We start from the raw sequence: 57671 nt of genomic DNA on the forward strand, positions 1-57671 counted from the left end.
TCCAAAATTTTAGATAACCATCTAAAGATAGTCACTGCCGCACAGAATAAGACCGCCAAAATAAATAATGATTTGTTATTAAGCATTGTCAATGAGAACAATCTTGGGAAAAAGATAGTTGAGCCAATAATACAGATAACTGATAAGCCCATAACAGCAAGTCTAAATTTGTTTATTGGTGCCGAAATATGATACATCACCATAAAACCAACTAAGACTAGCAACATAGTCGCTGTCGTGCCTACCTGACCATGATCAAGTGAGATAGAGGCCCCTGCAATGACTAAAATTGCAACTGCCAGCCAATCTGTTAAGCCCCCTGGAATTGCCCGAGCTAAAACATTTGGCATAAACTTTCCACGAATTCGCTTGTGGTTGCTTTCTAAGGCCAATAAAAACGACGGCAAGCCAATTGTAAATGCAGAGATCAATGTGATCTGGGCTGGCTGCAGCGGATAATTGATTGTCATAATCAAAGAGAAGATGGCCATCAAGAATGAAAAAATATTTTTCACCAAGAACAAGCTGGCTGAACGTTGAATGTTATTAACTACTTGCCTGCCTTGGTTCACCACTAACGGCATTTTAGCAAAATTAGAATCGAGCAAAACCACTTGTGAAGCTTGCACTGCAGCACTATTACCAGAAGCCATAGCGATTGAGCAATCCGCCTTTTTCATCGCTAAAATATCGTTAACTCCGTCACCAGTCATGGCTACGGTATTACCTTGATTTTGCAAAGCAACGACAAACTTTCGCTTTTGATCAGGCTTAACTCGGCCAAAGACATTATAGTTTTGCACGGCCTGCTCATATTCACCATCTTTAATGGTTTGCGCATCGATATACTTATCTGCCCCATTAATTCCAGCTTGCTTAGCTACTCGAGCAACGGTTACCGGATTATCCCCAGAAATAACCTTGATATCAACACCTTGCTGGTTAAAATATTGAAAAGTTGACTTGGCTTCTTTACGAATTGGATTCGACAATAAAATATAACCGAGAACTTGTACATTTTCCTTTAAGGCGGAATTATCTTCAGTTAATACGCCAGGATAATTAGCCGCAATCAACACCCGGTAGCCTTCTGCCGCATATTTTTCAAATTCAGTTTGATATTGCGCAAATTGATCACGCAAAACCATTTCAGGCGCACCAATTAAAGTTGTCTGATTGCCAAAAATTACACCAGAATATTTATTGACTGAGGTAAAAGGCAAAATGCTATCCGCCGTTTTGGTTCCATCTTTAAAATAGGCTTGAATCGCCTTCATCGTCGCGTTATCAGCTGGCATGTTTTTAGCAAAATCCGCAATGATGCTACTTAAATCACCAGTAAAATTCTTGCTACTAACAGCTTTTTCTACGGCCATCTTCGGTTCGGTGATTGTTCCCGTTTTATCTACACAAAGGACATTTACTCGGGCTAAAGTTTCAACACTCTTCATATCGTGCAGCATTACTTCTTGTCGCGCTAATCGCATAGCAGCTAGAGCTAAGGCAATCGTAGTCAATAAATATAGCCCTTCTGGAATCATTCCAATTAAAGCAGCTTCCATGGAAGTGATACTACGCTTGAGTCCAATATTATTCAAAAAGAAACTCTGATTAAATAGGGCAATTCCCACTGGAATAATGATGATGCCGACCCATTTAACCAGACGATTGATTGAACGCACCATTTCAGATTGTTCAACACTGCCCATTGCCTTTGCTTCGATCGTTAATTTAGAAATATATGAGTCTTTACCCACTTTTTCTAAGACGGCATAAGCCTTACCGGAAACTACAAAAGAACCTGACATTAATTCTGCGTCTTTAGTCTTAGTGATTTCATCAGATTCACCTGTCAACAAGGCTTCATTAACCCGCAGCTCACCTGAGATTACCCGCGCATCAGCTGGAATCTGGTCACCAGTTTGTAAAAGAACGACATCATCTTGAACCAATTTTTCGATGGGAATTTTTTCTTCTTGCCCATCACGTACCGCGATAATTTCCGTCGCATTCATCACGTTTAACTTGCTTAAAACTTTTTTAGCACGAAGCTCCTGCACAATACCGATAATCGTGTTTAAAACAATCACTGGTAAAAAAGTCAGATCGTTCCAGGCACCAACAAACACCAATAGCACAGCCAAAATAGCAAAAATCAAGTTAAAATAAGTAAAGACATTTTCTCGAATTATTTGAGTAGCTGTTTTGGACTGGTCATCAATGGCTTGATTAACCTGTCCATTTTGAATTCTTTGATCAACTTCAGCTTGAGTTAATCCCGTTATTTGTTTATCTGTCATAATTTTCTGTCCTATACTGAAAATACTTTCATCCATTATAGCGAAAAATAAAAAAGCCACGCAACTCTGCGAGACTTTTTAACAATTATTTATTTTTTCTATGATAAGTTAAAAAAGTATAGTCATACTTGTTCTTTTCATCATGATGATGCTCTTCGCGACTAACTAATTCAAAATCATCATAGTTAATCGCTGGCATCACTGTATCAGTTTTAAAATTAGCTTTGATCTCTGTTTTTTCTAAAAGATCAACTTGATCAAGTAACGCCCTAAAGATTGAAACTCCACCAATTGCACAGATTTCTTCAGTCTGATGTTGACGAAGATATTCATTTAATTCAGCTAATGTGGACACAATCTTCACTTGCTCATTACCCGCATATTTTTGCTTTAATTCTTGACGATGAGTTAAAACAATATGTTTTCTCTCTGGTAACAAGTGAGGCAAACTCGCAAAGGTTTTTCGCCCCATGATGATCGGATGACCTATGGTCTTTTCCTTAAAATGCTTCAAGTCAGCCGGCAGATGCCAAGGCAAATGGCCATCGATGCCAATACCATGCTGCTGATCTTCAGCCCAAACAAAACTTAACATTGAGACCTCCTAAACTGCAACCGGTGCCTTGATCGTGCCATGGTGCTGATAATTCAGCACTTTGATATCTTTCATTTCAAAGTCTTCAATGTGCTTTTTTTCAGGATTAAGCCACAATTCAGGTGAATCATATGGCATCCGACTCAGCAATTCCTTTACTTGGCTAAAGTGGTTGCGATAAATATGTGCATCCCCTAAAGTATGTACAAATTCACCCACTTTTAAGCCGGTTTCACGCGCAATCATGTTCAAGAGCAGCGAATATGAAGCAATATTAAATGGCACGCCTAAAAACATATCACCACTTCTTTGATAAAGCTGCACGCTAATTTTGCCATCGACTACATAAAATTGGAACATGACATGGCATGGTGGCAAAGCACTAGTTGGCACATCTTCCGGATTCCAGGCCGTGACAATCATTCTACGAGAATCTGGCGTTTCCTTAATTTGCTTAATCACGTCAGCAATTTGATCGATAAAACCGCCTGTCCGCTTTTCCCAATGACGCCATTGTGCCCCATAGACATCACCTAAGTTGCCATATTTCTGGGCAAAAGCAGGATCATCAAGAATGCGCTGATCAAATTTCTTCATTTCTGCTTGATAAACTTGATTAAATTCTGGATCACTTTGACTACGCAAACCAAAATTAGTCATGTCAGGACCCTGATATTCAGGACTTTGAACCCAATTTTTGAAGGCCCATTCATCCCAAATATGATTGTTATGCTCTAGCAAAAAGCGAATATTGGTATCGCCACGCAAGAACCACAACAATTCACTTTTAATCAAACCAAATGGCACCTTTTTAGTCGTTAAAAGTGGAAAGCCCTGTGTCAAATCAAAACGCATTTGGGCACCAAAATATGATCTAGTTCCAGTACCAGTTCGATCATCCTTGTCATGTCCTTCAGTCATAATTTTTTCTAACAAATCCAAATATGGTTGTTCAAGAATTGCCATTATCTTCACCTTTCAAAAAACATTTCTTCTAACATACCATAGATCTTGTATGTTGGATAATGAAAAACCATAGATTTAGTATTTCATACAAAACCCGGATTTAAAATTGAAGTGCAACACTAAGTGTTAAACAAAAAGGCCATGAAGACCTAAACTTGAAGTGACGAAAAATCAAGAAAGGAAGATCTTCATGACCAATTCAAATTCTAGCATTTCTAAGCACTATCATCAATTAACCAGCGTACAACGTGGACAAATTCAAGCAATGCTGGATTCCGGCATAACTTCCCGTACTGTTATCGCTCAAGAAGTCGGCTGCCATAAGTCGACAATCAGTCGCGAAATCAAACGCGGAAGCGTCCTGCAAAGAGACAGCAGCTATTTATTGTATGAGCACTATTACGCTGATACTGCACAGCTTTATTATGAGAAGCGTCGCAAAAACTGCTATCAGCGCAATCCATTGAAGCATTATGCTGTCTTTTTGAGAATGCTCTCCAGACGCTTCAAAGCTAAATTTGATGCCACCAGCATCGATGAATTCGTTGGTGAATTCAAAAGGACTATGCCAGGCTACCCTTGTCCCAGCACACCAACTGTCTATCGCTATATTGATCAGGGCTTGCTGGACATAAGCAATATTGATCTGCCTATGAAGCTCAAAAGACGCAGGAACAAGCGTCATCACGGCCAGAGCGGTCATGCTTTGCACAAGAAGAATCTTGGCAATTCCATTGAACAGCGTCCTAAAGAGATTGAAGACAGAAAAACGCCGCTGCACTGGGAAGGAGATCTGGTTAAAGGCGTCAGACGCAAGAATCAGCCTGCTTTAATGACTTTGACCGAAAGAACCACACGCTTTGAAGTAGTTATCAAGATTCCTGACTATCGGGCAAGCACATGCCAAAGGCTGCTTCAAAATGAGATTGACAGACATCCTGCCTGGTTTAAATCGATCACGTTTGACAATGGCTCTGAGTTTGCGGATATGACCAAGATCAAAGGCTGCCAGATCTACTTCGCCCACCCATATTCTCCATGGGAAAGAGGCACCAATGAGAACTGCAATGGACTTCTGCGTCAATTCTTCCCTAAAGGCAAAAGCATGAAAGATAAGTCAGCTGCTTATGTTCAACAGGCAACTGATGCCATTAACCGCAAACATCGTCGAATCCTTCAATATCACACAGCAGAAGAACTCTTCAAGCAATATATTTCCTCATAGCCTAACTGTTGCACTTAATTTGACAATTCAGGATTTCATACAAAAAATAAAAAGGTGAATAATCACCTTAATTATTTTTCTTAAATTCACTTTTATGTCTGACTAAGTAGACAATTGTTGCCACAATCAAGACTAGTGCCCCAGCGATAACTGAAATTCTTGTATCAGGATTGATAAACATAAAAATCACAATCAGTATTAACATTGCAAAGGCAAAATAATTCGAGAATGGATACAAAGGCAACTTGAATGGATGATCTTGCATCGCTTCTTTGTTATGCCGTCTAAATCTTAATTCAGCTAATAAAATCACAAACCAAGGAATCATTCCTGGTAAAACAGATGAACTGAAGACAATTACAAATAAATCACTAGCTGAATGATTAAATTGCGAAGCAATTACATTCAAAACAAAACCAATAAAAATACCACCAGAAATGCCCATAATTGCCCGATCGGGTACAATTCGCTTAGAAATATGCTTAAAAATACCAGGAGCTTCATGATCATGTGACAGTTTAAACAGCATTCTACTTGAAGAATAAATTCCTGAATTAGCTCCAGAAAGAGCCGCTGTTAAAACAACGAAGTTAATTATTGAAGCAGCCGCAGTAATCCCTACTTTAGCGAAAGTCGTTACAAATGGTGAACCTAGGCTGTCTAATTTATCCCAAGGATAAATCGTTACAATGACAAAAATTGCTCCGACATAGAAAATTAGAATTCTAAACAAAACTGACTTAACACTTTTAACGATTGCCTCTTGTGGATTAGCTACTTCTCCAGCAGAAATACCTAATAACTCGATTCCTTCATATGAACCAACAATGATTGACATTGAAAAGAAAAATCCTTTTATTCCACCAGTAAAGAAACCACCGTGAGACCATAAATTGCTAAAGCCAGTTGGATGTCCCCCATTACCAACGCCAAAGAAAATAACAATAAAGCCTAAAATAATCATTAGAATAATTGTTACTACTTTGATCATGGCAAACCAAAATTCTAATGAAGCATAGGCTTTAGCACTAGCTAAGTTGGCCAAAAGCAGAAAGGCAATAATAATTATGCCCGACCACAATGCTGAAATATTTGGCCACCAATACTTCAGATATTCAGTTGCCGCGACTACTTCGGACATTCCTACTACAATATATTCAAAGACATTGGCCCACATCGCTAAATAGCCGGCTAAGGGATGTACATATTCTGTTGCATAATCAGCAAATGAACCTGTCCCTGGATTGATATAAAGCATCTCACCTAATGCCCGCATTACAATATATAAAATCAACCCTACAAACATGTAGGCTAATAATACTGACGGACCGGTCCATTTAATAGTCGAGGTTGACCCCATAAACAAACCAACACCGATAGCACCGCCAAGAGAGATCATCTCCATTTGGCCTGCTGTCATTGTTCGTTTGAGTTGAGGAGCTTTAGATTTTTTATTCAATTTTCACAACTCCAATAATTAATCTATCCTAATTAATAACCCGCAATTAATTTACTGGTTAAATCAACATTTTGTCAAGGTTCAAATTAAAAATATTAATATTTGGGAGTCTTTTCTCTAATTGATTTTTTATTCTTTTATTAAATGAATTTCGCGATCAAACATTTCCTGCATCTGTTTATTAAAATTGTGAGCAATAAAGACAATTGTGGTCTTGCTTTTTAATAATTTTTGTAAAATATCCATAGTCGATGTCTGATCAATTGCACTAGTTCCTTCATCAATCAAAATAATGTCACTACCATGGATCTTCGATCTTGCCAATACGATCTTTTGTCGTTGACCTCCAGAAATATTCAAATCATCCAAGTCAATTTTTTCATCAACGCCAGCTTTAAACTTTTTAATATCAGCCACAAAATTAACTTCATCAATCACTTGATCAACTTGATTATCAAGTTGATCATTGAACAACGTAATATTTTCTTTGATTGTGCCAGGAAAAAGGTTAGGTTCTTGTGGAATATAGCCAATTCTTGACATATTAGGTTCAATCACCTCTCCTTGACTATTTTGAAATTCAACTTTGCCCGCACTAGGTTTAAGTTCACCCAAAATCAATTTAAATAAAGTAGACTTACCTGCGCCTGAATCTCCTGTTAATAAGATTTTCTCGCCAGGTTTAACTGCAATATCAGGAAAAGTAAGCTTTTCACCATTAGGATACTGCAAAGCCAAATCTTTTGTTGAAAATGCTACTGGTGTCTCTTCTTGGCCAGCTTTAACTTTTTCAATCACAGTAGCATCACCATCAACTTGTTTCATTAAATCCTGTGACGATTTCATAAAACTTAATGCCTGAATTGTTTGTTGTAAGCCGATCGAAATATTAGCTGCAAAGTTTTGGACAGACATAATTGCACCAAAAATCACTAAATTCTTAGTGATCAAAAAAGCCGTCAAAGACAACAGGATTATTTGTCCTACCATGTTACAGATCCCATTCAAAATAATTAATTGCTGTTGAGTAGCCGTTTGTTTAACATGAGCCTGTTCTACTTTACTTGAAGTTTTTTCACCTACCTGAAATAACTTAGCACCAGCAAAATATCTTCTTAATTCTTCTAAGCCAGAGAACCATTTAGCTAAAACATCTAGATAATGCTTATTTTGCTCAGAAACATTATTAGTTGCTTGTTCCATTTTCTTTTGTACTAATTTAGGTACAAAGTAAGAAACAATATCAATCACTACACTAGTCAAAAAGATTGACCAATTAATTGTAAGTAGAGCCACCAATGCCGCAACAAACATTGAGCCATAGAACGGCACAATTGGATACCAATCAAAATAATTTTTTCTAATCATTTCTAAATCATTAGTCATCCGATTTTGCACGGCCGGTACTTGATGATTTTGACCATCTCTAAAGTAATGTGTAGCCAAACGAGCGCGCACCTTTTTATTATATTCTTCTTCCTGCACTCGAATTACAAATTGGATATAATAGATCATCCCTTGAGCAGCTAAATATAAAATCCCCATTAAAGCCGTCGCAAGTAAAATCTTCACCCAAGCACGATCTTTGATATAAGTCAGCCAGTACATTTGAATGTAGCCTGCACCAATAGCAGCGACACCTGAAATAACTGATAAAATATTAATGTAAATACGCGTGGTGCTAGTTAAATCGTTTTAGTTAATAAAAAAGTCCAATCTTGTTAGACTCGACTTGTAAATAGTAATAATAGAAAAGAGTCTGATCTGATTGAACTGCCTTAAGCTTAAGCGTTTTAGCCACCATTTACAAGTTAGTTTTAAAGATTTAGTGATAATTTGTCGGCACTGGTATCGTTTGTATGCACCGGCTGAGTTTACTCATCGGCGAAATATTGATCAAATTAAAACTACGGACAGTCTGATTTTGGCTTTACTTATCTGGCAAGCTAAGACAGGAATTGAATCACAAAGAAGATTCTGTGAATGTTTCAATTGTTTATCACACTCACGTTTTAATCGGCGTTCACGTCAGCTATTGCAATTGATTTATCAGATACGGCAAGAAATGAATAAAAAGGTTGACCTGAATGGACATTTCTTGATCATTGACAGCTTTCCGGTACCTGTTTGCCAACCAATTCGCAACTATCGTGCTAAAATTTTTCGCGGTTATGCCAACATTGGTTATAAGGCCACCAAGAAAATTTACTTCTATGGTTTCAAAGTTCATGCCATTGTTAGCGATGACGGTTACATTCTTGATTATGTCGTAACAAAAGCATCAGTTCATGATGCCAAGGAGACAGTTGAACTGATGGAAAATGCACATCCATCTAATTACTATCTTCTTGGCGACGAAGGCTATTTAGGCAAAGAACTGCATCAACAGCTAAAACAAATGGGTTATGAACTTTGGACACCATATCGTAAAAATATGACAGGAGCTAAAAAGCACAATGATCATCAATTGATGGCTATTCGCAGAACAATTGAAAGCGACTTTTCGCTTCTGACCTATTACAATGCCGAGAACAATCGAGCACGTAGTCTGATAGGCTTTCAAAGCCGGTTGGAAATTGCAATTTTAGCTTATAATTTGGCTTATTGTCTAGAACGATTTAACTAGCACCACGCGTATGTAAATAAATCTTAAATAATTAGTTTTAATAAAGCCTTTGAAACTCAATCAGCGTCACCTCGATTAGTTAATTTAATTTGTCGATCAAACATTGAAACTAATTCTGTAGAATAATTGTGCGCAATCATAATTACAGTACTTGGAGTATTCAATAAATTTTGTAATACTTGCTTCGTCCCAGCACTGTCAATTGCACTAGTCCCTTCATCGATCAATAGCCAAGGTGATTGATGAATCAAAGCTCTGGCTAACACAAGCTTCTGCCTTTGTCCTCCAGATAAATTTCCTTTATCCAAATCAATTTGACTATTAAGTCCAGCAGACATCTTATCCAAATCCTTGGTAAAACCTACTTGATCTAATACACCTGAAATTTGATTATTTAAAGCACTATTAAACATCGTGACATTATTGGCAATTGTGTCAGGAAACAAGGTATTATCTTGAGCAATATAGCCTAATTCATCAAGATCAAAATTTAATTTTTGACCATTATGATCAAAAAAAATGATCTCACCTTGGCTGGGCGTTAATTTACCTAAAATTAATTTAAATAAAGTTGACTTGCCAGTTCCACTATCACCAGTAAGCAAGATTTTTTCACCTTGCTTAACTGTAAAATCTGGGTAAGATAAATACTCACCATTTTTGAATTGTAAGGCCAGATCTTTTACTTCTAGCCTGTTAATCTTCTTAACTTGATGCTGATCTGGGGCTATTTTTACTGAAGCTTGAAGATTAGTAATTTCCTTATTCAAATCCTTGGTAGATTTAATTAAATTCCATTCCGTTACAAATGCTGAAACACCATTCATTACAGTTGAACTAAATTGAATAGTAGTAATTACCGCACCAAAAACAATTTGTCCTTGCAAATATAAGTAAGCACATAAAACCATCAAGAGCATTTGTCCCACAATATTAACTACAAAGGTGATCATATCTGCAATAGCAATAGTTGCTCCTTGATGAATAGCTGCTTTTTTATATTCGTCTGCGCTTTGGTTAACTGATTCACTAAATATATTAAAACTGGCATATCTTCGTAATTCATCCAGGCCACTCATCCACTTGGCTAAAGTGTTTAAGAACTTTTCATTTTTCTTAGTAACCTTTATTGTGGCCGATGAAGTCATTTTTTCAAAAGTTTTAGGCAAAAATAATGAAATTGCAGTTAAAATCACCGTCATTACTACTAAAAACCAGTTAAATGAAAACAAAATTCCAATTGAGAAAAGCACAGACAACAAGTACATAAAACCGTTTTTGATTGGTTTTAAATAATTCTGTGTTAGCTGATCAAGATTGGCAACCAATTCATTTTGCACTTTAGCAGTTTGGGCAATTTCATTTTTAAAAAAGTAGCGACTAATTTTTACACGAATTTGATGCAAATAAGATTGTGATTGCTTTCCGTATAAGTAATCTGAACTAGTAATCAAGGCTAATCTAACTAGATCACAGCCAATAGCCAAACAAATAAAAATAATAAAGCCAAATAAATTCATTTTCTTTAGCTGGTTAAAGGCCGGGGTCATCAAATATTGCGAAGCAGCATCAACGGTTGTACCAATGATAACCATTAGAAAAATTAAAATAAATTTAGCTTTATTGACCTTAAAAATCCCTGTAATACTCATTTGTCTCATCTCCAAGCAAATTAAAATATTAAGAATATCTTATTTATGTTTAATATTACTGCTATTTTTTTAATATTCAATCACTTTTTACTAAGTGGTTAAAAAAATAACTTGAACGGCAAAATTATTACTACATCTAGCTAATCCTTTAAGAAAAATTGGCAAAAAAATAGACTAGAAACTCATTATCAAGCTTCTAGCCCATTAGTTTAATTCAATTATTAACGGTAATTCTTCAAGAAATTCATCATCTTTTGATAAGCTGTATCATGATCTGCATCATATGCATCGACTACATCGACTACTTTATTATCCTTAGTAATAATACGGTACTCACGTAAGTCTTTCTTTTCATTAGCAACAACTGTAATCTCACCCTTACCTGGAGTAGAGAACAATTCTGGATTAAGTTCTTTATTCAACTTATCTGATAATTGTTGGTTAAATGCGATTGTATTCATTTTTGTTTTTATCTCTTTTCTAAAAAATCCAACACAGACATTATATCATTATTAGATAACGTTGATGAATTTAGTTTTATTTTTTATCAAGGAGAACTGTACCTGCAGAAGGATTATGATCAATTGCACCACTGATGGAGCAGTAACACCTTCAATATAGCACAGCAATACTTATTCCAAAAATATCAATTTGTTATTTTGCCTTATTACTTTTACGTATAGATTTCACTTAATTAAATGCACAACAAACATGGCAATTCCTAAGAATACAAAAATTAAGGCAACAATCATACTAGTTACTGTGCCGGTAACTAAACCTAAAATGATCATGCCAATAATTGAATAAATATCCATTTGTTATCCCTTCAATTAAACAATAACAGCAGTATTTACTTTTATTATGTAGCATGAACACTTTAAAATACAATTTTAACGTATTTTAATTTGCTAACTTTTGATATAACGGCAATAGCTGCCCAATACCATCTAAGATGAAGTTTTCCATATCTGCAACTTGATCTTGCTTTCTAAAAGCAAATTTTCCTAATAGGAAACTGGATTGAGTTGCTTCCTTATTAAATGAAGTCTGTTTTTCAGCATCTGTTAAATACTCATTTAAGGATAAATGATCAGCAAACTCCATTTCGTTTTTATCCCATAAGTACCAATTATTAGTTGTCCGCCCTTTTGCCCAATCAGGAAGATCAGTTAATAATTTATTGTATTGTTCAGGATTATCGCCGCGCTTTTCACTCTTATAATGCTGAAACATAAGATAAACCTGCAGCTGCTTATTATCCAGCATCGCGCCGATGCATGGACTTTTATCGGCTAAAGCATTCAAACGATAAGCTGCCCAGTAATGATCGCGTAAGTTCCAACCATTGGTCCAACTTTCAACATGAACTTTAGCAAATTTATCTTGTGGTAATTTTTGATAAACATTTAAGTTTATTTCTTTCCAGGTCTGCCAAATTTCTTTAAAATCTGTTTTTATTTGCTCTAATTCATCTTCAGAATATTGCGATTTCAATTTTTTAAAAGAAAATTCATCCCGATCAAAAATTGCATACATTTCTTCAGTTAATTGCGTCATTTTACAAAGCCCTTACCATATTTACGCTAATAACACCAGTTGGATCTGGAATATCATCATTGGTCTCGCCTTCATTATAAAAACCACGTTTTTCATAAAATTTAATCAGTTTCGGTAAACAAGTTAAAGATATAGCTTGACGATTTTGCTTTCTGCCCTCTTGCGCTATTGCTTCAATTAATTTTGTCGCTACGCCTTGTTTGCGGTATTCAGGCAAGACCGCTAAACTCAAGACCATTTGATAGCGATCATCTTTTTGATTAGGATGATTTTCAAAATATAATTCATCTTCAATATAGCGTTTATTAAAAGCAGGACCAAAAATATGACCAATCACTTTTCCATCTTCTTGTGCAACTAAAAAAGTATCAGGATAATTCTCAATTCTACCAATCATATCTTGTTCAGTTTGCTTTTTAGTCATCTTAAATGCGTCAGATTCCAGTTCTACTACTTCATTTAAATCATCCATTGTTACGGTGCGAATGATCATAATAAGCATCCTCCTTAGGTTTATCTCTAAAAGTGAAAAAGGGTTCAAAAGTCATCTAGACTCTTGAACACTATATTATTACTCTCTATTTAATTCTTCCACCTTAATTTAAGACGATCTTGCTCAGTCTTTTTTTGAAAATACGTCTTCACCTTCGGCACTACTTCTTCTCCATAAATTCTAATTGCATCCATGACATCTTCATGCGGCATTGAAGCAATTGGCAAATGAAGATAGAAGCGAGTTAACCCAAGTTCTTCCATGACTTTGATGATCTTATTTGCAACTGTCTCGCTATCGCCAACAAAAATAGCTCCATTTTCTCCAACTGCCTCAAGATATTGTTCATATGTCATCCCTGTCCATTGTGGTCTTTCTTTACTAATTTGATCAACTAGCAATTTAGTAGGATAAAAATAATCCTTGATGGCTTTTTCTTTATCCTGATTCAGCCAGCCCCAAGAGTGTGCAGCAATTGGCATCTTCGTTAAATCATTGCCAACTTTTTCTGCAACTCTTCTGTACAACTTAATTAGTGGTTTAAAGTGCAAAGGATCACCGCCAATTATCGCATAAACGATTGGCAAACCTAACTCTGCAGTTCGGATAGTCGATTCTATGCTTCCGCCTGTAGCTACAGAAATAGGGATTGGCTTTTTAGTGCGCGGATAAATTCCTTTATGATCAACTCTAGGTGTAAACTTTCCTTTTGGCCAATCGAGAATTTCTTCTTTGTTCATTTTGAGTAGCATTTCAAGCTTTTCAATAAAAAGTTCATCGTAATTTTCTAAATCATAGCCAAATAAATCAAAGGCCTCAGTGAATGATCCTCGTCCAGCCATGATTTCAACTCTACCCGGTACAATTGCATCCATTGTTGCATATTGTTCATAAACTCTAATTGGATTAATTGTTGGTAGATTTGTAGTAGCACTTGAAAGATGGATTTGCTTAGTTTTCGAAGCAGCAGCTGCTAAAATGATTTCTGGTGCTGAGATAGCGAAATCCTTGCGATGGTGTTCACCGATTGCAAATGCATCAATATTCAATTTATCTGCAAGAACGATTTCTTCTAATAAATCCCTGATTCTTTGATCATGACTAATTGCTTTTCCTGTTGTTTCAAGTGGTGTAGTTTCACCAAATGATGAGATACCTAATTCGATCTTCATTTCTATCATCTCCTAAATCATTTACTTACTTTTTGTAAGCAAAATAATAGCAGATAATTTTTGAAAAAGCAATATCTTGAATATGTGATCCTTTACTTAGTTGCAGTTCTTCTACCAACATATTTGATAAATAAAGCCATGATTAAAATAACTAAACATAAAAGAAAAATATATGCATGCTGTGTTCCGATTCTGGTTAAATCAGCTGACTTAGTACCTTTTTGACTAGAAGCAACGATTGCTGAGGTAATTGAGGTTCCAACAGCACCAGCAAATTGTTGAGCAGTATTTAAAATTGCATTACCTTGAGTAGTTTTACTCTCATCAATTACTGCCAAAGTATCAGTCATGACATCTCCCAATATCATTCCCATTCCTGCCATGTAAATGATATAAACTATCAATATAAAAATATTATTCATCTGATTAGGTAATACTGCAAAAAACAATGTTTCAAGCAACATCAAACTTACACCAAATAAAATAGGTTTGCGTGCACCATAATTATCTAGCAACCGACCACCAATTGGACCCATGATTGCACCAGCAACTCCTGCTGGCAAAACAATCAAGCCTGCTAAAAAAGCAGTATTATGATTAACCAATTGAATGAAATTTGGCAATAAAAATGCATTACCCAAAGAAATTAGTTGAATGCAGAAAAAACCAATAATATGACCTGTAAAACTATGATTTTTAAATAATTTTAGATCCAAAATTGGTACTTTAATTCGATTAGATCTCCAAATTAACAGAGCTAAAGCTAATAAAGCAATCAAAATTGGAATAGCAGTTGCACCCAATTGTCCTGTTCCTAAGTTGCTAAAGCCAACCAGCATCCCAATAAAGAAGATTGCAATTATGATAAAGCTAAGGCGATCAATCTTAACTTTTTTAACAGCAGATTTTTGTTCAATACCCCAGATGCCTAATAACAATGAAATAATAATCAATGGAATTAAAAACCAAAAGACCCAACGCCAATTCAATGCCTGTAGGACGATTCCGCCAAAGGTTGGCCCAAGTGCTGGTGCGATTCCAGTGATCATACTGCCGACACCCATCATAGTACCAACTTTACCCTTAGGCACTTGTTCTAAAATGATGTTAAACATTAATGGCAGGGCGATTCCAGTACCAATGCCTTGAATTACTCTTCCGAGCAATAGCACCGGAAAAATTGGTGCAGTAGCATCAACTATTAAGCCAAGTAAAAACAAAAAATTAGCGGTTAAAAATAGACTTTTAGTTTTATATGAACTTTTTAATGCAGCAGAGATTGGCCCGATAATTGAAACTGCAAGCAAATAAATTGAAGTCATCCATTGCACAACATTGGTTGAAACATTAAAATCACGCAACAAGGTTGGAAAAGCAATATTCATTGAAGTTTCAACTAGAACGCCAGAAAATGACATTAATCCCGTGGCAATTACTGCTGCAAACACTTTTGATGATATTCTTTCATTATTTGGTTCCATTTTTTCCTCCATTTTTGACAAATTTTAAAACTTTTAGTGCCGTATTTATTTCAGCTTGTGTAAAATGACTACGAACTTTTCGATCATCTTGACGCATATAATCTTTTATCTTGGGAATAAATGATTTACTCTTAGCAGTTAAAGAAACATCCTTCTGTCTTTTATCGACCGCATTAGTAACGCGTTTAACTAAATCTCTTTTCTCCATTCTTTGAATCATGATTGTCACCGTTGAACGCTTTAAATCTAGTTCCTTTTCAATTTCATGTTGTGAAACAGTTTGATTTTGATGATTAGAAATAAAATCTAAAGTTGTCATTTGAACGCCGGTGATACCCAAAGTGTTAGCAAACGTCTCTCGTTCACGATCTATTTGAACGGAAGATTGCTTAATAACCTTTTTTATCGGTTCCATATAGGTCCTCCTTTTGTTAGATGTCAAACATATTTTTTACTAATTTGAGACTTTGGTTCAAAGTAAATACTAGTAAATATCTATTTCATCATTTGACGTAAAACTCACATCTAATTCTTCACTAAGAAAAGGATTTTAGTTACATTTGTTGCTAAAATAGATTTATTATTTCTACTCAAAATAAGGAGTTAATCATAAATGAATAAACTAAACTTCGAACTACTGCATATTTTTGAAGTTGTTAGTAGATTTGCTAGCTTCAGTCAAGCTAGCAACTATCTCTACCTAGACCAATCTACTGTCAGTAAAAAAATTAGACAGCTAGAAGCTATTGTCAATAAGAAATTATTTATTAGGAATACTGATGGTATTGTCCTCACTGCTGCTGGACTTGCTTTTAAAAATAAGTCAGATAAAATACTTCAAGATTTAAAAGAAATAATTGCGCTAAAGCCAACTATAACCACCTTACGAGTCGGGGTATTTGATAATATAAGTGCCTATCTGATGCCCGATATTTTTGCTGAAAATTTTAATCAATTTAAAAGATTAAAGATCAGTTCTAACAGTATAGAACTAGTTAATCTATTTAATGAGGGAAAATTAGATGCAATAGTTATCAATAGCGACTTCTTTACTCAAATTCAAGGTTCTGCAATTGAGACGCAAATTACTAATGAATCTTTTGCAATTCTCTTTCGCAAAAATAATGCTCTCATTGCAAGCCAAAATAGTATTTCGTTAAATGATTTAAAAAATAAAAATCGTAAATCAAAATAACTATTATAAAAAATATTTATTGGTAATAGTTAGCTATGCATAAAGCGAATGAATAAGGATTATTAATTAGCTATTACGTTTCTTAATTTGGCGATTTTGTGTTAACTTGATTGTTATCCAAATAACAACGTATGAAAGAATAAAAATAAACAATGTCCAAATATTGATAGACCAATCATTTAACAACATCATTATTGATGAATAAGCTAAAAGTTCCAATTAACATAAAAAGTCTTCCTTTCCGAATTCACTATTTAAATAAGTGGTTAAATTCAAAATACAAGATGTTAAAATTCAAAAGTAAAATTTTAAATTCTAAAAATTAATATCTGTAAGCTAAATATTTAAGTTATTGAACTGACTTTGCTATATTTAAGTTAAAAGATAATAAAAGGAGGAATTTCATGAAAGTTACTTTTAAAGGAAAAGAAGTTCAATTAATTGGTATGCCACCTAAGGTTGGCGATGAAATGCCTAATTTTACAGTTTTAGACAAAAATAAGCAAGAAGCTACTAAAGATAGTTTATTAGGTAAAAATACTTTGATCAGTGTTGTACCAGATATCAACACACCTGTCTGCAGCATTCAAACTAAAACTTTTAACCAAACAATGGATCAGTTTCCTGACGTTAACTTTTTAACTATTTCAACTAATACCATCAAAGACCAGCAAAATTGGTGTGCGGCTGAAGGTATTAAAAATATGCAATTAATGTCTGATGAAAAATTATCTTTTGGTAAAGCTACTGGCTTACTAATACCAGAATCTGGAATACTAGCACGCAGTGTGTGGATTCTTGAGCCTAACGGTAAAATCGTTTATCGTGAAATTGTTGATGAAATTACTCATGAGCCCGATTATAATACTGCTGTAAATGAATTAAAAAAGTTGCTGTAAAATTTAAAAAAGATTGCCTCAGTATATACACATATGCTAAGGTAATCTTTTTTTCTACCCAAAGTCAAGTATTATCAATGATTTAAGAAAATAAATTTACTTGTTTTAATGATGCGAATAAGGTTAAAGCAAATAAGAGTTTAAATTTAAGAAAAAGCGAAAGTACCACAAATAAGCCTATGAATACTTGTAGTTTTTCCATAGGTTGCTTATACTTAAGTTGATTATTTGATTTCAGCTAAAGTCTTTTATTTTTGGTGGCTATGTTGTAATCATATAATTGATCATGTTTGATAAGAGCAAACATTGTGCGTATCAGTTTATGGACTGATGCAATGGCGATTTTCTTATAGCCTTGGCTATTTGAAGATCGTTTTTTCTTGTCATAATAATCAGTTATATGGCAAGGCTGCGTAGCCTTTACCGTCTCCATTTGAATAATAACTCGATAAAGTATTTTTCTGGCAATATGATTGCCATGCTTGGTAATGCCAAGAGAACTGTCTTTTTCACCAGATTGGTACCTTCCTGGATCAATGCCAACAAACGCATCAATTTGAGCTGAAGTGCTAAACCGTCTTAGATCACCGAGCTCTGCTACTAATCTCACTGCTGTAATTCTAGCAACCCCTGGGATACTCAAATAGATGGATAAAGCACGAGCGTTTACTGCTTTAGCCAGCTTTTCCATGTAGTTAATTACATAGTCGCGTTCTTGCTGGAGTGAAAACAAATTAGAAATGTTCCTTTGAATAGCTCTAACGATAATACTATCTTTGGAATCATAAGGATAAGCTTCTCTAGCAAAAGCGTATAATCTTGTGGTTAAGTACCGTGCCCTTTGTTGTCCTATTCCAGAAATAGAATTAAGCATTTGAGTTACCTGTGTCTCATTCTTTTCTAGAACATATCCAGCATGTGGGAAAAGACTAACAAGCGCCCAATAAATTCTGCCAGATGGATGAGACAGTATTTCTTCAATTTGTGGGAAAGTGGATTGGAGGTTGCGGTGCAATTGATTTTTAGTAGTAACTATACTCCTAGTAAGTTCTTCATAATAGCGACTGGCATTCTGAAGTTCATGATACTCTCTGGGCTGTGGATCACGCAGCTTTTGCGGGGCATTAAATTGAATTAAAGCCAGGCGATAAGCATCTACCTTATCAGTTTTATTATGGCGTAAATTATTGTCCATTAGCTTTTTCGCTTTAAGCGGATTAAGCTTCAAATACTTAATATGATAATCCTCTAAGAAAGCTTGCAGGCTTAGAGAATAAACACCAGTAGCTTCGAAAACAACTAAAGGAGTTATCAAATATTGGTTCAGTTGCTCATAAAGTTTTTGATAGCCAAAGGAATCATTAGAGATTCTAAAAGATTCGCCTTGTTTGATCCGGTCATTAACCACACAAACTGTGGAAGATTTACTGCTAACATCAATACCGAAAATAATTTGTGATTCCATAATATAACCTCCGCTGTGAAGATAAACCTCTTTATCAACCTATTAATTCTAATTTTCTAAACACGGCATCTAAGTGCCCACAGACTTCGAAGAGACTTAAGAATAGGTGGTAAAGCAGTCCGTTTCTTTTACGACATCAAGTGTCTAAAAAGCTGAAGACTTGATTTGCTTTATCTTCACTTTCTATTTTAGACAAAATAAAAAGTGCCAGATCGTGAATCCGTCGATTCATGATCCAACACTAGGTTAGTATGTTTCTTTAGTTCTTATATTGTTCCATTCTTTGATTAAGTTCTTCCTTATTAAAATTATCTAAATTAATTGCTTCTCCACCCATTAACCAATCAATCATTTCAGGATCTACTTTATCTTTAGGCGTATCGTAATAATCTTGCAAAGACCATACGCCACCAATGTCATCAATTATTCCATAACCTTTTCCAGAAAGTATTTTTGGACACTTAGGAGCTGCTTGATCAGTAGTAATGTTCTTAATATCTACTTCGAATTCCCAGCTATCGCCATAATCATAGGTTAATAATAACTTATCACCTTTTTCAAAATATGAGACCTTCGCTTTTTCATAATCTATGCCTGTAGCCGGATCCCAATCTTCCGCTTCAGCGATACTTTCTACATTTTCAAAGCGTTCCTGCGTCTTTTTATTCAGCAAATCAAACATATGTCCAAAATCAGCATTAAACATATCTAGCATGGCAACTTCTAAAGTTTTCACGGATGTATTGCCACTAATAATAAATCTACGCCAAGTAGATGGTTTAAAAGACTTTAGTTTTACTCTAATCTCATAGGTAGCTCGATTGCGAGTTTGATTTTCAAAAATTGCCTTTTTTCGTGTTTTCTGCTTTTTATCATGATTCTCAAGATCTCTTCGCAAGCCTTCTAAGACTCTAGACAAATCCTGAGGAGACAAGTCTAAATCTTCAAGTTCCAAAATCTTTTTCGGATTTGCTTCAATTGCCTCTATCATATCGTTTATCAAATCCTCATCCAGGTTTTGATCGGGGTATGAATTAATTTCTTCAGTTACCCAGTCAATATTCATCCCTATTTCTTTACTATCAGTTTTACGAATAAGACCTACTCTACTCAAAAATACATAGAAATTTTTCAAGGTATTTGTAATCTGCTCTATTTCTAGCGGATGTAGTTTATTGTTAGATATCATAATCCATAAATAAGAAATTGCTTCTCCTAAATCATTAGTAACTAAATGGATCTTATTACGTAATAAATAATGATTTAGATAATCCGGCAGCATTTGATCAGGTTGGATATATCCTATTCCTGCTGGTACGTATTTAGCATATTGATCAATGAGTTTCTGATTATTTTCTTTAATTTTAGCAACAATCTTTTCATTGCCTTTTACTGGTTTATTTTCATATTTTTCAAAATTAGAGAAATCTTCAAATTTTGGCACTAAGTCAACATACTTATATCTTCGATTTGGTTTTTGCGGCTTAATAGGGAAATACGTACTAACCTCATCAATCATCTTAGAAATAAAATTTTGTCCAATCTGACTATCCAAGGCAAAAATAGCCGCTGACATTACAGTTAGCTTATCTACCATATTCTTTTCATCTTTTACAACATCAATCAAATTTAAATATTCGTTTTGATTATCCTCTATAAGTTTACGAATTTTTTCTAGCATTAAATTAGCTTGGCTTTTAGTATCGTAAAAAGACATTTGCTTGGACTTTACCGCTGAAACTAATTTTTGTTGCTGTTTAAACAAAATAAAGTCATAGCTTTTAATCGCATTAGCAAAAACATCATTAAATAGCTTGGCATCAAGTTTAGTTAATAAAATTGGAAAACTAGTGTCTTTTTCAACTAATAAATAGTACTTTTGCTTTTGAATATTTATTACACCTGCATCCCAAACAGTAAAAGGCTCATTCTTAATAATATCAATCTTATTTTCTTTAATTTCTGGTGCTAAGTTAATACCATATCGTACTTGAAGCATGTGGTTCTCCTTATTAAAATAATTTTATCATGTCTATTCACAACTATTCATCTCAGAAGCAAAAAAATGAAGGCAATCACTGCCTTCATCTAAAATACACAAATTTTAGTCTTTTTCTAAAACCGGTACTGTCTTTTTATTTCTAACATGATATACAACTAAACCAATTGCTAAACCTACCAGTGCTGGCACTAACCATGATAAACCCATGCTGGCAAGTGGCAAATGACTTCTAAGTGAAGCTACTGCTAAACCGAATGAACTTTGACTAACTACACTTGGGAAAGCAACCACCATATCGCCTAAGGCTGGCACAACAGTAAATAGGATTACGAAAAAGTAAACTACACCTGCCTTATTAAACAATGGTGAACAAACTGATAGCAAGATCAAAACCATGGATAAAGGATATAAGAACATTAACATCGGTGTTGACCATGAAATGATTTGATCCAAACCAAAGTTAGCGGCTAAGAATGATGCCAAGCAACTAAGTGCTAACCAAACGTGGTAACTTACCTTAGGAAAATGCTTATGAAAGTCTTGCGCAAAAGCAGCAACCAAACCAACTGCAGTAGTCAAACAGGTAACTGTCAATAAGAATGCAAGTAAAGCTTGACCAAAGACACCGCCATAAACGTTAACGATTTGGTTAAAGGCTACCCCACCGTTATCAGAAACTGCAAAGCGTCCGAGAGACATTGCACCCATTAAGATCAATAACAAGTAGATAAAACCGATTGCTAAAACGGCCAAGACACCTGATTTAGCAACAACTTTTGAAACACTTTTAGCATCTTTTTGTCCCATGCCACGAACAGCTGTAACAACCGTAACCCCAAAGGCTAAGCCTGCTAAGGCATCCATTGTGTTATAACCCTCTAAGAAGCCATTTACTAATGCTCCATGCTTATAAGCAGCAGTTACTGCAGCAGTTTGTGGATTCCCCAACGGACGAGCAAAAGCTACAAGAAACACTAGGAATAATAATGCCAAGAATAATGGATTTAATACCTTACCAACGTTAGACAAGATATTATTTTGATGATAAGAAAAAGCAAAAGCAGCTAAAAAGAATAAAGCTGAGAAAACAAGTAAAGCGGAACTTTGCATATTCTTCGGCATAAATGGTGCAATACCAACTGTGAAAGAAACGGTTGCAGTTCTTGGGGTACCAAACAATGGTCCGATTGTGGCATGGATTAAAACCATAAATACTACTGCAAATCCGGCACCCAGCGGCTTACCGATGTCGTATACTCCGTTTGCATGAGTAATTGCTACTGCTAATACAGATAATAATGGCAATAAAACCCCTGTGATTAAAAAGCCAATTGCAGCTGTTCCCCAATTTGCTCCAGCTAGTTGTCCTAAATGTAATGGAAAGATTAGGTTACCAGCCCCAAAAAATAATCCAAACAGCAAGGAAGCAACAACGAGATAATTTTTCCATGTAAGTTTTTTCGATGTATGATCTGTCATTTTCTCTCCTCCAAAACATCCCTGATAAACAAAAAAGACCCTCAGCTGCAAATTGCAACTGAGGGACGCTTTGAGCGTGGTACCACCCTTTATTTATATCACTATTGCTAGCAATACCTTTCACGTACAGTCAATTACTCGACGATACGTAGGCACTATAATGGGTGCTCCCACTACTTCTTACTTTAAGTTAAGAAATAGAACTCGAAAGTGATTTTCATTTAAACTTAGGATTTATCTCCTCACACCTAACGAGACTCGCTGTAAATTAAGTCTAAATTACTCTTCTTTCTCTTTGTTTTCAGATTTATTAAATTTGTTAATAATTATTTTAATCAAAATATAATCGTTGTCAACAACTTTTTTATTTATTTTTCAAATTTTCTATTCAAATTGAGTCTGCCAATTAGGATCATTATTTGCCGCAAAACACATGGTAATTTGTTCCTCAGTATTTCGCCCAAGTGAAAGCTTCGGTAAATTATCTAATGCAAAATAATCACAAGCATCAGTTTCATCGTTCGGCTTAAATTCACCACTAATTTCTTTGCATAAGTAAAATACCTTCGTAATGTTGGTGGCCAAAATTGGTTTATTATGATGATTACGATCTTGAACTGCAATAATTTTGACGGGTCTAACTACTCTACCTGCTTCTTCATATGCCTCTTTAACACAATTTTGTGCTGTAGTTTGGTCATAATCATTCCAGCCGCCTGGCAATGACCATTCCTGAGTCATTTTTTCACGGACAAGCAAAATTTTATTATCCTTAAAAATTGCTGCTCGCGTATCAATCTTAGGTGTTTGATAGCCCTCATCACCCAAAAAGAGTGTTTTAATTTGTTCTTTAGGTAGTCCTGTCCTAGCTGCCATCATTTCGCCTGCAATTTTACGGATTTTTTCATAGCGCTCATGATCAAATACATCATGACCATAATGCAATCCTGCTTGAGCTAAACTTTGTAAATCTGTCGCCCACTTGATAAATTGATCATCTGAATTCATTTTTATTGCCTTTAATATAAAATTCTAAGAAAAATAACAAATTCCAAATTAATAGGCAGATTGAAATACCTATTTTAGATTTTATCACAACCCATAAGTAACTTACTCCTAGTGCAAAAATTAGTAGCAATGTTAACAGATTACGAATACTAAATCGACATTCAGTATTAATATTGTTAGCCAGATAAACTGCTACAAACATATTTAAAACTAAACCGCCAATATCTAAAAATCTGTTTTTGCTATATCGGTTAAAATAGATAACTTGATAAAGCCAAATTTGCATTACTACAATTACAACCAATAAAAATTGAAGAAAAATAACTAAAGGAATACTGCCATTAACAGGATGATGAATCATTGCAGTAATTCGAGAAATTGCGTATACGAAAACTAAATCATAGAATAATTCAAACATTCCAACAGGCTTAGCTATTATTTTTTTCAAACTAATCCCCCCTAATATTTGATTACTGTCTATCATGCTTTATATTTGTCCAAAAAGCAAATTATGATATTAATTTGTAAGAATCAATTTTTAGCTTGATTGTAAAAAATTATGCTAAAGTAATTATTGATTATCACATTAATTTAATCGGAGGAATAACTATGCCACGAAATCCCAGAAAACACAATTTTAATCAATTCTCAGACCAAGAAAAAGATAAATTAAAAAATGTCAAAAAAGAATTAGCTGAGGCCCAAAAGAAAGAGCCTGAAAGTCTACGTGAACATCTACAAGCCTTTAATGATGGAGTGATGGCCATTATCATTACAATTATTGTTTTAGAAATTCAACCCGCGCTTCATGAAATTCATTATCAGCAATTCATTAGCAACATTGCTGTCTTTTTAATCACTTTTTTTATTGTGGCAGATTTCTGGTATGATCTGCATTTATCTTTTTCATACTATATTTTTAAGCCTTCAAAAGCGATTGCCATTCTAGACTTCTTTTTTCTAGCGGATTTATCACTTCTGCCAGTCATGACTAAATGGATTATGGCTGAAAATTCTTCTTTCGCTGTAGCCAATTTTGGGATTGTCTTCTTAATTGCCAAAATCTTAGAATATCTAATTCAATATTTTGGTGCTAAAAATACTGCGCGCTATTCCCAAATCATGCGAATTATTATTAGCCGCTCCTTTATTAGAAAAATGACGGTTACTTTATTTTTAAATGTAATATTGATCATTCTGTCATTATTCAATGCAAAACTAGCAATGATTCTTTATCTAATAGTTCCAGTTATTTCATTTCTTTTTCCAGTTAAACGCAACAAAATTATGTGATTTTTATTTAAAAGAGCGCCAGTAAACTTAAACTAAATCTACTGGCGCTCTTTTGTTACTTTTCTTGTTCCTTACAATGACTCTTGCAAACACATTCTTTACTATCTACCATTTTGCAGTGGCAAATGCCATCCTTATCTGCACAAGGACAATTTTTCTGACATTTCATTTCATCGTGACAAAATTCATTCTTCATGTTTATCACCTCTATAGCTTATTATGCCTATGATAATGAAACTGTCAAATCTTTTGTGTAAATAGATCTTTCTCGTAAATTGATTTTTTAATTATTTATTTAATCAAAGTAGGATTCTAAGGTGTCCTGAACCTGACCAAAGCCTTTATGAATTCGATTGAAATAACGGTCATTGTAGCTCATTGCCTGGATGCCAATAAATGCATCAAGCGACTGTTCAGTTGGAAATTCTGCCTTAGGCTTAGCTTTACGCTTGATGACGTTGTTAAAGGATTCAATCATATTGGTTGAATAAATTGAAGCTCTGATTTGTTTGGGATAATTGTAGAAGACTAGCAGATCGGGCTCAATTTCCTTCAAACCTTTGATGACATGGCTATAAGCTTTATTCCATTTGGCATAGAATTTGTGCAAGACAGCTGCAGCTTCTTTTTTGCTTGTCTGTTGATGTATCTGCTTGAATTCGTTCATGATCTTTTCACGATCGTCGACGCGTACTTTAGCGCAGATATTGCGCATGACATGAACCAGGCAGCGTTGAAAATGAGCTTTAGGATAAGTCCTGGCCAAGGCTGTTTTCATGCCAACAACACCATCAGAAAGAAAAAGCTCAACTTGCTTCAAGCCTCTGGACTTCATGTTTTGAAGCATCTCTGTCCAAACTTCAATGTTCTCACTAGGAGCAATGCAGTAGTCAATGACTTCCTTATGTCCATTAGGTTTAATGCCAATGGCAATATATACTGCTTCACGCTCAAACGTTTCTCGGCGCAAAGGAAGGTATGTCGCATCCAAATAGACACAGAAAAACTTGTCGCTTAGCTTGCGCTTGTGATAAGCCTCAATCTTGGGGAGCATCTGCTTGGAAATATTTGATACTTGAGCTGGACTATAATGACTGCCATACATTTTCTCAATCAAGTCAGCGATTTCTCTGGTAGTTACGCCTTTGGAGTATAGCTTGATAATCGTGCTTTCCAAAACATCAGAGTGCTGCTTGTAGTCAGGCAGCGTGTGCTGATGAAACTGACCGTTGCGGTCTCGAGGCACTTGCACTTCAATTGGTCCAAACTGGGTATCAACCTTGCGGAAATAAGCACCATTTCTAGAATTGCCAGTATTCCAGCCATTTCTGGCATAGGGATCATAGCCTAGAAAGGCAGTCAACTCAGCTTCTAGCAAGTTATTAACAGCCTGTTGTAGCTCTTTGCGCAATAAATCATTTATTTTGTCTGGATTGAATAGAGCTTGAGCAAAATCTTTGGTAAAATCATTCATGAAGGAGTTCTTCTTTCTGTATGTGTTTTTTTGTTCAAACCAATCATACGAGAAAGGAACTCCTTTTTCTAATGTTTAAAGAAATAAATTTAAGGAATCATTCATCCTTACACAAACTATTTTACAGTCTCATGATAATCGAACTTTCCAACCAATATATCTTATAATTTTACTTTTCCTAATAAGATTATTTTATAGAAATATCTAGTTAATTTGTTAATTTAATCTGCTGATCAGCTACCGATGTAATGAAGTAAGGATCATGCTCAATTAGTAACATCGTTGGCTTCACACTCTTAAGAAGCTTAATTAATTGATCTTGATTGAATACATCTAAATAATTTGCTGGCTCATCCCATAAATATAAATTAGCAGGTTCTGTCAATGACTTAGCCAAAGCTACTCGTTTCTGTTGTCCCATACTCATTTCTTCAATTCTAGTTGTAAAATCAGCACGCGCAAATCCCATTTTCTTAAGATTGCTCAACAAAGCTTCATAAGACAAATGATATCTTTTAGCAAAGTCTTTTAATGATCCGCTATACATTACAAATTCTTGTGGTAAATAAGAGATTTTCAAACTTTCAATTAGCTCATAATTACCTTTGGCAATTAGATTTTGAGAGATACCCAGTAAATACTTAATTAATGTTGACTTTCCAGAACCATTTTTACCTTCAATAGCAATAATTTCATGATTATTCAAAGACAAAGTCAAGCTTTTAAATAGTTCTCTACTATTTTTTAGTTGCAAGCTAAGATCATTAAGTTGCAAAATCTCACGATGATAATCTGCCTGAAAATTCATAGTCATAGTAGGAACTTTTTCAATATTCTTTAGCATTCCTTCTTTTTCTGCAATCCTCTTATCCATGCGATTGCGTGCATTAATCGACTTCTTCATCATCTTTGCAGCTTGATGTCCGATCGCTCCCTTATTTAATCTGTTTTTGTTTGTAACCGCTTAAATTAATTATTGACATTTAGCTAGTTCAGTTTTACGATAAAGTTGAATTAAATAAATGTTCTTCGAGGCAAGGTGAAATTCCTGACCGGCGGTGAAGTCCGCAACCCGCGAAAGCGGTGGAATCCGATAATCGGTACCGATAGTATAGTCTAGATGATAGAAGAATGATAACCAATAAGTAACGCTTATTTGCATTTACTTTGATTATTTGACTTTGAATATTATTACTGAACCTCGAGAATACTCGAGGTTCTTTTTGCTCTACGAGGAAGTGATTTTAATGGAAAAAGATAATTTTTATATGAATTTAGCTTTAGAAGAAGCTAAAAAAGGTCGCTATCAAACATGGAAAAATCCTATGGTTGGTGCCGTAATTGTTAAAAACGGTCAAGTCTTAGCTACTGGCTATCATCACCATTATGGACAAAATCATGCAGAACGCGATGCCATTTCAAAATTAACCCCAGAACAATTATTTAATTCAACTCTCTATGTCACCCTTGAGCCATGCAACCATTATGGTAAACAGCCTCCCTGCTCAGATTTAATTATCAAAAGTGGGATTAAACGTGTTGTAGTTGGACAAATCGATCCACACAAACTGGTTACTGGAAAAGGAATTGCCCAACTACAAAAGAATGGGATTCAAGTAACTACTGGTGTTTTAGCTGATGACGCAAGTAAACTTAATAAGTTCTACAGCTATTTTTACCAATATGGGTTTCCCTGGATCACAGTCAAAGAAGCAACTAGTTTAGATAATAAAGTTGCAATGCGCGGCCAGCGAACTCCAATCACTAATCAAGCAGTGTATCAGCAAGTTCATTCTGAACGTGCTGATTATCAAGCAATTATGATTGGTTCTTCGACTGCTATCATTGATGACCCTATTTTAAGAACTAATGTCAAAAGTGACTATCCGCCAATCCGTATTATCATTGATCGTCGCGGACGGCTGTTAAATCATTTACGACTTCGCTTATTAAGTGATACAAATCCCACTTGGATTTTCACTCAAAATAAGCAAATGTCTAAAAACAACTTTACTAATTCTAAAATCAAAATTATTCATTTAGCAACAAACAAGATCCAAGAAGTATTTGATTATTTGAGTACAAAAGAAATCCAGTCAGTTTATGTAGAAGGTGGCCCTACTTTGGAAAAAGCAATTATGAATGAAATTTTTGTTAATGAAGTAATTAAATATACGGCGCCGATCTTTCTTGGAGATGAAGGCGTAACAGGTTTAGTACCAAACGAAACTGTTCCTTTGACAAATGTTAAAAAAACAGCCTTTGGCAACAATGAACGAATTGCAGGTGAATTAAAACATGTTTAGTGGTCTAGTTCGCGGGGATGCTCATATTAAAAAAATTGATAAACACAAGCAAACAATTAAGCTAACCGTTTCGTGCCCTGCAGACTTTACTAATGAGCTAACGATCGGTGATTCAATTGCAATTAATGGGACTTGTTTGACGGTTGAAAGTTTTACTGAAACTAGTTTTGTTGTAACCATGATGCCTCAGACTTATAAGAAAACTGTTTTTAAGAATTTGCATAACGGTGATCAACTTAACGTTGAGCGTTCATTAGAAGTCGGTCAACGTTTAGAAGGTCATCTTGTTACGGGACATATCGATGATTTGGCAACAGTTACTAAAATAGCACAGAATGAAAATGCAATTGAAATTTGGTTTAAGTTTCCTGCCCGATTATCAACACAGATCGTACCTCAAGGTAGTATTGCTTTAAATGGCGTTTCATTAACAGTGATGGATGTTAAAGATAACAGTTTTTCGGTAGGTCTAATTCCACATACTCAAGACGAAACCAATTTAGCCAACTTACAGATAAATGATGAAGTAAATTTGGAAACCGACATTATCGGAAAATATGTTGCAAAAAATTTAGAAAAGAGAAATTAAAATGGATGTTAGAAAAATTCAAAATGCAATTCAATGGATGAAAAATGGTGGTTTAGTGATTGTTGCTGATGATGAAGATCGTGAATCTGAAGGTGATATGATCGGCTTAGGGTCTAAAGTTACTCCTGAAAATGTTAACTTTATGACCAAACATGCTCGTGGCTTACTTTGCACCCCTGTAAGCAAAACAATTGCCCAACGTTTAAATTTCTACCAAATGGAACAAAATAATACTGATCCATACGGTACAGCTTTTACAATCAGTGTTGATTACAAAACCACCACTACTGGTATTTCTGCTTATGATCGTGCGGCAACTATCAAGGCAATTGCTGATCCTACTTCCAAGCCAGAAGACTTCTTTAGACCAGGTCACTGTTTTCCATTAGTCGCTAAAGATGATCAAATCAAGAATCGTAATGGTCACACAGAAGCTTCTATTGCCTTAGCTCATCTTGCTGGCGAACCAGAAGTTGCATATATTTGTGAAGTTATGAAAGCTGATGGTCATATGGCTCGTCGTCCCCAACTGAAAGAAATTGCTAAAGAATATCACTTACCATTTTTAACAATTGCAGAACTACAAGAATATATTAATAGTCCTGTGAGTAAACGCTCAGAATTTGTAAACCTTCCTACTAAATATGGCAATTTCAAAATTAAGGCTTACGCTAATGAAAACTTGGCTCTTATTAAAGGAAAGATTGATCCTAAAAAGCCAGTCTTAGTACGGCTTCATTCCGAATGTCTCACTGGTGATACGTTTGGCTCAATGCGCTGCGATTGCGGTGATCAATTACATACTGCCATGAAGCAAATTAATAAAAATGGTAGTGGCATAATTCTTTATTTACGACAAGAAGGACGCGGAATTGGATTAATTAACAAATTAAAAGCTTATGGTTTACAGGACCAAGGTTATGACACTTATGAAGCAAATGAAATTTTAGGTTTTAAGCCAGATGAACGAAATTATATTATTGCTGCCAAGATTTTAAAGGATCTAGGTATTAGTCATATCAATTTGCTTACTAATAATCCTGATAAAATTGATCAATTAGAAAATAACTGTATTACTATTGAAAAAAGAATTCCCTTGGAGATTCCTGCTAATGAGGTAAATCATGACTATTTAGAAACCAAACGAGATAAATTCCATCATTTATTAGGAGCATTATAGTAAGGAACACAGAAATGAATATTTACGAAGGAAATTTTAAAAACAATAATTATCATATCGCAATTGTCGCATCTAAGTTTAACGAAATTGTTACCCATCATTTAGTTGATGGTGCTATTGCTAGCTTAAAACAATTTGGAGTACTTGAAGATCAGATCGATATCTATTGGGTCCCAGGTGCTTTTGAAATTGGTTTTACTGCTAATAAGCTTCTCAATTCAAATAACTACGATGGTATTATGACTTTAGGCGCTGTCATTAAAGGTGAGACTGATCATTACAGCATGATTATTCAGAATGTTACAAACGCAATTATGCAGATGAATCTTAAAGCAGAAGTCCCAATAACTTTTGGTATTTTAACCACTGAGAATATTGATCAAGCCTTGCAACGATCCGGCTTAAAAGCTGGCAATGAAGGTTCCTCTACTGCTCAGAGTCTATTAGAAATGATTTCGCTAAATAAACAAATAAAGTAATAGAGTAGAGGGAGATTAATTCTCGCCCCTCTCATTGCACCGGACGTACGGTTCCGTATCCGGCGCTACGTTTGTAATCATCTACGAGATAAATAGTATTCTAGCGGATCGACCAAGCCTGGGCGATCCGCTTTGCTTATGCCCAATACTTTTGGGCTAAGCAAAAAGTTAACGACATGTCCGGTACTGCGTTTATACCAACCTAATCGCGTATTAGCTACTTTATGAATATCTTCGTCGCTAAAATTGCACTTTAATGCCTTGTTAATCCGCATTAAATTAGTGTATATTCTTCTTGGCAGTTTCCAATTTTAAAGTAGTTAGTCCAACCTCTGACCACTTGATTTACCATAGTAAAGACTAACGATAGAGGTTGAGCAGCTGCTTTCCTGCGACAAAGAAGCTCTCTAATCTTGTTATAAAGCTTGGACAGGATTGGCGAAAGCGGTCCGCCTTGCGGCACGCCAATCTTATTGGGCTTAACCAAACCATCTTCCATGATACCGGATTTTAAGAATGACCGAATCAAATGGAGGGTGGTTTTGTCATTTACTCGTTCTCTAATTATTGAAATTAATTTATCATGATTGACCGTGTCAAAATATTTCTCAATATCTAAATCAATTACCCATTGATATCCATCATCTTCATGATTGCGTCTTTAATTTCTGCTTGATGCTTTCTGAAATAGCTATCAAGTTCTTCAACCATTTTTTTATCTACTCCCGGAGCACCTTTATTAATCTTGACTCTATGAATCGCTTCTTTAAGATTGCTCTGACTTAGAATCTGTTCAATTAATTTCATCTCGTAATATCTCCATTTCTACTTGTAAATTTATTCAGAATCATCCCAATTGCTTTCACCATCAAAGAGTTACGTTCTCTTTGTGCTAGGCTATCCTCTTATTCGGACTGTCTGAACATTGCTTATAGCGGGGTATTCTCTTACAAACATTAGGTCCTTCGCATCCAGCTCCATTACAGAGCCTTCATCGCTACTATGACACCAGCTGACTTCTTGCGACTAACCTTTTTCGACCAGGCTTACGATCGCTGATGTTAAAGCTTGCTCAGCTTGCCTGTCCGCAAGATCTCTCGGGGTAAGACATTCATCTTTGATTTTCCACTGCCTCCTGGTTTACCGTCTTGACTTTACGTTTGTCTTTTGGACTTCTACTTGTATCGCAGCCTTATCCGCCATTTGGCCTAACCAGGTTTCTGTACGTAGGCTCGGAAAACTCGCTAGCCACTTCCTTCACCCATAGCGTCACCGCTATCGGCTTGTGGTTCACTACACTTGGCGACAAATACCCGTGGTCCAAACTTTCATTGGATTAGATGAAATGTCATGCCCGACACACAAGTAAAAAGCCACCGAAGCACTAATACGCTTGGTGACTCAAAGGTCTAATTATAAGTTTCTTCTACTAGTAGCTCATATGGCTTTAGCAAGTAGGTAGCTCCCGTTTCTTTGATAGGATAATTTTGCACAACAACTTTTTTGCGGGAAATATGATAATTAATTCTTCCTGAATTGTCAAATTAAGTGCAACAGTTAGGTTATGAAGAGATATATTGCTTGAAGAGTTCTTCTGCTGTCTGATATTGGAGGATTCGGCGATATTTGTGGTTAATGGCATTGGTTGCCTGTTGAACATAAGCTTTTGACTTGTCTTTCATGTGCTTGCCCGATAGTCAGGAATCTTGATAACTACTTCAAAGCGTGTGGTTCTTTCAGTTAAAGTCATTAAAGCAGGCTGATTCTTGTGCAAAGCGTGACCGCCATGGCTGTGATGACGCTTGTTCCTGCGTCTTTTGAGCTTCATAGGCAGATCGATATTGCTTATGTCCACCAAGCCCTGATCAATATAACGATAGGCAGTAGGCGTGCTGGGACAAGGGTAGCCTGGCATAGATCTTTTGAATTCACCAACGAATTCATCAATGCTGGTGGCATCAAATTTAGCTTTGAAGCGTCTTGAGATCATTCTTAAAAAGACAGCATAATGCTTCAATGGATTGCGCTGATAGCAGTTTTTGCGACTCTTCTCATAATAAATCTGTGCAGTATCAGCGTAATAGTGCTCATACAACAAATAGCTGCTGTCTCTTTGCAGGACGCTTCCGCGTTTGATTTCGCGACTGATTGTCGATTTATGACAGCCAACTTCTTGAGCGATGACAGTACGGGAAGTTATGCCAGAATCCAGCATTGCCTGAATCTGACCACGTTGTACGCTAGTTAATTGATGATAGTGTTTAGAAATGCTAGAATTTGAATTGGTCATGAAGATCTTCCTTTCTTGATTTTTCGTCACTTCAAGTTTAGGTCTTCATGGCCTTTTTGTTTAACACTTAGTGTTGCACTTCAATTTTAAATCCAGGAGTCATATTTTTTTCACTGTTTTTATTTTTTTGTCTTGATCGAATATAGCTTGAGCAATATTTTTGGTAAAATCATTCATGAAGGAGTTCCTCTTTCTGTATGTTGTTTTTTGTTCAAACCAATCATACGAGAAAGGAGCTCCTTTTTCTAATGTTTAGGGAATAAAATTTAAGGAATCGTCCATCCTTACACAAACTATTTTACAGTCTCTAAAAACAGTATCTTTCAACTATAATTACTAAAAGATACTGTTTCTTTATAAAATCTTTCCTAATAAAAAACTATTCCATCATAGCGACCAATGTAATTAATGCTGCATCGTAATAATTCGTATCAGTCAAACGATTAGTAAAAACATACTGTTGTGAAACAAATAAATTATCAAATTCCGGTTTCTTTAATTGATAGCCAGCAGTCACTTGTTTTTGCTTGCTGAAAAAGCGTAACATTTTAGTAACAATTTTTTTTGCTCGTGCATCTTTGCTAGTAGCTAAAAATAATGGTACGCGACAAGCATTGCCAGAATAATCACCATCGTTTTTTCCAGCTACTTCATTAGCTTTAGCTGGTCTAACACCTTTTTTACTAATCCAAGCAAAATCTGGAACTAAGCCAGAAGAATGTTGCTTGCTCAATTGATATAGTTTTGTCAGCATTACCTTCTTGATCGTTAACCATTGAGAATTACCAGTCAACTGATAAAAATCATCAAAGTACGTCGGTAACACGTCAGAGGTTCGCATTAAGTAATAATACTTCGATTTCTTATTAGCCCAATCACCAACAGTCAGCGTCTGAGTAGTCGAATTATAATCATAACGTAAGATATCAGCTAATAATAGCTTAGCCTGCTGCAAGTACTTGGGTTCGTTCCAGAGTTTTCCCGCTTTAATCAAACTTTCTGCAATGTATAAATCGCCATCAGTTGCATTAGTAGAATAAACTTTTTTATCCACTTGCTTCCATGACATTAATTCAGTTTGTTGATCATCGATAGTCAACCGATTAGCCAGGTAAAACCGATATAACCGTTGAAAATCTTCTTTTTTAGCCCACCCCTTTTCACCAGCCATAGCAGAAATCAACATGCCATAGCCTTGACCTTCAGACAAGCTTGTGCGTGGTGCAGCTTTTATCCAAGTTTTTCCATCACTTTCTTCAACCACATAGTCTTCCTCCCATTGGCGGTACAAATTGCGATACAAGGTGCGGTTATTGCTACCACGGACATAAAACATGATGGCAATAAAAAGCCCAATAGTCAGTAAGATCAAAATTGGGGTAATCCTGTTTTTGTTTTTTAACATCAATCTGTAAACCTCTTTGTTTTTACCCACTTCGTTGCTTCGCGATGGAAAAGTCTGTCAGCAATTGCTGACCAAACCGCATTAATCGATATAATGATAAACAGCTGTGAGTATGTAAAATATGATGCCACAGCAAGCCAAAGTTGTCTAGTTGTAACCTGACCAAATTGGGTACTGGCAGCCACACTGATTTGGAGTACATAGAGTAGAATCATCAACAACCAATTAAAAAGTAATACTTGACTGAGCAATAGATTCCCAGCAGTAAAAGTAAATGGCATCTCAACTGTTGGTACCCAAATTTTTATTACTGCAAAAATCAGATTAACAATGAAAAAGATATCTGATAAGACTACTGCTGCATTAAACCAGAAAAAGATACTGGACATATAAAAAGTTTCAAGTTTGACCCGCCAATTACTATGGTCAAATAAATGCCGAAAATTGTTAATTACTACTTCGTAATTACCTTTAGCCCACCGCAAGCGTTGATAATAATAGTCCTTTAGCTTCTCTGGTTCTTGTTGAAAGGCTTCAGAATTATGAGCTAGGGCAATTAATTTACCAGTGCCCAAAATCGTAAATGACAAATCAGTATCTTCAGTTAAAGCACCAGAACGAAAACCACCTAACTCTTTTAAAAAAGCCGTCTTAATCACAAAGTTAGTGCCCGGAATGCGCCCAATTTTGAATAATTGCCAAACTCCACAGTGCTGAATTCGATGCGTTACCACAATTTCCAAGTTTATACAGCTAGTCAAAAAAGTTTTGCTTTGCATTCCGCGTCTTATTTCGTCCAAAGCTAGCCACATAACGTTCTGGATCTTCCAATACCTTTTTGATCAAGAAATACAAGGCATTTTCTTCAGGCATCGCATCGGCATCATAAACGCATAAGTAGTCGCCGTGGATCATCTTAAGCGCATCGTTCAAAACTCCTGATTTACCACCTTCACCAGTTCTTCTGATCACTTTAAACTGTCGTTTCTGATATTCAGTCCGATTGCCAATGGCTTCAGCCAATTCCGCTGTTCGATCAGTGCAATTATCAGCAAAAATCAAAATTTCGACTTTATCTTCTGGATAATTCAAGTTCAGAATTGCTTTGCTAGTTTTTTGAATAACGGCTTCTTCATTATGAGCCGGTACAACAATAGAAACGGTAGGATAATACTCAAGTGGTGTAATTTTAGCAATTTCTTTACTGTGTTTTAACCAGAAAAGCACTCCTCCCCAAAGCGTAATTAATGAAAATAGAATCGATAACCAAATTGAAATCAAAGTCAATATCTGAAAGCCTTCAGTCATCCAATTCTCCTTTCTGACTCTTCATTAATGCCTGTTCGATATTGCCATAAATTTTATAAGCACAGAAAAAAATCACTAAAAATGCAATTGCAAAGATTACAGAAATAATCACGGACAAATAATAAAACCAGTTCATTTTGCTATCTTTCCTTTATGTATTCAGTCACAATTTCAGTTTCCAATTCACGACGCAAAAAACGAATTACAGCTATCAAATCAGGAAATCTATCACTATTGTCGACATTAATATAGACACTCGCATGTTTTAGCGAAACAGGAATCGGCAACTCTAACTCGCTTAATTTTGTATCAACGATGTGATTGACCTTTTTTACTAATTCATTGGGGATTTCTGGCGAAATTATCAAAAAAGTCGCATCTCCCATAAAGTAAATAAACTCCCCCTTAAGTCGATTATTTTTCGAAACTTTAGTAATCTGCTTCAGGATCCGATCATGACTATTAGGATGAGCTTCCGCATACTGCTTATGTTGATCCCAACTCACAATTTGAACGTTGGACCATAAATCGAGTTCGGGATGCTGCTCAATTTTATGTAGTTCATTCTGATAAAATTTTTCCGCACTATCGAAAGTTCTTAGCTTTAACCTCCGGTCATAAAGCGAATTATAATGCCGAATTTCGTCATTGCGATTGGTAAAAAAGCTCCAGCGAATGATGTGCTGTCTAATGACGGTAACTAGACTAGCCTCAATAGGATAAGCAATCAATAATAAAAATTTTTCCTTAACTGGCATTACTACATAGCCTAACAGTAAGAATCCTGCTCCAATCGTGGTAAGAATTAAAATCAGCCAAGTAACATCGACTCTTGAAAAGATTAAGCCAGTTAAAATCGCCAAAATCAAAATCATTACTAGGCCATTAAAGACATTAGCTGGGTATAATCTTGCTAGCCATAATAACAATATCGGGAAAGTAACGCTGGCAAGATAAGCTAAACCTGCTAATTTAAAATACTTTCTAGTCATTTTTATAACATCATCCTCAATTATGCTATTTATTTACAAATTTTCATTGTAATAATTTAGGCAAAGAAATGCAAGAATAGAAAAAACTACTCGTGAATAAATATTATCTTTATACGCTTTCATTTATACTTTAAATAACAGAAAAAAGTTAGTTTCATTTTTAATGCGAAACTAACTTTTTATACTTATTTATCCTCTTTTTTCTTCACACCTAATAATGCGAGTAGACTTGATAAGCCCACAAGAGCCAAACCTAATAAACCAGCTTGGGTTTCTTTTTCACCAGTTTGTGGCAATTGGCCTTGTGCCTGTTGCTCAACATTAGGTTGAACAACTCTACGAGCATGGTTTTGCACTTCTTCGTGTGGTTGAGTTACACGATTGGCTTGATGAAGATGTTCTTCAAAACCTTGAACATGTGGTTTACCTTTATTTGGTTTGTCATTTGTTGTTGGTTTTGCAGGTTTATCATCAGGTGTTGCCGGAGTTGTTGGCTCAAGTTTTGGTGAAGGAGTATTTTGATCTGGCTGATTTTCTGGACTTACCGGTTCACTCGGAGTTATCGGTATATCAGGTTGATTAGATGGATCAGCTTCATACGTAATAACTTGGTTCAAATCAAGATCCTTATCCCAGTTATTTGTATTAACCGTGATTACTTGACCACCAGCTGTTGAAGTTGGGTGATATCCTGGAACTTCTGGAGCAGTAATCGTCGCAAATTTGGAACTTTCTTGATAATCGCCTTGCCAAGTTGTTTCACCAGTTGCTAAATCCTTTACGCCATTTTGAATAAAATTGATGGTTGCCGTCTTCTTAACCTGCGTGCCATCTGGCAATTCAAAGGTTACAGTTAACGTTACATCTTTAGTTCTTGTGACGTTTTCCTTCTTATGACGAACATGAACAATGACTTCTGGATGCTTATCTGGACCAAAAGTAATCTCGGTTTCATAGCCTGGAACCAATTCATACTTTGTATCATCCGGATTAACTACGTTTGTAGGTACTGTCTGATCAGTTTTACCAGTGATCGTTCCAGAATCAATGGTTGCCCCATGATTGTCATCATCGACATAAACTACATTAGTAGACTGATCGTTAGCACTGTATGTTACGACCACCATTTGATCATGTCCTTTAGTAAAGTCCGCATCCTTTACTGTCTCAGTCTGTTCATCGACCTTGGTAAGATCTGGAGTGTAGCCAGCTATTTGAGGACTAGTAACAGCCTTCCACGTCAAGCTTTGAGTATAATCTGGATCCCAAGTAATTTCACCAGTAACCAAATCTTTTTTACCAGTTTGAGTAAAGATCAACGTTTGGTTAACCGGATCCGCCATTTGTTTTCCTTGTTCATTGACATAGACAATAGTTCTTGTGGTCTTCAAGGTTCGGTTTGTATCAGCTAGCTTATGCTTTATATGAACCTTAATTACCGTTTCATCATCTGGCTTCAAGGTAACCGTTTCTGGCAGCTTATCGCCATCAACGATTTCATACTTTGTAGAGTCTGGATTGCTGATATTGGTTGAAACTGTTTCATCCGTTACCCCACTTACGGTTTGTGTATTACCGATTTGGCTACCATTGTTGTCATCATCGACATAAACTACATTGACTGTTTGCGGATCTGCCTTGTAAGTGATTGTCAAGTTTTCAGTATGTTTTTCACTGAAATCTCCATCACTTGGTGAAACTGTTTCAGCTGAAATTGCCTGCTTATCACTAGTGTATCCAGCTATATTCTTAGCCGCTACTTTTTCAAAGCTCTGACTGTCAACTGGGACCCATTTAATGGTACCAGTAGCTAAATCCTTGTCCCCCGTTTGATTAAAGGTCAAAGTCTGCTTTTCTGGATCTGCCATTTGCTTACCAGCTTCATCAACGAAGTTAATGGTCCGGTCATAAGTTACACTTCTATTCACTTGTGTATGCTTATGCTTCAAATGAACTGTAATTTCTGGATAGCCAGTAGTACTAAAGACAATTTCATCTGGTAGGTTATCACTATCAACTAAATCATATTTAGTTGGATCTGGGTTAACAATACCAGTAGCTACAGTATCAAAAGTATGACCGGTGATTTTATTACTACTAATTTCCTTATCTTGTTCGTCATCATCAACATAAGTTACCTTCGTCGATTGCGGAGCAGCATTATAGTAAATCTTGTAGCTGATTACCCAAGCCTGAACGTAAGGGTCAGTATTAGTCTGCGCGATTTTTCCACCTAATTGGTCATTAACTACGGAAATCTTATCGCCATTTTCACCATCAATTGCTACTTCTTGAGCTGGTACTGCTTCCATACCAGGTTGAACTACATAGCCTTGAATTTCAGGACTGGTAATTCTGACAAATTTGCCAGTAGTTGATGTCCAATCATGTTGCCATGTGTATGTATCAGTTACTAAGTCCAAAGTACCATTTTGAATGAATACGACTCTGTTAGCTGCATCAGTAATGTAGTCGCTATGAATGGTGTGCTCTACACCATTTTTGTCGACATAAACATATGAGATCTTTTCACGAATGTCACGATAACCAGTTGCTGGAGCTGTCTTATGCTTTACGTGAATGACAAAATTGTTGTTATTGTCATCAGCTTGATACTTACTATTTTCAGGCAATCCCGACATATCAACTTGATAGTTTTCATTAGTTAGTTTATCTAATTCATCTTTCAAGTTATCGAAGTAAACATTCGTGCCAAATTTACCTGAAGATGATGTAGTGAACAACTCTTTAGGTTGGCCATCAACTAAAGCATCATCATCAACAATCCTCAGTTGAGCTTTTTGCGTATTTGGTTTATATCTGATATCAACAATTGTATCCTGGTCATTAGGATCTACGCCTGTTAATTCAACTGCTTCTAGCATTGGACTATAACCAGCAGGTGTAGGAACAATGTCTGTTGCTTTAACTGCATCCATGGTCGTACCATCAACAGCAGTCCATTCATCGTAAGTCACATTACCGTTAATTTCATCGATTGTAGCCCCACGAGTAAAGTGCAAAACTTGATCCATACTCTTGATCGTGCCATCAGGCATGTGAACTCTGATCGTTCTTGTGACCGTTTGATTCAAATCATCATGATCAACCCCAGCTGGGAACGGACGGATACTGTTATCAGGTAAAGTCTCAGTGTTCGCTTCATGATATTCATCATGATTCAAGTGAACTGTAGCATGTTCGATTTCAATTCTAATGTTTGCTAAAGGTGTCTTACCAAAACTAACCTCAGTAGGAATTTCAGTTTTAGGATCAACCAGCTTCCACCCCATTGGCGGTGCAATGAGATCTCCAAATTCATCAACTACTTTTACGGTTTGTCCCGTTGAACCTGAGAAGGCATATTCTGGCTCAATGACATTTCCATTCTTGTCAACGAATTGTATCGTGACAGATTGATAAATTGGTGAGTAAAGCACTACTTGGGTTTTCCCATGCTCCGGACCATTAACCGGATCAATTGTTGGCGTTTTTTCTTTAACAGTTGCCTGACTAGCTTCATAACCAGCAACTGGTAAAACATCAACACTACCAAAATCAGGATCTGAACCTGCCTTTACTTGCCAATCGCTATATGTAACTGCATTCTTGGCTTGCGCAGGATCCGCTAATTTTACCAAGTCAATTGTAGCTTTTCTTTGGTAAGAAACACTTTGAACAATATCTTTAAGTTCTTGCCCTTGATCATCAACTACAGTTTGACCGCTTAGATCTTTGCCAGCCCATGTCGTTCCATCAGCATACTGGAATTTAATTGTCCGTGATACTGTTTGATTCAAATCATTTTTATCCACGCCTTGAGGATAAGTACCCTTATAGCCCTCATTAGTAGTTAATTCATCACCATTTGCGTGGCATTTATCAGGATTAACCTCAATTTTCTTGTGACGCATCGTTACAGTCCATTTCCATTTATGAACTTTTGATTTGTCAAAATACTTATCATCGCTAGTATCATCAGAATAGCCATCAGTTACCAATTCATAGCCTTTAGCCACAAGTTCTTTTATTGTATCAGCAGTTGAATACCTAATCGGATCTCCATGTGGACCGTGCATAGTATCAGCTATGATCGTACTGCCATCATTATCGGCATCAATATAAGTTATTACGGCATCGGTTTGATCAGCGATATAAGCTACGTTAACTGTCTTCAGGGCATCGCCTAGGTTAGCATTCGCGCTGTCTACAGTAGCATCAACGGGCATATAATTGGCAATCGATGGCGATGTAACTTCAGTGAACTGACCATAATTTGGCACACTAGTGGTCGTACCATTTTGGGTAGTTGCTGATTTTACCGCACGATATTTCCCAGTGTAAGTAATTTTCCCTATAACTAAATCGATAGTTGCATCTTGATAGAAGGTTACGGTTTGAATCGTATCACTTAAGCCAGCAACGGCTTGACCACTGACATCAACCCCGTTGATTTTAGTTCCGTTAGCATAAACATGATGAATTATCCGCTGAACTGAAGACTGGCTAGCTGCTGCATTAGGATCATAGTTGTTAGTTGGATATACTGGACTATTCGGATCGCTTGCATCAACCTTTTCACCAGTAGTTGGCAATTTATCAGGTGCAATCGTTACTAGTTTGTGGTGATAGTAAACATTAACTACCGTTGATTTGCCATCAACACTAGGAACAGCTTCTACTACCTTTAAAAAGGCATTACCGTTTTCATCAACTGGGCCTTCATAACCAAATTTGGACAGATCATAATTAATTACCGCATCTTGCTTAGATGAATTTCCATTTTCTGTGTCAATTTCAAAACCAGAATATTGATCACTAACATCATATGGAATATATGATTCGCCGGCTTTAGGCTTCCACGAACCATCGACTAATTCCATCTGACTAGGTTTATAATAACCAAGAATTGCGTAAGTAATCGCATCAGTTACTTCAAAGCGCTTGTAGTTAACACTTTGGATAATTGTATCTGGATAATCATTTTCAGACAATGGATTAATTGGTAAGTTATTTAATGTTTCATCATTCTGATCGGCATCATGATAATAAATTATCCGTGATACCGCTCTAATCTGTTGATTATAGTTTACTGGGTCTTTTACATAAAGAATTACATTATTCTTTTCAGGATCGCCAGTAAACTTACCTGGGGCTGCTAACTTATCAGTGTCAATATTAAAACTATCACCGTAATAGACAATATTTTGTTGCCCTGTTTCAGAGTCATAGTAATAGATCTGATCAAGTTTATATGCATTTGGCGTTAAGAAATCGTGAACTTTTTTCCTAAGCGCTTCAAGCGCACCAGACGCATCATCATCAGTTTTTCCATTTAAAAACCCGATTGGTACAGTAGTAATCCACTTTTTTTGAGTTTCATTGAACATTGTATAAGTCAATGTTTGGTTATCCGGAATATAATGTACTACACGTTTTGATACTATTTGATCAGTTGTTGGATTCGCTGTAAATAGCGAATTAATATTATAATTTTTAGCCGTTTGTGCCAACGTCGAATCTGCGGTATTAGCAGTGTAGCCTGACAAAGATGGCAACCCCTTAACCCCAGGAATCGTAAAATTACCACTTTCATCAACAGCAATACTTTCATTGGTGCTGGTGTTAACAACATAGTAAGTTGCTTTGCCTGTAACCAAATCCGTTACTCGTTTTAGACTATATGTATACGAAGTAGGAGTAGCTTTTTGGCCATTTACAACAATTGTATTTTGATCATCAGTTCCACCTGCTTGATACTTGCTAGAGCTGTCATCATACTCATAGTAGGTTGTATCTTGAATCGTCTTAGCTTCCGATTTCGTCTTGTGTTTCAGTTCAAACTGAACGATATCTCCATTAAAGTAATACTTGACCTGTTTGCCAAAACCTGCATTTTGAGCTTCATCACCAGAATTAGTAATGATGAAGCTAGGAATTGAAGAACTGAGTTCATAATTTTCTGGAATCAAGGTAGACGGAATATTCTTTGGATCAAAATCTGCAAGATTCATGACGTCTTTATTTTCGACATAAGTCTTAGCCATGGATGGAACTTCAATATATTGATCCTCGCCATTAGCGTCAACATAATGCAATCTCGTATCGATTGTTGATTTACCAACAATTTGAATACCTGTGTCAGTTGAGACAAATGGTGTGAAGTTCGATCCCGTCAAAGCCACTCTTATATAACCTGTTTTACCAGCGTCAGACTTAAAGTTAGGGTCATGTCCCTTAATTACGAAACGTCCTATTTGATCAGCAGCTGGAATATCCTTCGAGAACTTCACAATGATCGATTTAACCTTAGACCAGTCTTTAACTTGATCACCAGTAACATAATTATCTAGTGAAGGTTGAATACCCTTTTCCTTAGTCGATGGCAACCGTTGAACGTCATTTGCGTAGTAGAAAGTAAAACTATTATCAAAAGTCTTATCATAAGAAGCATCATAAGTAACGGGACCATCAACAGTGAAGTCAAAACTAGTGCTATTGTCACTGGATAATGGAACGTTAATCAACAGCCTCCCATCTTTGATCACATTCAAATCATAGTTAGCTACGTTAACGTAGTAATACATTGTTCCGTCGCCTTTAGTATCACTGGTTCCTTTGACAGCAGCCTTAGGATCTTCATTACCTTGAGCCATGTTAGGAACATAAGCAATAACTGGTGATTTAATAGTGAATCGGTTGCCATACAAATAGGATAACTTATAAAGCGAGCCTGGAATATCACTGTTAGTAATATTTTTAGTAAACGCCTTAGTCTGATCATCAAGATTTGTATCACTATACTTTGTCGTATAATGACTCATTCCCGACTTAGTATAAACAAACGCATCATAGTAGTAATCTCCAGCAACTCCATCAGGGTCGATTGTGATGCTAAGCCTATCGTGCGATTGATCAGCATTAGTATTATAGTTAAATCCTGTTCCGGTATAATCTAACTTCACTACTTGACGCCCATCAACCATATAAGTTTCAAATTTAGGCTCAATCACTTTACCGGTGTTTGCATCTTTAGCCTTATATTGAACAGCATCCCAACCACCACTAAAACTGAAGTATTTTGGTAAAACATAGTAAAAGATTGGTTCAAAAACTTTTACCGTGGTTGCTTTAGAATCATTATCAAAGTGCATATCAATTGTTCCAGCTGATTTAGTCGGATTAGTTGGATCATACATTGTACTAGTCTGGCATCCATAGGCTTGCATTGCAGCTGTTAAGCTATCCAAGCCCAAAACCTTTTGGTCCACAGCTGAGGTTGCAGTTTGATTATCATTAAAATCTGTAGACCGAATCGCAACCTTGGTCGATACAGTTGTATCTGGTGGCAAAGTTGCCATATTATTCAACTTATCTGATATATAGCCATATGCTTCAAAAACATCTGGATCTTCATTTTGAGTCGTACTACCACTATTGCTGTCTGGGATTTTTGAAAGATCCGACCCCATCTTGGTAGTTGCCCCTACTTCAACATAATTAGGCAAAATATCAGCTTTATAGATGGTAGTCCCCGTAGGTGCAGCAATAACTTGCCCAGCATCAACCGATGCTGTAATAAAGCGGTGCTTTTGCGTTGCTTTATCTACAACTTCAATAACATATTGGTAAGAAGTTAATCCTGGTCGCAAGGTGGCATTAATATCAGGCGTTTTGATACCAGTCACTGCCAAATTTTCATCAAAACCAACTTGAATATGGAGACTATTGGTAAAACTAATTGGAGTATCATTGGTAAAGCCAAAATAGTTCACAATGTTGGTTGCTTGCTTTTGAAAAATAGTCTTGCTTCCGTTATTACCAACAACTTTAGTCGCTAAATCACCTTGTTTAGGCGTTACTTCAGGCCCAACTAGGTTAACTGACCATGGCTGATTGATAGTTGCTGAAATAGTTGAAATGCCATCAACGGTTCTTACTTTTTGATCAATTTTAATATTGCCATCAGCGGTATAGATCTTATTCTCATACGGCCCAACGGGCTGCATGAATTTTCCTACCAAGTGATACCCAGTAGCACCGGTCCAATTTTGTGAACCTGTTCCAGCTGCAAGTTTAATTACAATATCTGCTCCAGCTTTTTCTTGGGTAATTGTAGTTTTTCCATCAGGCACCAAGCCACTTGCTCGTAAACTAGCATCAGGATCGATTACGAAATCGCCAGGTACGGGAATGGTAATTGTCGTTCCCATATTAACCGCACTGTTAACTTTATTGGAGCCATAGCTAGTATCATTTTGTAATCCCGTGGTTTGATTAATATTTAACTGAAAATCATAATTAGTATTAGTTTGTAGTTGCGTAACCTTATTAGGACTAGGCTTAACTTGGTTAAATGTTGGATGCATGGAATCCTTTATTATAGTGGTGAAGTATAAGGATTTATTTTTCACTTCACCCTTTTTAGGATCCACGTAGCCCCATGAAATTTCTCGTTTAACTTCGCCGGCTGGATCAATCGCATTACTTGAAGTTGCTGCAGCTTGTCCAGTATAGTTGTTACCATCTGAAATTACTAGCTTAAAACCGGTTGTAGTAGTAAAGTCATTGCTTACTGTAAGTTTGTAATTAGAATATTTTTGCCCATTAACTGTTTGATCACTCTTAGAAATAATCCCACGATTGGCAATAATTGTATTATTAAAATTGGAATCATCAATCCCAAAAGTCGTTACTGGTACCGTAATACTATAAACTTCACCAGCTTGAAAAGTACCAGATAAGTTAATATTAATTGGGGCGCCATCAGTACCATCGTTACCAACGGTATTACGGTTGATTGCTAAGGTAATGCCATTATCATCGGTAACCGCCAAATCAGAATTAGTAGTGGCCGGAGTCGGGGTTCTTACAGCTAACTTGGCGGCTACAGCTAACTTGGGTGTTACTTTACTATTTGTAGTAGACGTAGTTTTTTGCTTTGCACTATCCGTTGTGTTCGTTTCAGTCGAAGCTTTATCACCAGTATTGATAGGTGCCGCCACTGTAGGATCTGTTCTTAATTTTGTTTTTTCAGTTGCCGTATCAGGTGTACTTGTAGTAGATTTTGCTTTGTCATTACTAATAGTATCAGTTGCAGAAACTGATTGATCAACCTTCGCATTTTGAGTTTGGTTTTCATTATTTGTTTGTGTTTGAGAAGTCTGATCCGTTGAAGTTGGATCCTTAGACTGTTCAACAATATTCGATTGTGTATTTGTAGTTTGGTTGTTTGTTATAGTCTTATTTTCAGTTGTTTGCGAGGTCGAAGTTTCAGCAAAAACGGTATGCCCACCAGCCATAAAAAAAGTTACTCCTAGCATTACCGAAGTAATGCCAATTGATAGCTTTCGAAAGCCAAAAGTAGGCTTTTGATCCATTGTTTGCTTTAATCTTTCGACTCTATTACTCTTGGCTAACATAATTTAGCGTATAGCTTTCATGATTAGCTTATCTTGGAAGCGATACTTTTCAGTCCTTTCTCTAGTTAATTTTTTAAAAAGCAGTATTCAATTGAAGAATTCCTATTTTTCCTAGCTATAATAATATGCTTTAACTTTCATTATACGCCGATTATTAACCAATGTTGGACTTCCCTGTAAGAAAATTTATCACAAATTTTATACTATTTTGTAACTGCGCATATAAATTGTTTATATATAAATTAGCAATGTATTATAATTCGCTTTAACACTAATTAGGAGGGTGAAAGAATTGAATTACCAGATCAAGCCTATTACTATACGCGTGGTGCTAGTTAAATCGTTCTAGACAATATGCCATATTATAAGCTAAAATAGCTATTTCTAGCCGCTGTTGAAAGCCTACTGGACTTCTTGCTCGATTATTCTCAGCGTTGTAATAACTAAGCAAAGAAAAGTCGCTTTCAATGCTTCTTCTAATTGCCATCATCGCTTACTATTGCGTGGACCTTGAAGCCATAATAATAGACTTTCTCGGTTGCTTTATAACCAATATCAGCTACGCCCCGAAAGATCTTGACACGATAATTGCGAACAGGCTGGGAAACTATCAATAATCAAAAATTCTCCAGCTGTCTTTACTTCTTGATTCCAAGCCTGACGGATACAACGAATTAGAGGCAAGAGCATTCGAGCTCGACGGTTAAAGCGAGAATGAGATAAGCCAACGAAGAATTTACAGAATCTTCGTTGAGATTCAATTCCAATTTCAGTTTGCCAAATGAGCATCGCTAAGATAGAACTATCAGGAAGCTTGGTCTGATCAACATTTTTACGATGTTTAAGTCCATCAGGCGCATAAAGCTTATACAGCGAGCGACAAATCACATTTAACCGATTAAAACTAACTTGTAAATGGTGAGAAAAACGCTTAAGCTTGAGATAGTTCAATTAGATCAGACTCTTTTCTATTTAAATTACTTACGCGTGGTGCTAGTTAAATCTTTCTAGACAATAAGCCAAATTATAAGCTAAAATTGCAATTTCCAACCGGCTTTGAAAGCCTATCAGACTACGTGCTCGATTGTTCTCGGCATTGTAATAGGTCAGAAGCGAAAAGTCGCTTTCAATTGTTCTGCGAATAGCCATCAATTGATGATCATTGTGCTTTTTAGCTCCTGTCATATTTTTACGATATGGTGTCCAAAGTTCATAACCCATTTGTTTTAGCTGTTGATGCAGTTCTTTGCCTAAATAGCCTTCGTCGCCAAGAAGATAGTAATTAGATGGATGTGCATTTTCCATCAGTTCAACTGTCTCCTTGGCATCATGAACTGATGCTTTTGTTACGACATAATCAAGAATGTAACCGTCATCGCTAACAATGGCATGAACTTTGAAACCATAGAAGTAAATTTTCTTGGTGGCCTTATAACCAATGTTGGCATAACCGCGAAAAATTTTAGCACGATAGTTGCGAATTGGTTGGCAAACAGGTACCGGAAAGCTGTCAATGATCAAGAAATGTCCATTCAGGTCAACCTTTTTATTCATTTCTTGCCGTATCTGATAAATCAATTGCAATAGCTGACGTGAACGCCGATTAAAACGTGAGTGTGATAAACAATTGAAACATTCACAGAATCTTCTTTGTGATTCAATTCCTGTCTTAGCTTGCCAGATAAGTAAAGCCAAAATCAGACTGTCCGTAGTTTTAATTTGATCAATATTTCGCCGATGAGTAAACTCAGCCGGTGCATACAAACGATACCAGTGCCGACAAATTATCACTAAATCTTTAAAACTAACTTGTAAATGGTGGCTAAAACGCTTAAGCTTAAGGCAGTTCAATCAGATCAGACTCTTTTCTATTATTACTATTTACAAGTCGAGTCTAACAAGATTGGACTTTTTTATTAACTAAAACGATTTAACTAGCACCACGCGTGTTTTATGTAATAAAAAATGTGCCCGAACAAGCACATTTTTAAGTAAGTTTAAAAGAAAATTTTACTCATAATAATCATGAATACCAACAAACAAGTTGAGCTAACTGCGGCAGCCCCAAAGACTGAACCGCCACGCTTAAAGATTACCTTGAAGTTAACGGAAATTCCCAATGCAGCCATTGCCATCCCTAAAAAGACATATGCTGCTTGCACTAAGAAGTCTAAAGTCCGCGCAGACATTGGTAAAAATGTACCAATAATACTAGTTAAGATAAATCCACCCAAGAACCAAGGAATTGGTAATTTCTTCGGTGCTCTAGTATGTTCTGCTTCACTTTCCGTAACCAAACGCTTTTGGTACCAATAGCCCACAATTAAAGCAACCGGTGCTAAAAGTAATACACGAGATAACTTCATAATTAGAGCGCTATCCAAACTGACTTCACCAAAAGCACTTCCCGCTGCAACCGCATGAGCAATTTCGTGTAAAGATCCACCCGCTACTACTCCATATTGTGTATCAGTTAAGCCAAGAAACGGTTTGAGCACGATTTCAAGTAATGCGTTCCCATGACACAAACAACAGCCACCGCTAGAACTTCGTTTTCTCTTTTTCTTTCTTCATCGCTTGTCTCAATTTGTGGTGACACGCCCATAACGGCAGCTGCACCACAAACTCCACAACCACAAGCCGACAAAATAGCTAACTCATCTTCAGCACCAAACTTACGGCTAAGCCAATAAGTAAGCACAATTGTTCCACTAACTGCCAGCGCCGCAACCAGTATAGTCTTAACACCTGCATCAGCCAACTTAGTCAAATTGAGTCTAAATCCTAACAAGATAATCCCTAATCTTAAAAACTTGTTGGAAATAAAACCCATGCCAGCTTTCGCTTCAGCTTGTACGCTCTGAGGCGTTATTTGCAATGCAATCCCTAATAACAATGCAATTACCAATGTCCCGATTAAGTTTACGTATGGCAATTTAGCCAAGAAAATTCCTGCTACAGAACAAAATAAGGTCATCGCCGTAGCTAACCAGAATGATTTAGTTTTAATTATGTTTGTCAACAAAAATCCCTCCATATGTGATCTGTTTAATTTGACAAACACAACTCCCTTTATGATGATAGTAATAAGTATACTATTATTTTCTATTTGTGACAAGGTAAATTGTTAATAAATTCACATTAACTAAAAATAAAATATTTTGGCATTATTTAGTTAAGTAGGTTATAATACTTTTGTTACGGAGTGTTGGCAGAGTGGTAATGCACCGGACTCGAAATCCGGCGAACCAAGTTTTCCTTGGCGCGCAGGTTCAAATCCTGTACACTCCTTTTGTCAATATGTGGAAAAGACCAAGTGCAGTGCTTGGTCTTTTTTATCTTAGTCATTTTTTAATATTTAAATGCTATACTTGCTAATAGCACATTATTTGAAGATATAGAAAAGAGATTATATATTATGTGTACTTCAATTATTTTCAGTCCACAAGATCACTATTTTGGACGTAACCTCGATCTTGAGATTACTTTCGGCCAACAAGTTGTAGTTACCCCACGCAATTATGCTTTCAACTTCCGCAAGATGCCTGAAATGAAGCATCATTATGCTATGGTTGGTATTGCACTTGATGCTGGTAATTATCCGCTCTACTTTGACGCAGCTAATGAAAAAGGTTTAGGCATGGCAGGACTTAACTACCCTGACAATGCTACCTACTATGATGAAGTTGCCAATAAAGACAACATTGCTTCATTTGAATTTATTCCCTGGATTCTGGGTCAATGCGCAACTGTAGCGGATGCTAAGGTATTACTTAAAAAGATCAACATTGTTAACCTTAATTTCTCTGACAAGATGCAGGCATCCCCACTTCATTGGTTAATTGCCGATAAGACAGGTGTTTCAATTGTCGTTGAAACCGATAAAGATGGAATGCACGTTTATGATAATCCTGTCGGTTGCCTGACTAACAATCCTCAGTTTTCATGTCAATTATTTAATTTAAATAATTATGCTGATGTTTCACCTGCAATGCCTAAGAACAACTTTTCAAAAGAGGTCAATATGAATGGCTACAGCCGTGGGCTTGGTTCACGCAATTTGCCAGGTGGGATGGATTCAGAATCGCGCTTTGTTCGTGTAGCTTTTAACAAGTTCAACGCTCCTGTTGGTAAAAGTGAGGAAGAAAACGTAGACAATTACTTCCATATTTTGCATTCTGTTGAACAACAAAAGGGACTTGATCAAGTTGGCCCTAATTCATTTGAATACACTATTTACTCTGATGGTACCAACCTTGACAAAGGGATTTTCTATTACACTACTTATACTAATCAGCAAATTAATGTCGTTGACATAAACAAAGAAGACCTCGATGCTAAGGATTTAATCAAGTATGATATGTTAACTAAGCCAACATTTAATCACCAAAACTAAATAATTGAAAAATAATGTTAATTTTATTTAAAGATTAGCATTATTTTTGTTTTTCCGGTTAAAATAGATTGTACTTATATAGTAATTGGGGATTTTCTTATTAATGAATAATTATTTTGTACTGCTACTGTCTGCGGCAGTTTTGCTCTGGCTTATTTTTAATATCAAAAATTCACGTCGTTTCAATCTATTTGATCACTGGCTTCACCACCAATTGGTCAAACGTCATGATGACTACAGCTGGCAGGTTATCGCTTTTATTAATGATCCTAAACTAATGGTCGTTTGGGATGTATTATTAGCAGGTCTACTTTTAAACGAAGAACGAAATCTAACCGCTCTTTGGGTATTAGGAACTCTAGGATTTGCTGACATTTCTGGTATTATTCTAAAAAAACTTATTCGGCGCAAGCGACCATTATTACATTCCGATAAAGAAGATGGCTATAGCTTTCCCAGCGGTCATGTTTTAGGTGCCACAACCATGGGCTTAATCGTACTACAACTATTTGCCAAAGATCTTGGAGCCGGATTTGTTATTGCCGTAGTAGCTATTTGGGCAATGGTAATTTTCTCTCGTTTAAGTTTAAAGGCCCACTATCCTTCTGATGTTCTTGGTGCTACTAGTTTAGCAATCGTTTGTTTCAGTATTTCGCAGCAACTATTTTTAGCGATTTAAAAAGGATCACGTTCAGCACTTGAGCGTGATCCTTATTTTTTATTCATGAAAGCCTACCATAATGCCGCCTTCTTCAGCATAGAAACTACATAAACCATGCATTGGACGAATAGCAATTTGAGCTTCAGGGTATTCCTCCAATATTTTATTTTTAATTATTTCTGCATCTTTTTCATTTTCGCAATGATCGATTATCACTTTGCCACCGTGATAATTATCTTCCTTCATATACTTGATAATTTCACGGATGGCCTTTTTCATTCCACGAGCCTTAGTAAGTGGCTCAAGTTTTCCTTCTTTACTTGCTGTTCCGATCAAGTTGATTTTGAGCAAACCTGCGATTTTGGCTACAGCTGGTGAAACACGGCCGTTTAAAGATAAATTATGTAGTGATTGCAAAACAAAAAGCAAATGAGTCTGCATTCTAAACTTAGCAATTGCTTCTTCTAGATCTACAAAGCGCATTTCACCTTGCAGCATTTTCTCAATACCATGGACTATGATTGCTAGCTCAGGTCCTGCACTTCTTGAATCAACTACTATAATTTTACTCAAGGGATGTTTTTCCTCATACATTGCTTTTGCCTGAAGGGCTGAAGAAAAAGTGCCACTCATCCCGCTGGTCATTGTGACGATAATCGCTTTTTCTGTTCCTTCAAGTGCGTCAAGCCATGCTTGAATACTTGGACAAGTTGTTTTGCCTGCCACATTATTTTGGTTCATATTGGACAAAAATTCCTTCATATTCAAATCTTGATTATCAAGGTAGTCCTTACCACCAAAAGAAATTGTCAGAGGCACTACTTCCAAATTACGCGCCGGATCATTATTCATATTGGCACTTGAGTCAACAATTAATTTAATATTTTCCATTTTAGATTCCTTATTTTTTGTATTTATTTTAATACATATATTATAGTCCTTTGATATAGAGTTTTTTAGGCTGCTTTACTAATTTTTAAAATGTAAACCGCTTTCATATGTTTACACCGTCACAAAGTTAGGCTAAAATTTGAGATGTAAAGCGGAGCAAAAATTGTTCCGTATGGTATGAAAAACATACCATAATTTTTGAGGAGGTTTATTAATGCTCAAATCAGTTATTGAAAATGTACACGCACTTGAAATTTTCGACTCACGTGGTAACCCAACTGTTGAAGTTCACGTTACTCTTTCAAACGGTGTCGTAGGTAAGGCTGAAGTTCCATCAGGTGCTTCAACTGGTGAAAACGAAGCTGTTGAATTACGTGACGGTGGTTCACGTCTTGGTGGTAAGGGTGTTTCAAAGGCTGTTAACAACGTTAACACTGAAATTAACGATGCTCTTAAGGGTATGGACCCATACAATCAACCAAAGATTGACAAGACCATGATTGACTTAGACGGTACTCCAAACAAGGGTCGTCTTGGTGCCAACGCTATCTTAGGTGTATCTATGGCTGTTGCAGTTGCAGCTGCTAACGATGCTCACCTTCCATTGTACAGATACCTTGGCGGTACTGATCTTGAAATGCCACAAACTTTCCACAACGTTATCAACGGTGGTGAACACGCTGACAACGGTATCGACATTCAAGAATTCATGATCACTCCAGTTGCTAAGACTTCATTCCGTGACGGTTTCGAAAAGATCGTTAACGTATACCACACCTTGAAGAAGGTTCTTGAAGACATGGGTTACGAAACTGGTTTAGGTGACGAAGGTGGTTTCGCTCCTAACATGAAGAACTCAGAAGAAGCTTTGAAGGCTCTTCACGAATCAATCATCAAGGCTGGTTACAAGCCAGGTGAAGATATCGCTATTGCATGTGACTGTGCTGCTTCATACTTCTACAACAAGGATGATCACAAGTACCACCTTGAAGGTAAGGTTCTTACTGATGAAGAATTAGCAGATTACTACGACAAGCTTTTGGACGAATTCCCAGAATTAATTTCTATGGAAGACCCATACGACGAAAACGATGTTGACGGTATGGTTAAGTTCACTAAGAGCCACAAGGACCGTATCCAAATCGTTCTTGACGACTTCATTTGTACTAACCCTGCACTTTTGACTAAGGCTATCAAGGAAGGTGCTGGTAACGCTTCACTTATCAAGTTGAACCAAATCGGTACTGTTACTGAAACCCTTGAAACTATCCGTCTTTCACGTAAGAACGGTTACAACACTATGATTTCTCACCGTTCAGGTGAAACTGGTGACACCTTCATCGCTGACTTAGCTGTTGCTGTTAACGGTGGTCAACTTAAGACCGGTGCTCCAGCTCGTTCAGAACGTGTTGAAAAGTACAACCGCTTACTTGAAATCGAAGAAGAACTTGGCGATGGTGAACGTCTTGCCTTCTTCCCAGACGATGTTGATCACGATTAATTTCGAGTTAACCGAGTACAATTTCAAAAAAAGCATGAGAATTAATTTTCTCATGCTTTTTTGCTTACTCATTTAATCTTTATTTTACTAATTGACTAAAGATTTTATTCAGAGATGTATCTTTAACTACTTTAACTACAATTGGGTTGCCATTCCTAGACTGATCAAGCAAGATAACCGGCTTATCAGATTTAAGGCAGAATAAGTAAGTATTGTGCCAAGATTTAAAGTCATCATTAGCTATTGCCAGCACATTATAATCATATTTTGCCTTGCCCGTTGGACTGTAGCCTATCTTAATTGACTTTTTATTCAAAACAAACCGATTAGTTGCTAGCACTCCAGGATAAGTTGCACCCTTTTTGGTCTTTAAATTCTTTTTCCCATCATAAAACTGATAGGTCTGACCGGACTTTTTACCCCAGTTATTGACTGCAGTCTTTAACTTGGCTGTCTTAGCTGTATTCCAAATTACAACAGCCGACTTTTTAGTCTTATTTTTCTTATTCTCTTTGATTTTCTTTTTCGAGTCTTTTTTAGGCTTAATCTTCTTGGAACTTGAAGATTGTACCTTGGCAGATTTAGCCTTTTTTACGTTTACTGTTTTCTTATTTTGTTTTACTTCACCAATCGTCACTGCATCTTTACCAAAATGTACTTGACTACAACCCGTCAAAGTCACAGCTAAAGTGACTGCAGCAATACCTACAAAAATTTTTCTATTCATAAATAGCTCCATTTGTTATTTCTTATGTCTATTATCACACAAAACCTCCCTCTTTAACGAGACTGTAAAATAGTTTGTGTAAGGATGAATGATTCCTTAAATTTATTTCTTTAAACATTAGAAAAAGGAGTTCCTTTCTCGTATGATTGGTTTGAACAAAAAAACACATACAGAAAGAAGAACTCCTTCATGAATGATTTTACCAAAGATTTTGCTCAAGCTCTATTCAATCCAGACAAAATAAATGATTTATTGCGCAAAGAGCTACAACAGGCTGTTAATAACTTGCTAGAAGCTGAGTTGACTGCCTTTCTAGGCTATGATCCCTATGCCAGAAATGGCTGGAATACTGGCAATTCTAGAAATGGTGCTTATTTCCGCAAGGTTGATACCCAGTTTGGACCAATTGAAGTGCAAGTGCCTCGAGACCGCAACGGTCAGTTTCATCAGCACACGCTGCCTGACTACAAGCAGCACTCTGATGTTTTGGAAAGCACGATTATCAAGCTATACTCCAAAGGCGTAACTACCAGAGAAATCGCTGACTTGATTGAGAAAATGTATGGCAGTCATTATAGTCCAGCTCAAGTATCAAATATTTCCAAGCAGATGCTCCCCAAGATTGAGGCTTATCACAAGCGCAAGCTAAGCGACAAGTTTTTCTGTGTCTATTTGGATGCGACATACCTTCCTTTGCGCCGAGAAACGTTTGAGCGTGAAGCAGTATATATTGCCATTGGCATTAAACCTAATGGACATAAGGAAGTCATTGACTACTGCATTGCTCCTAGTGAGAACATTGAAGTTTGGACAGAGATGCTTCAAAACATGAAGTCCAGAGGCTTGAAGCAAGTTGAGCTTTTTCTTTCTGATGGTGTTGTTGGCATGAAAACAGCCTTGGCCAGGACTTATCCTAAAGCTCATTTTCAACGCTGCCTGGTTCATGTCATGCGCAATATCTGCGCTAAAGTACGCGTCGACGATCGTGAAAAGATCATGAACGAATTCAAGCAGATACATCAACAGACAAGCAAAAAAGAAGCTGCAGCTGTCTTGCACAAATTCTATGCCAAATGGAATAAAGCTTATAGCCATGTCATCAAAGGTTTGAAGGAAATTGAGCCCGATCTGCTAGTCTTCTACAATTATCCCAAACAAATCAGAGCTTCAATTTATTCAACCAATATGATTGAATCCTTTAACAACGTCATCAAGCGTAAAGCTAAGCCTAAGGCAGAATTTCCAACTGAACAGTCGCTTGATGCATTTATTGGCATCCAGGCAATGAGCTACAATGACCGTTATTTCAATCGAATTCATAAAGGCTTTGGTCAGGTTCAGGACACCTTAGAATCCTACTTTGATTAAATAAATAATTAAAAAATCAATTTACGAGAAAGATCTATTTACACAAAAGATTTGACAGTTTCTCTTTAACCGCTGTTTAAACAAAAAAAGAGCTAATTTTCACATTAGCTCTTTTTAATTAATAAATTGTAACTTGATAACGATTTGAACGATCCGTTGCTTCCGGTTTTTCTCCAATCTTGCCAACCGGCACGATGACACTCGTCTGAAAGGCAGGATCAATCCCCAGCTCCTTCTGCAATTCGCTGTCATCATTTAATCTAGCTGCGCCGCCCATTACATAAACTGAGCCAAGACCTAAGTCTGTCGCCTCAAGCATAATGTTCTCTGCACCACAGGATGCATCCCGCTCGCCAAACATGCTGTCTTTTTTAGTATTAATTATAAATAATACTGGGGCATGATAACACGCATTATCGGTCTTCGTCTCAATCTTGTCGCGCAATGCTTCATCTTTAACAACCACCAAGCTCATTACATCTGTCTGATGCATTCCACAAGGAGTCGTTTGAAAAGCAGCAATTAGACTCTTAATCTCATCGTCTGAAATAGATTCACTGCTAAAGTTTCTAACAGCTCTCCGATTTGTAAAAATTGAATTAACCATATATGCCTCCGTTTTTACTTTACATGCCTATTTTAGCATGCAATCTTTTATTGACAACGCTTTCATAAATATTTATGATATTCTTAAAAAGTATAGATTTTTATGAGGTGAATAAATAATGGATTTAGCAGCAATTGATATTGGCGGTACAACAATCAAAATCGCAACTTGGAAAGACGGTAAATTACAGGATAAACATGCCGTTAATACGCCAAAGGATTTAAATATTTTTTACGATATTTTGACTGCAGAAGTTAATAAAATTAAACAAAATACCAAAATAAAAGGTGTGGCAATCTCTTCACCAGGTGCAGTTGACCAAAAAAATGGCATTATTGGTGGTTCTTCTGCCCTTCCATACATCCATAACTTTAAAATCGTTGACGAATTAAAAAAGCGTTTTGAATTACCTGTTTCTATAGAAAATGATGCCAACTCCGCTGCGTTAGGCGAATTAGCAGAAGGTGCTGGCAAAGGTAGTGACAGCATGGCTTTCTTTGTTATTGGTACAGGTATTGGTGGTGCCATCATTATTAATCAAAAAGTCTGGCATGGCGCTCACCTATTTGGTGGTGAATTCGGTTACATGAGCATTGGTACAAAATCTGTTAGTGATCTGGCATCCCCAGTGGCAATGGCTAACCGCTATAACGAAAGAACTGGTAAAAAACTTGATGGTAAAACAGTCTTCGCTTTAGCAGACGAAGATGATCCAGTAGCCAGCGATGAGCGTCAAACCTTAATTCATTCCCTAGCCTTAGCAATTTACAACGTTCAGCAAAGTTTTGACCCTGACAAAATTGTAATTGGCGGTGGCATTTCTAATAATCCAGAATTAATTCCGTTATTGAATCGCGAAATTGACTATATTCGCAAACAAGTCAATCCAGCAAGTATTAAACCTGAAATTGTGCTTTGCAGTTTGAAGAGTAATGCAAACTTACGTGGCGCAGTTGCAGATTTTGAACAAGCACATTAAATTTTGATAATTATTTAATTCCGTTAAAAGCCCGCTGTGATGGGCTTTTTGTTTTGTATTTATAAAAAGTATATATTTTTTATATAAAAAGATATTTATTTTTGCATGAATTATGCTATACTTATTTGTGTAAAAAAATGAAAGCCCTTACATAGGAGAGAGAGGATCTAGATGACTGAAAAGCGCAAATTGCCATCCACATTCCTTTGGGGCAACTCAGTTTCCAGTA

At 36.3% G+C, this 57671-nt stretch carries 45 protein-coding genes, 1 tRNA gene, 5 pseudogenes, 1 riboswitch and 1 other annotated feature (2 of these 53 running past the window's edge); of the genes and pseudogenes, 16 read left to right on the forward strand and 35 right to left on the reverse strand.

Translation table 11 applies throughout. The features are described 5' to 3' along the window. The 3 genes from J6L97_RS06150 to J6L97_RS06160 all read right to left on the reverse strand — a co-directional run. Positions 1-2300 carry the 5' portion of an HAD-IC family P-type ATPase gene (locus J6L97_RS06150; protein WP_057726721.1) on the reverse strand. Its footprint begins 103 nt before the window's first position, so only the first 2300 of its 2403 coding nucleotides appear in the window; its start codon is at positions 2298-2300; the stop codon falls past the left edge of the window. Positions 2301-2385: 85 nt separating this feature from the next. Beyond that, positions 2386-2895, reverse strand: coding sequence for a dihydrofolate reductase (locus J6L97_RS06155; RefSeq protein WP_005722894.1), 510 nt, complete (start codon positions 2893-2895; stop codon positions 2386-2388). 9 nt (positions 2896-2904) lie between these two features. Then, on the reverse strand, positions 2905-3861 hold the full coding sequence (locus J6L97_RS06160) for a thymidylate synthase (protein ID WP_057726722.1): 957 nt from the start codon (positions 3859-3861) through the stop codon (positions 2905-2907). Positions 3862-4051: 190 nt separating this feature from the next. On the opposite strand from J6L97_RS06160, the gene J6L97_RS06165 reads away from it, so the two are divergent. After that, positions 4052-5086 (forward strand): IS30 family transposase, encoded by a 1035-nt coding sequence (locus J6L97_RS06165; RefSeq protein ID WP_123811765.1) that lies wholly within the window; start codon positions 4052-4054, stop codon positions 5084-5086. A 67-nt stretch (positions 5087-5153) separates the two neighbouring features. Here the strand turns inward: J6L97_RS06165 and J6L97_RS06170 are convergent, their stop codons facing one another. Together J6L97_RS06170 and J6L97_RS06175 are read right to left on the reverse strand one after the other, a co-directional pair. Beyond that, on the reverse strand, positions 5154-6545 hold the full coding sequence (locus J6L97_RS06170) for an amino acid permease (RefSeq protein WP_057727064.1): 1392 nt from the start codon (positions 6543-6545) through the stop codon (positions 5154-5156). 129 nt (positions 6546-6674) lie between these two features. Continuing rightward, on the reverse strand, positions 6675-8153 hold the full coding sequence (locus J6L97_RS06175; RefSeq protein ID WP_236697609.1) for an ATP-binding cassette domain-containing protein: 1479 nt from the start codon (positions 8151-8153) through the stop codon (positions 6675-6677). Between the two features lie 160 nt (positions 8154-8313). Here J6L97_RS06175 and J6L97_RS06180 point away from each other — a divergent pair, with 160 nt between their 5' ends. Then, positions 8314-9171 (forward strand): IS982 family transposase, encoded by an 858-nt coding sequence (locus tag J6L97_RS06180; protein ID WP_118992340.1) that lies wholly within the window; start codon positions 8314-8316, stop codon positions 9169-9171. Positions 9172-9227: 56 nt separating this feature from the next. On the opposite strand, the gene J6L97_RS06185 is transcribed toward J6L97_RS06180, so the two are convergent. The 8 genes from J6L97_RS06185 to J6L97_RS06215 form a co-directional block, all read right to left on the reverse strand. Next, complete coding sequence (locus tag J6L97_RS06185; protein ID WP_057726996.1) at positions 9228-10823, reverse strand: ATP-binding cassette domain-containing protein; 1596 nt, start codon at positions 10821-10823, stop codon at positions 9228-9230. 221 nt (positions 10824-11044) lie between these two features. Beyond that, a complete protein-coding gene (locus tag J6L97_RS06190) occupies positions 11045-11284 on the reverse strand; it encodes a hypothetical protein (protein WP_054833009.1) in 240 nt (79 codons plus the stop codon). 225 nt (positions 11285-11509) lie between these two features. Continuing rightward, complete coding sequence (locus J6L97_RS11235) at positions 11510-11638, reverse strand: hypothetical protein (protein ID WP_255404471.1); 129 nt, start codon at positions 11636-11638, stop codon at positions 11510-11512. A gap of 85 nt (positions 11639-11723) precedes the next feature. Then, entirely contained in the window at positions 11724-12380 is a 657-nt protein-coding gene (locus J6L97_RS06195) for an HI_0552 family protein (protein ID WP_013086248.1), read from the reverse strand. Position 12381: 1 nt separating this feature from the next. Further along, positions 12382-12873 (reverse strand): GNAT family N-acetyltransferase, encoded by a 492-nt coding sequence (locus J6L97_RS06200; RefSeq protein WP_013086247.1) that lies wholly within the window; start codon positions 12871-12873, stop codon positions 12382-12384. 89 nt (positions 12874-12962) lie between these two features. Beyond that, on the reverse strand, positions 12963-14045 hold the full coding sequence (locus tag J6L97_RS06205) for an LLM class flavin-dependent oxidoreductase (RefSeq protein WP_054833010.1): 1083 nt from the start codon (positions 14043-14045) through the stop codon (positions 12963-12965). A gap of 92 nt (positions 14046-14137) precedes the next feature. After that, entirely contained in the window at positions 14138-15526 is a 1389-nt protein-coding gene (locus J6L97_RS06210) for a DHA2 family efflux MFS transporter permease subunit (RefSeq protein ID WP_057726995.1), read from the reverse strand. Next, complete coding sequence (locus tag J6L97_RS06215) at positions 15513-15941, reverse strand: MarR family winged helix-turn-helix transcriptional regulator (protein WP_005720281.1); 429 nt, start codon at positions 15939-15941, stop codon at positions 15513-15515. Before J6L97_RS06215 ends, J6L97_RS06210 begins: the two co-directional genes overlap by 14 nt. Positions 15942-16139: 198 nt before the next feature. Between J6L97_RS06215 and J6L97_RS06220 the strand changes: the two genes are divergently transcribed. Both J6L97_RS06220 and tpx read left to right on the forward strand, forming a co-directional pair. Further along, positions 16140-16721 (forward strand): LysR family transcriptional regulator, encoded by a 582-nt coding sequence (locus J6L97_RS06220; protein ID WP_057726994.1) that lies wholly within the window; start codon positions 16140-16142, stop codon positions 16719-16721. Between the two features lie 404 nt (positions 16722-17125). Next, on the forward strand, positions 17126-17620 hold the full coding sequence (gene tpx / locus J6L97_RS06225) for a thiol peroxidase (protein ID WP_057726993.1): 495 nt from the start codon (positions 17126-17128) through the stop codon (positions 17618-17620). Positions 17621-17858: 238 nt separating this feature from the next. On the opposite strand, the gene J6L97_RS06230 is transcribed toward tpx, so the two are convergent. The 5 genes from J6L97_RS06230 to J6L97_RS06250 form a co-directional block, all read right to left on the reverse strand. Then, a complete protein-coding gene (locus tag J6L97_RS06230; RefSeq protein ID WP_080592494.1) occupies positions 17859-19088 on the reverse strand; it encodes an IS110 family RNA-guided transposase in 1230 nt (409 codons plus the stop codon). A gap of 256 nt (positions 19089-19344) precedes the next feature. Next, complete coding sequence (locus tag J6L97_RS06235; RefSeq protein ID WP_057726687.1) at positions 19345-21084, reverse strand: plasmid pRiA4b ORF-3 family protein; 1740 nt, start codon at positions 21082-21084, stop codon at positions 19345-19347. Between the two features lie 105 nt (positions 21085-21189). After that, entirely contained in the window at positions 21190-22566 is a 1377-nt protein-coding gene (gene brnQ / locus J6L97_RS06240; protein WP_057726686.1) for a branched-chain amino acid transport system II carrier protein, read from the reverse strand. Between the two features lie 58 nt (positions 22567-22624). Next, positions 22625-22871, reverse strand: a binding site (T-box leader). Between the two features lie 79 nt (positions 22872-22950). Further along, positions 22951-23574, reverse strand: a complete 624-nt coding sequence (locus J6L97_RS06245; protein ID WP_054833046.1) for an NUDIX hydrolase N-terminal domain-containing protein — start codon at positions 23572-23574, stop codon at positions 22951-22953. After that, positions 23561-24022 carry a low temperature requirement protein A gene (locus J6L97_RS06250; RefSeq protein WP_054833047.1) on the reverse strand — a complete coding sequence of 154 codons (462 nt, stop codon included), beginning with the start codon at positions 24020-24022 and terminating at the stop codon, positions 23561-23563. Before J6L97_RS06250 ends, J6L97_RS06245 begins: the two co-directional genes overlap by 14 nt. 161 nt (positions 24023-24183) lie before the next feature. On the opposite strand from J6L97_RS06250, the gene J6L97_RS06255 reads away from it, so the two are divergent. Continuing rightward, positions 24184-24867, forward strand: a complete 684-nt coding sequence (locus tag J6L97_RS06255; RefSeq protein WP_023488558.1) for a TMEM175 family protein — start codon at positions 24184-24186, stop codon at positions 24865-24867. Between the two features lie 295 nt (positions 24868-25162). Here the strand turns inward: J6L97_RS06255 and J6L97_RS06260 are convergent, their stop codons facing one another. Both J6L97_RS06260 and J6L97_RS06265 read right to left on the reverse strand, forming a co-directional pair. Beyond that, positions 25163-26341: an IS256 family transposase gene (locus J6L97_RS06260; RefSeq protein ID WP_005728142.1), complete on the reverse strand. Its 1179-nt coding sequence runs from the start codon at positions 26339-26341 to the stop codon at positions 25163-25165. A 208-nt stretch (positions 26342-26549) separates the two neighbouring features. Further along, positions 26550-27287: pseudogene (locus tag J6L97_RS06265) on the reverse strand (ATP-binding cassette domain-containing protein); the annotation flags it as partial. A gap of 75 nt (positions 27288-27362) precedes the next feature. Next, a riboswitch (FMN riboswitch) is annotated at positions 27363-27477 on the forward strand. Between the two features lie 111 nt (positions 27478-27588). On the opposite strand from J6L97_RS06265, the gene ribD reads away from it, so the two are divergent. Genes ribD through ribH form a run of 4 tightly spaced genes read left to right on the forward strand, consistent with a single transcriptional unit; the run spans position 27589 to position 30895 of the window. Then, positions 27589-28647 (forward strand): bifunctional diaminohydroxyphosphoribosylaminopyrimidine deaminase/5-amino-6-(5-phosphoribosylamino)uracil reductase RibD, encoded by a 1059-nt coding sequence (ribD, locus tag J6L97_RS06270; protein WP_057726820.1) that lies wholly within the window; start codon positions 27589-27591, stop codon positions 28645-28647. Beyond that, a complete protein-coding gene (locus J6L97_RS06275) occupies positions 28640-29236 on the forward strand; it encodes a riboflavin synthase (protein WP_057726819.1) in 597 nt (198 codons plus the stop codon). The genes ribD and J6L97_RS06275 overlap by 8 nt, the downstream gene beginning before the upstream one ends. A gap of 1 nt (position 29237) precedes the next feature. Beyond that, a complete protein-coding gene (locus tag J6L97_RS06280; RefSeq protein ID WP_057726818.1) occupies positions 29238-30416 on the forward strand; it encodes a bifunctional 3,4-dihydroxy-2-butanone-4-phosphate synthase/GTP cyclohydrolase II in 1179 nt (392 codons plus the stop codon). 14 nt (positions 30417-30430) lie between these two features. Beyond that, entirely contained in the window at positions 30431-30895 is a 465-nt protein-coding gene (ribH, locus tag J6L97_RS06285; RefSeq protein ID WP_005722846.1) for a 6,7-dimethyl-8-ribityllumazine synthase, read from the forward strand. 77 nt (positions 30896-30972) lie between these two features. On the opposite strand, the gene J6L97_RS11110 is transcribed toward ribH, so the two are convergent. The 12 genes and pseudogenes from J6L97_RS11110 to J6L97_RS06345 form a co-directional block, all read right to left on the reverse strand. Beyond that, entirely contained in the window at positions 30973-31170 is a 198-nt protein-coding gene (locus tag J6L97_RS11110) for a hypothetical protein (RefSeq protein WP_054832894.1), read from the reverse strand. Continuing rightward, positions 31170-31520, reverse strand: coding sequence for a group II intron maturase-specific domain-containing protein (locus J6L97_RS11115; protein ID WP_223876393.1), 351 nt, complete (start codon positions 31518-31520; stop codon positions 31170-31172). The genes J6L97_RS11110 and J6L97_RS11115 overlap by 1 nt, the downstream gene beginning before the upstream one ends. Then, complete coding sequence (locus tag J6L97_RS06300; protein WP_023488547.1) at positions 31520-31702, reverse strand: hypothetical protein; 183 nt, start codon at positions 31700-31702, stop codon at positions 31520-31522. Before J6L97_RS06300 ends, J6L97_RS11115 begins: the two co-directional genes overlap by 1 nt. Positions 31703-32457: 755 nt before the next feature. Beyond that, positions 32458-33185: pseudogene (locus J6L97_RS06305) on the reverse strand (transposase). A gap of 379 nt (positions 33186-33564) precedes the next feature. Further along, positions 33565-34590: a glycosyl hydrolase family 8 gene (locus J6L97_RS06310; RefSeq protein WP_057726816.1), complete on the reverse strand. Its 1026-nt coding sequence runs from the start codon at positions 34588-34590 to the stop codon at positions 33565-33567. Next, positions 34590-35898 (reverse strand): annotated as a pseudogene (locus J6L97_RS06315) (glycosyltransferase family 2 protein). The gene J6L97_RS06310 and the pseudogene J6L97_RS06315 overlap by 1 nt, the downstream one beginning before the upstream one ends. Continuing rightward, on the reverse strand, positions 35891-36034 hold the full coding sequence (locus tag J6L97_RS06320; protein ID WP_005719075.1) for a hypothetical protein: 144 nt from the start codon (positions 36032-36034) through the stop codon (positions 35891-35893). Before J6L97_RS06320 ends, J6L97_RS06315 begins: the two are co-directional and overlap by 8 nt. 4 nt (positions 36035-36038) lie before the next feature. Then, entirely contained in the window at positions 36039-36890 is an 852-nt protein-coding gene (locus J6L97_RS06325) for a hypothetical protein (protein ID WP_057726815.1), read from the reverse strand. A 185-nt stretch (positions 36891-37075) separates the two neighbouring features. Continuing rightward, positions 37076-46312 carry a mucin-binding protein gene (locus J6L97_RS06330; protein ID WP_057726814.1) on the reverse strand — a complete coding sequence of 3079 codons (9237 nt, stop codon included), beginning with the start codon at positions 46310-46312 and terminating at the stop codon, positions 37076-37078. Between the two features lie 331 nt (positions 46313-46643). Further along, a pseudogene (locus J6L97_RS06335) lies at positions 46644-47263 on the reverse strand (transposase family protein). A 42-nt stretch (positions 47264-47305) separates the two neighbouring features. Then, positions 47306-48163, reverse strand: coding sequence for an IS982 family transposase (locus J6L97_RS06340; RefSeq protein ID WP_118992340.1), 858 nt, complete (start codon positions 48161-48163; stop codon positions 47306-47308). Positions 48164-48309: 146 nt separating this feature from the next. Then, positions 48310-49349, reverse strand: a pseudogene (locus tag J6L97_RS06345) (YeiH family protein). 165 nt (positions 49350-49514) lie between these two features. On the opposite strand from J6L97_RS06345, the gene J6L97_RS06350 reads away from it, so the two are divergent. The 3 genes from J6L97_RS06350 (at position 49515) to J6L97_RS06360 (ending at position 51387) form a co-directional block, all read left to right on the forward strand. Further along, positions 49515-49603, forward strand: a tRNA-Ser gene (locus tag J6L97_RS06350). A gap of 127 nt (positions 49604-49730) precedes the next feature. Continuing rightward, a complete protein-coding gene (gene bsh / locus J6L97_RS06355; protein WP_054833042.1) occupies positions 49731-50708 on the forward strand; it encodes a choloylglycine hydrolase in 978 nt (325 codons plus the stop codon). 103 nt (positions 50709-50811) lie between these two features. After that, a complete protein-coding gene (locus J6L97_RS06360) occupies positions 50812-51387 on the forward strand; it encodes a phosphatase PAP2 family protein (protein WP_057727039.1) in 576 nt (191 codons plus the stop codon). A 39-nt stretch (positions 51388-51426) separates the two neighbouring features. Here J6L97_RS06360 and J6L97_RS06365 read toward each other — a convergent pair whose 3' ends face one another. Continuing rightward, positions 51427-52260 carry a DegV family protein gene (locus J6L97_RS06365; protein ID WP_054833041.1) on the reverse strand — a complete coding sequence of 278 codons (834 nt, stop codon included), beginning with the start codon at positions 52258-52260 and terminating at the stop codon, positions 51427-51429. A gap of 214 nt (positions 52261-52474) precedes the next feature. On the opposite strand from J6L97_RS06365, the gene eno reads away from it, so the two are divergent. After that, positions 52475-53761 carry a phosphopyruvate hydratase gene (gene eno / locus J6L97_RS06370; RefSeq protein WP_005718938.1) on the forward strand — a complete coding sequence of 429 codons (1287 nt, stop codon included), beginning with the start codon at positions 52475-52477 and terminating at the stop codon, positions 53759-53761. Positions 53762-53840: 79 nt separating this feature from the next. On the opposite strand, the gene J6L97_RS06375 is transcribed toward eno, so the two are convergent. Continuing rightward, entirely contained in the window at positions 53841-54488 is a 648-nt protein-coding gene (locus tag J6L97_RS06375) for a DUF4767 domain-containing protein (RefSeq protein WP_057727040.1), read from the reverse strand. A gap of 189 nt (positions 54489-54677) precedes the next feature. Here J6L97_RS06375 and J6L97_RS06380 point away from each other — a divergent pair, with 189 nt between their 5' ends. Beyond that, positions 54678-55856 carry an IS256 family transposase gene (locus J6L97_RS06380; protein WP_005728142.1) on the forward strand — a complete coding sequence of 393 codons (1179 nt, stop codon included), beginning with the start codon at positions 54678-54680 and terminating at the stop codon, positions 55854-55856. Positions 55857-55974: 118 nt separating this feature from the next. Here the strand turns inward: J6L97_RS06380 and J6L97_RS06385 are convergent, their stop codons facing one another. Continuing rightward, on the reverse strand, positions 55975-56463 hold the full coding sequence (locus J6L97_RS06385) for a nitroreductase family protein (protein WP_005722836.1): 489 nt from the start codon (positions 56461-56463) through the stop codon (positions 55975-55977). A 118-nt stretch (positions 56464-56581) separates the two neighbouring features. On the opposite strand from J6L97_RS06385, the gene J6L97_RS06390 reads away from it, so the two are divergent. Together J6L97_RS06390 and J6L97_RS06395 are read left to right on the forward strand one after the other, a co-directional pair. Beyond that, the gene (locus tag J6L97_RS06390; protein WP_013086204.1) at positions 56582-57442 is read left to right on the forward strand and encodes an ROK family protein; all 861 of its coding nucleotides are present in this window, start codon (positions 56582-56584) and stop codon (positions 57440-57442) included. A gap of 171 nt (positions 57443-57613) precedes the next feature. Further along, positions 57614-57671 carry the beginning of a glycoside hydrolase family 1 protein gene (locus tag J6L97_RS06395; protein WP_013437704.1) on the forward strand. The gene runs 1325 nt beyond the window's last position, so the window shows 58 of its 1383 coding nt (coding positions 1-58); it begins with the start codon at positions 57614-57616; its stop codon lies off the right edge, out of view.

This window comes from Lactobacillus crispatus (assembly GCF_018987235.1).
Lineage (GTDB): Bacteria > Bacillota > Bacilli > Lactobacillales > Lactobacillaceae > Lactobacillus > Lactobacillus crispatus.

What these genes read in the sequence shown, in the direction of transcription:
- J6L97_RS06155 (WP_005722894.1), bottom strand. Translation starts at nt 2,895, where the DNA reads ATGTTAAGTTTTGTTTGGGCTGAAGATCAGCAGCATGGTATTGGCATC.
- J6L97_RS06160 (WP_057726722.1), bottom strand. Translation starts at nt 3,861, where the DNA reads ATGGCAATTCTTGAACAACCATATTTGGATTTGTTAGAAAAAATTATG.
- J6L97_RS06165 (WP_123811765.1), top strand. Translation starts at nt 4,052, where the DNA reads ATGACCAATTCAAATTCTAGCATTTCTAAGCACTATCATCAATTAACC.
- J6L97_RS06175 (WP_236697609.1), bottom strand. Translation starts at nt 8,153, where the DNA reads ATGTACTGGCTGACTTATATCAAAGATCGTGCTTGGGTGAAGATTTTA.
- J6L97_RS06185 (WP_057726996.1), bottom strand. Translation starts at nt 10,823, where the DNA reads ATGAGTATTACAGGGATTTTTAAGGTCAATAAAGCTAAATTTATTTTA.
- J6L97_RS06190 (WP_054833009.1), bottom strand. Translation starts at nt 11,284, where the DNA reads ATGAATACAATCGCATTTAACCAACAATTATCAGATAAGTTGAATAAA.
- J6L97_RS11235 (WP_255404471.1), bottom strand. Translation starts at nt 11,638, where the DNA reads ATGGATATTTATTCAATTATTGGCATGATCATTTTAGGTTTAGTTACC.
- J6L97_RS06195 (WP_013086248.1), bottom strand. Translation starts at nt 12,380, where the DNA reads ATGACGCAATTAACTGAAGAAATGTATGCAATTTTTGATCGGGATGAA.
- J6L97_RS06200 (WP_013086247.1), bottom strand. Translation starts at nt 12,873, where the DNA reads ATGATCATTCGCACCGTAACAATGGATGATTTAAATGAAGTAGTAGAA.
- J6L97_RS06205 (WP_054833010.1), bottom strand. Translation starts at nt 14,045, where the DNA reads ATGAAGATCGAATTAGGTATCTCATCATTTGGTGAAACTACACCACTT.
- J6L97_RS06210 (WP_057726995.1), bottom strand. Translation starts at nt 15,526, where the DNA reads ATGGAACCAAATAATGAAAGAATATCATCAAAAGTGTTTGCAGCAGTA.
- J6L97_RS06215 (WP_005720281.1), bottom strand. Translation starts at nt 15,941, where the DNA reads ATGGAACCGATAAAAAAGGTTATTAAGCAATCTTCCGTTCAAATAGAT.
- J6L97_RS06220 (WP_057726994.1), top strand. Translation starts at nt 16,140, where the DNA reads ATGAATAAACTAAACTTCGAACTACTGCATATTTTTGAAGTTGTTAGT.
- tpx (WP_057726993.1), top strand. Translation starts at nt 17,126, where the DNA reads ATGAAAGTTACTTTTAAAGGAAAAGAAGTTCAATTAATTGGTATGCCA.
- J6L97_RS06235 (WP_057726687.1), bottom strand. Translation starts at nt 21,084, where the DNA reads ATGCTTCAAGTACGATATGGTATTAACTTAGCACCAGAAATTAAAGAA.
- brnQ (WP_057726686.1), bottom strand. Translation starts at nt 22,566, where the DNA reads ATGACAGATCATACATCGAAAAAACTTACATGGAAAAATTATCTCGTT.
- J6L97_RS06245 (WP_054833046.1), bottom strand. Translation starts at nt 23,574, where the DNA reads ATGAATTCAGATGATCAATTTATCAAGTGGGCGACAGATTTACAAAGT.
- J6L97_RS06255 (WP_023488558.1), top strand. Translation starts at nt 24,184, where the DNA reads ATGCCACGAAATCCCAGAAAACACAATTTTAATCAATTCTCAGACCAA.
- J6L97_RS06260 (WP_005728142.1), bottom strand. Translation starts at nt 26,341, where the DNA reads ATGAATGATTTTACCAAAGATTTTGCTCAAGCTCTATTCAATCCAGAC.
- ribD (WP_057726820.1), top strand. Translation starts at nt 27,589, where the DNA reads ATGGAAAAAGATAATTTTTATATGAATTTAGCTTTAGAAGAAGCTAAA.
- J6L97_RS06275 (WP_057726819.1), top strand. Translation starts at nt 28,640, where the DNA reads ATGTTTAGTGGTCTAGTTCGCGGGGATGCTCATATTAAAAAAATTGAT.
- J6L97_RS06280 (WP_057726818.1), top strand. Translation starts at nt 29,238, where the DNA reads ATGGATGTTAGAAAAATTCAAAATGCAATTCAATGGATGAAAAATGGT.
- ribH (WP_005722846.1), top strand. Translation starts at nt 30,431, where the DNA reads ATGAATATTTACGAAGGAAATTTTAAAAACAATAATTATCATATCGCA.
- J6L97_RS11110 (WP_054832894.1), bottom strand. Translation starts at nt 31,170, where the DNA reads ATGCGGATTAACAAGGCATTAAAGTGCAATTTTAGCGACGAAGATATT.
- J6L97_RS06300 (WP_023488547.1), bottom strand. Translation starts at nt 31,702, where the DNA reads ATGAAATTAATTGAACAGATTCTAAGTCAGAGCAATCTTAAAGAAGCG.
- J6L97_RS06310 (WP_057726816.1), bottom strand. Translation starts at nt 34,590, where the DNA reads ATGTTAAAAAACAAAAACAGGATTACCCCAATTTTGATCTTACTGACT.
- J6L97_RS06320 (WP_005719075.1), bottom strand. Translation starts at nt 36,034, where the DNA reads ATGAACTGGTTTTATTATTTGTCCGTGATTATTTCTGTAATCTTTGCA.
- J6L97_RS06325 (WP_057726815.1), bottom strand. Translation starts at nt 36,890, where the DNA reads ATGACTAGAAAGTATTTTAAATTAGCAGGTTTAGCTTATCTTGCCAGC.
- J6L97_RS06330 (WP_057726814.1), bottom strand. Translation starts at nt 46,312, where the DNA reads ATGTTAGCCAAGAGTAATAGAGTCGAAAGATTAAAGCAAACAATGGAT.
- bsh (WP_054833042.1), top strand. Translation starts at nt 49,731, where the DNA reads ATGTGTACTTCAATTATTTTCAGTCCACAAGATCACTATTTTGGACGT.
- J6L97_RS06360 (WP_057727039.1), top strand. Translation starts at nt 50,812, where the DNA reads ATGAATAATTATTTTGTACTGCTACTGTCTGCGGCAGTTTTGCTCTGG.
- J6L97_RS06365 (WP_054833041.1), bottom strand. Translation starts at nt 52,260, where the DNA reads ATGGAAAATATTAAATTAATTGTTGACTCAAGTGCCAATATGAATAAT.
- eno (WP_005718938.1), top strand. Translation starts at nt 52,475, where the DNA reads ATGCTCAAATCAGTTATTGAAAATGTACACGCACTTGAAATTTTCGAC.
- J6L97_RS06375 (WP_057727040.1), bottom strand. Translation starts at nt 54,488, where the DNA reads ATGAATAGAAAAATTTTTGTAGGTATTGCTGCAGTCACTTTAGCTGTG.
- J6L97_RS06380 (WP_005728142.1), top strand. Translation starts at nt 54,678, where the DNA reads ATGAATGATTTTACCAAAGATTTTGCTCAAGCTCTATTCAATCCAGAC.
- J6L97_RS06385 (WP_005722836.1), bottom strand. Translation starts at nt 56,463, where the DNA reads ATGGTTAATTCAATTTTTACAAATCGGAGAGCTGTTAGAAACTTTAGC.
- J6L97_RS06390 (WP_013086204.1), top strand. Translation starts at nt 56,582, where the DNA reads ATGGATTTAGCAGCAATTGATATTGGCGGTACAACAATCAAAATCGCA.